The organism is Pseudomonas tritici (assembly GCF_014268275.3).
Lineage (GTDB): Bacteria > Pseudomonadota > Gammaproteobacteria > Pseudomonadales > Pseudomonadaceae > Aquipseudomonas > Aquipseudomonas tritici.
Window position 1 is genome coordinate 1955331 of the sequence record NZ_CP077084.1, and the last position, 57169, is coordinate 2012499.

The following is a 57169-nucleotide window of genomic DNA, read 5'->3' on the forward strand; positions in this document are numbered from 1 at the left end:
TGCCGCAGTGGATTCCCGGTGATCGTGTGGACCTGCTTAAGGCACACGAGCTGCTCATGTTTGGATTGATTGACGATGCTGGTCGGTTTCGACAGGCGGGTGTTGGTATCTATCGCGGCGAGCAACTGGTTCACATGGCTCCGCCCGCAAGCCGTGTAACGCATCTAATGGACGATTTGTTGCAATGGTTGACGGTTTCGGATTGGCACCCGTTGATCGCCAGTTGCGTATTCCATTACGAGTTCGAATTTATCCATCCTTTTGCAGACGGAAATGGGCGAATGGGTCGTCTCTGGCAAACCCTGATCCTCAGCCAGTGGCGCCCTGTATTGGCTTACCTACCGGTGGAAGCGGTGATTCGTGAACAGCAGGATGCCTACTATGCCGCGTTGTCGGCAGCCGACCAGCGGGCGGAGGCAACCCCTTTCGTTGAGTTCATGCTGCAGGCGTTGAGCCTGGCTTTGGCTGAAGCGGTGCAAAGCGAGCGCCCGGCGGCCCCATAAAAAATGCCCGCATCTCTCAATGCGGGCATTTTCATTGTGGCGGGCAAAAAGCGCGCAGCCTCGTTTTACTCGACAGCGCCTACCTGACCGGCATTACCGGTCATTGATCATCAAAATACCGCTCATGCCAATCCACCAGCGGCTGTGGTGAGTTGAGCTTCTGCCCGTAGATCACCGAATAAGACAGCACGTTCTGTACATACTGGCGGGTTTCGTCGAACGGGATGCTTTCTACCCACACGTCGAAGCTCAAGTGATCGGCACCGCGCAGCCATTGGCGCACACGGCCAGGGCCGGCGTTGTAGGCGGCGGAGGCGAGGACGCGGTTGCCGTTGAACTGGCTGTGCACCTGGCTCAGGTAAGCCGCGCCGAGCTGGATGTTTTTGTCCGGGTCCAGCACCTGGGCCGGTGAGGCCAGCGGGATGCTGAACTTGCGCGCCGTTTCCTTGGCGGTGCCGGGCATCAGTTGCATCAGGCCGCTGGCGCCGACGCCGGAGCGGGCGTCATCCATGAAGGCGCTTTCCTGGCGAGTGATCGCGAATATCCAGCTCGAATGCAGGCCGCGTACCTTGGCTTCACGCACCAGGGTGTCGCGGTGGGCCATCGGGAAGCGGATGTCCAGGTCGTCCCAGTACTGCGCCTGGCTGATGGTACGGATGGCCGGGAAGTACCACTTCATGTCGTAGGCCAGCTTGGCCTGGGCGACCATTTCGTCACGGTTGAAGTGACGGCTGACGTGGTACCACTCGCGGCGGCCATCGACGATCTGGCCGCGCGCATAGAACTCCAGGGCACGGCGCACGCCAGGCGTGTTGCGCACCTTGTTCACCAGCGCCTGGCTCATCACCAGCGGCTTGTTGTTCAGCTGGTAGGGCGCCTTGGAGCGGTCAGCGGCGAGAAAACCGTAGAAATCCCGCTCGCGCGACAGGTTCTTGTACAAGACCAGCGCTTGCGGGTTTTTCGGCTCGGCCAGCTCCAGGCTACGGGCCTGCCAGTAGCGCCAGCGGTTGGTGGTCGCCAAGTCTTGTGGGAGTTTGCGAGTCAACTGGTAGGCATCTTCCCAGCGGGCCAGGCGCAACAGCAGGCGCAGGCGCCATTCTGAGACGGTGTTGTCGCGCAACTCAGGGTCGTACTTGGTCATGACTTCAAGCGCACGTGGGTCGAAGCGCTTGGCCAGGGTCAGGCCGATCTCTCGGGCAATCGACACTTTTTCGTCACGGGAGAAGTGCATGCTGCTGGCGTAGCCGTCGAGCAGGGCCATGGCCTTGTCCGGATCCTGGCGTGCCAGGCGTCGCAGGCCCAGCCCCACGGCATCAGACATGGCCTCGGTGGCCGGCAGGAAGCGTGATGGGTCGCTGAGCATGTCGGGCTTTTGCGCCACATCCACCATCAAGCGGCCTTGGGCGCCGAGGGTGGGCAGGGTTTTCACCAGGCTGTTGGCCAGTGCGTAGTTGCGCGCTTCGGCGGCGAGCTTGGCGCGGTCCCAGATTTTCTGTTCGGTGAGTTGGCCGTCAGCCGCCCATTGGCCGAAGGTGACATCGCAGGCCGCGGGTTGGGACTTGCCGGTCATCCAGAGTTTTTCGGCAGTCTTGTAGCCTTCGGCTTTCAGATTGTGGGTGAGCTGGTACTGGCCGTGCAGGCAGTCCAGTTCGACAAAATTGAGCTTGGCGTCGTAGTACTTTTCAAACGTCTGCCAGTCGCCACGTTCGGCCAACCAACGCAACCAGCGCAGCTTCATCCAGTTGGCCTGGGGCAGGTCGCCGTTTTTGGCAAGGAACTGTTCGATTTCCTGGTTGCTCGCGGTTTTCAGGCGGGCGGTCAGTTCGTCGTAGGCCAGGTACGGCGTCAACGGATAGTCGGCCAGGGCCTGGCTGTATTGCATGTAGGGGCCGGTATCACCCTTGGCCAGGGCGCGTTTGGCTTCATCGTAATATTGACGTTGGGTGGTGAGGTCCACGGCCTGGGCGGATTGAACGGCGGTGGCGGAAAGAAGCAGACAAGATAAAAAGTTGAAAAGGCGACTGCGCATGAGACGTCCGTGCAGAGAAATCACGACTAGCACCGGCATCGCCGACACTGATTGCCCCTAGCTTAGCCTTTTGCCCGCGACCGGTGAAAGCTTTGCCGGCCGGTTGGTTCAAGTTCGTTGGAAATGTCCTACAGAACGTGTCGGCAGCGAAAATGCCAGCCGCATCCCACCCTCAACTCAGGTAGAATGCGCGCCCAGTTTTTGGAGAAGCGTATGACCCTGCTCAAATTCAGCGATGTGTCCCTTGCTTTCGGCGCTATGCCGTTGTTGGACAAGGTGTCCTGGCAGATCGCCCGTGGTGAGCGGGTGTGCATCATCGGCCGCAACGGCACCGGCAAATCCAGCATGATGAAGCTGGTAAAAGGCGACCAGAAGCCCGATGACGGCTCTGTTTGGCGCGCTCCGGGCCTCAAGATTGGCGAATTGCCGCAAGAATTGCCGGTGGCCGACGGACGGACAGTGTTCGACGTGGTTGCCGAAGGCCTGGATGGCGTGGGCGAGTTGCTCGCGCAATACCATCACCTGGCGCAGAACTGTGTCACCGAAGAAGACCTGGACAAGCTGATGCACGTCCAGCAAGACCTCGAAGCCCGTGACGGCTGGCGCTTGCAGCAACTGGTCGACAGCACCTTGAGCCGCCTGCAACTGCCGGCCGACAAGACCCTCGCCGAATTGTCCGGCGGCTGGCGTCGTCGCGTGTTGCTGGCCCAGGCCCTGGTGTCCGAGCCGGACCTGCTGCTGCTCGACGAACCGACCAACCACCTGGACATCGGCGCCATCGCCTGGCTGGAAGAAGCCATCAAGGATTTCCAGGGCGCCGTGCTGTTTATCACGCACGACCGTGCCTTCCTGCAGAGTCTGGCCACGCGCATCCTCGAACTGGACCGTGGCGGCCTGATCGACTGGAACGGCGACTACGCCAGCTTCCTGGTGCACAAAGAGGCCTCTCTGGCGGCTGAAGAAACCGCCAACGCGCTGTTCGACAAAAAACTGGCCCAGGAAGAAGTCTGGATTCGCCAGGGCATCAAGGCGCGCCGCACCCGTAACGAGGGCCGCGTACGCGCCCTCAAAGCCCTGCGCGTTGAGCGCAGCGAGCGTCGTGAGCGCACCGGCAAGGCCAACATCCAGCTGGACACCGCCGACAAGTCGGGCAAGCAGGTAATGGTCCTCGATAACGTGAGCTTCGCGCACCCGGGCGGCCCGTTCCTGATCAAGGACTTCTCGATGGTCCTGGCGCGCGGCGACCGTATCGGTCTGCTGGGTGCCAACGGTACCGGCAAGACCACCTTGCTCAAGTTGATGCTCAATGGTCTGCAGCCGACCAGCGGCAGCGTGGAAGAGGGCACACGCATCGACGTGGCCTACTTCGACCAGTTGCGCCACCAGTTGGACCTGGAAAAAACCGTGATCGACAACGTCGCCGAAGGTCGCGACTTTATCGACATCGACGGCCAGAGCCGCCACGTACTCAGTTACCTGGGCGACTTCCTGTTCAGCCCGCAACGTGCGCGTACGCCGGTGAAAGCCTTGTCCGGTGGTGAGCGTGCGCGCCTGCTGCTTGCCAAGCTGTTCAGCAAGCCGGCCAACCTGCTGGTACTCGACGAACCGACCAACGACCTCGATGTGGAAACCCTCGAACTGTTGGAAGAAGTGCTGCTGACCTTCAACGGCACCGTGCTGATGGTGAGCCACGACCGGGCATTCCTCGACAACGTGGTCACCAGCACCCTGGTCTTCGAAGGTGAAGGCAAGGTGCGTGAATACGTCGGTGGTTACCAGGATTGGCTGCGCCAGGGCGGTTCGCCGCGTCTGTTGGGCGTGACCGAGAGCAAGTCCGGCAAGGCCGACTTGACCTCTGCCGTCGTTGCTCCGGTGGCCGCTGCTGCACCCGCTCAGGAAGCCGCACCGGCTGCCAAGAAAAAGCTCAGCTACAAACTGCAGCGTGAGTTGGAAGCCTTGCCAGCGGATATCGAAGCCAAGGAAAAGCAGATTGCCGCAGTAGAAGCGGAAATGGCTGACGCCGGTTTCTACCTGCGCCCGGCGGCGGAAACTGCCAAGGTCATCGCTTCCCTGGAAACCTTGAACCAAGAGCTGGAGGTGTTGGTCGAGCGTTGGGCTGAGCTGGATGCCTGAGTGATTCCAATGCATTAAAAAACCCGGTGTTCATTTTCATGAGCGCCGGGTTTTTTATATGACAATGCGATCAGAAAATGTGGGAGCGGGCTTGCTCGCGAAAGCGGTAGATCAGTCGACAGATGCGTTAACTGAAAGACTGCTTTCGCGAGCAAGCCCGCTCCCACATTTGATCTGCGTTGTACTTAAGAGGATTTCACCAGTTTCACCGCCAGTACATCGCACGGCGCGCCGTGCAGCACATCATTGGCAGTAGAACCCAGCAGCAACGCCAAACCGTGACGACCATGGCTACCCACCACGATCAAGTCGCAAGCCTTTTCCTTGGCCAAGTGGTGGATTTCCTGGCGCGGTTGGCCGTATGTCAGGTGGCAGTCTTCCTTTTTCAGATGCGGGTATTTGAGAATCAAACGGTCCAGGCGCTCCTTGGCCTGGTCAAATTGTTGTTGCTGCAACTGGGAAAGGTCCATCGGCACGTCACCGCCAAAGGCCATGGCCATGGGCTCGACGATATGCACCAGCGACAGTATGGCGCCATTGGCCAATGCCGATTCCTGCGCGCGCTTGATCACCGGATCGCACTCTTCGGTCAGATCGACAGCGACCAGAATATGTGTGTAGGGCATGAGGCGTTCCTCCAAGGGACTGCAATAAATTCAGTATGGCTGCTTTCAAGCGGATGCGGTTGCGTCAGATCAAATCCGCTCATCTAGAAATTCGGGAGTACACATATGACGGTCTGGATAGTGGTGTCAATCCTTGTGGTGGTTCTGAGCCCTCTGGCATGGCTGCGCCCGTCGCGCCATCAGAGTGGGCGCATGGCCCTGCGCATGGAGGCGCGCCGCATCGGCCTGGCCATGCAACTGTCGCCCCAGGAGTGGCCGCACTGGCTCAAGCATGAGCCACCGAGCCCGTGCGCGCAGTATTGCCGGCCACGGCGCGGCAGCACGCCGGCGCTCTGGAGCTATTGGCAGTTGGAGCCGGGGGTATGGGTAAATCAATGGCGTGAAGTGTGCGTCGATGAAAAGTTGTTGCCGTATTTTGCGACGCTGCCGGACAACGTCTACAAGATCGAGGCCGACAAGCAAATGATCGCCTTGTATTGGGGCGAGAAGGGCGAGGCGAGCGTCCTGAAGGATATCGATACGCTGCTTAGAGCCCTGGCCTGATAAACAGCAGGCCATAAAAAGCCCGACATATCATCGGGCTGGAGTTGGCCAGGCAGGCCGGTAATCTGTGTTTCCCGCGTCGGATGTTCATCCAGACGCGTTACGGTTGTCGCTAGCCTAGCGGCATATCCCGTTCTGTACAGCCTTTTCCCGAATGTTTTCTATTATTGATTCAGTGAATAGCTGAATATTGACGGGTCGCGGGCGTATGACTCGGGTTCTGAAATGACTGGAAAGTCGCGTTTTCCCTAGCCTTTCGAGCGATTGACAATTGCCCGGAATTGGATGAAGGTGGCGTACCCAAATCAAACGGGCGTATGAATTGAGCGTTTGTCTGTCAGACGACTCATACAGAATCCCGACTATCGCATTGGCGGGTGTGCCTGGCGGATTGGCGTGAACATTGACGAAATCATCAATGTCCCACCAGAGGCCAGCGTTCAATGTGTACTGTTCAGCTTCCATATCGTGGAGATCAGTTGATGATTTACGAAGGTAAAGCCATCACGGTTAAGGCTCTTGAAAGTGGCATCGTCGAATTGAAATTCGACCTCAAGGGTGAGTCCGTCAACAAGTTCAACCGTCTAACCCTGAACGAACTGCGTCAGGCCGTAGACGCCATCAAGGCTGATGCATCGATCAAAGGCGTGATCGTCTCCAGCGGCAAGGACGTGTTCATCGTCGGCGCTGACATCACCGAATTCGTCGACAACTTCAAGCTGCCCGATGCCGAGCTGGTGGCTGGCAACCTCGAAGCCAACAAGATTTTCAGCGATTTCGAAGACCTCAACGTACCGACCGTCGCCGCCATCAATGGCATCGCGTTGGGCGGTGGCCTGGAAATGTGCCTGGCTGCGGACTTCCGCGTCATGTCTGCTACCGCCAAAATCGGCCTGCCTGAAGTCAAACTGGGCATCTACCCAGGTTTCGGCGGCACCGTGCGCTTGCCGCGCCTGATCGGTGCCGACAACGCCATCGAGTGGATCGCCGCCGGCAAGGAAAACCGTGCTGAAGACGCGCTGAAAGTCGGTGCCGTCGATGCCGTGGTCGCCCCGGACAAACTGGCCGAAGCTGCACTGAACCTGATCAAGGGCGCCATCAGTGGCGAGTTTGACTACAAGGCCAAGCGTCAGCCGAAGCTGGAAAAACTCAAGCTCAACGCCATCGAACAAATGATGTCGTTCGAAACCGCCAAAGGTTTTGTGGCTGGCCAGGCCGGCCCGAACTACCCGGCGCCGGTTGAAGCGATCAAGACCATCCAGAAAGCCGCGAACTTCGGTCGCGACAAAGCCCTGGAAGTGGAAGCCGCTGGCTTCGTCAAACTGGCGAAAACCTCGGCGGCCCAGAGCCTGATCGGCTTGTTCCTGAACGATCAGGAACTGAAGAAAAAGGCCAAGGCCTACGACGAAATCGCCAAGGACGTGAAACAGGCTGCCGTACTCGGCGCCGGTATCATGGGCGGCGGTATCGCCTATCAATCGGCGTCCAAAGGCACGCCGATCCTGATGAAAGACATCAACGAGCACGGCATCGAGCAAGGCCTGGCGGAAGCCGCCAAGCTGCTGGTCGGCCGCGTGGACAAAGGTCGCATGACCGCAGCGAAGATGGCTGAAGTGCTTAACGGCATTCGTCCTACGCTGTCCTACGGCGATTTCGGCCATGTCGACCTGGTGGTCGAAGCCGTTGTCGAGAACCCGAAGGTCAAGCAAGCGGTACTGGCTGAAGTCGAAGCCCAGGTTAAGGACGACACTATCCTGGCGTCGAACACCTCGACTATTTCCATCAGCTTGTTGGCCAAGGCCCTCAAGCGTCCGGAAAACTTCGTCGGCATGCACTTCTTCAACCCGGTGCACATGATGCCGCTGGTCGAAGTGATCCGTGGCGAGAAGTCCAGCGAGCAGGCTGTTGCCACCACCGTTGCCTACGCCAAGAAAATGGGCAAGAACCCGATCGTGGTCAATGACTGCCCGGGCTTCCTGGTCAACCGCGTGCTGTTCCCGTACTTCGGTGGTTTCGCCAAGCTGGTCAGCGCCGGGGTGGACTTTGTGCGCATCGACAAAGTCATGGAAAAATTTGGCTGGCCGATGGGTCCGGCGTACCTGATGGACGTGGTCGGTATCGACACCGGCCACCACGGTCGCGACGTCATGGCTGAAGGCTTCCCGGACCGCATGAAAGACGACCGCCGTTCGGCGATCGACGCGCTCTACGAAGCCAAGCGCCTGGGCCAGAAGAACGGCAAGGGCTTCTACGCCTACGAGGCCGACAAGAAGGGCAAGCAGAAGAAAGTGGCCGACCCGTCGGTGCACGAAGTGCTGGCTCCGGTCATCTACGAACAGCGTGAGGTGTCCGACGAAGACATCATCAACTGGATGATGATCGCCCTGTGCCTGGAAACCGTGCGTTGCCTGGAAGATGGCATCGTCGAAACCGCCGCCGAAGCCGATATGGGCCTGGTGTACGGTATTGGTTTCCCTCCATTCCGTGGTGGTGCGCTGCGTTACATCGACTCGATCGGTGTGGCCGAGTTCGTTGCCCTGGCTGATCAATACGCTGATTTGGGCCCGCTGTACCACCCGACCGCGAAGCTGCGTGAAATGGCCAAAAATGGCCAGAGCTTCTTCGGTTAAGCGCCCAGACGACTAGAGCGAGAATATTTATGAGCTTGAATCCAAGAGACGTGGTGATTGTCGACTTCGGTCGCACGCCGATGGGCCGCTCCAAGGGCGGCATGCACCGCAACACCCGTGCCGAAGACATGTCGGCGCACCTGATCAGTAAATTGCTGGAACGTAACGTCAAGGTTGACCCGAGCGAAGTCGAAGACGTGATCTGGGGCTGCGTCAACCAGACCCTGGAGCAGGGCTGGAACATCGCGCGCATGGCGTCGCTGATGACCCAGATCCCGCACACCGCGGCCGGCCAGACCGTGAGCCGCCTGTGTGGCTCGTCGATGAGCGCGCTGCACACTGCCGCCCAGGCAATCATGACCGGCAACGGTGATGTGTTCGTGGTCGGTGGCGTGGAGCACATGGGCCACGTCAGCATGATGCACGGCGTCGACCCTAACCCGCACATGTCGCTGTACGCAGCAAAAGCCTCGGGCATGATGGGTTTGACTGCGGAAATGCTTGGCAAAATGCACGGCATTACCCGTGAAGCCCAGGACGCGTTCGGCCTGCGCTCCCACCAACTCGCCCACAAGGCGACCGTGGAAGGCAAGTTCAAGGATGAAATCATCCCGATGAACGGCTACGACGAGAACGGTTTCCTGAAATTGTTCGACTACGACGAAACCATTCGTCCGGACACCACCCTGGAAAGCCTGGCGGCCCTCAAGCCTGCCTTCAATCCAAAGGGCGGCACCGTGACAGCCGGTACGTCGTCGCAAATCACCGACGGCGCTTCGTGCATGATCGTGATGTCGGCGCAGCGTGCCCAGGACCTGGGTATCCAGCCGCTGGCGGTGATCCGTTCGATGGCAGTGGCGGGTGTGGACCCGGCGATCATGGGCTATGGTCCAGTACCGGCCACACAAAAAGCCTTGAAGCGCGCGGGCCTGACTATCTCCGATATCGACTTCTTCGAGCTCAATGAAGCTTTCGCCGCACAGGCCCTGCCAGTGCTGAAAGATTTGAAAGTGCTCGACAAGATGAACGAGAAGGTTAACCTGCACGGCGGTGCGATTGCCCTGGGCCACCCATTCGGTTGCTCCGGTGCGCGTATCTCCGGCACTTTGCTTAACGTGATGAAGCAAAATGGCGGCAACCTCGGGGTTGCAACCATGTGCATTGGTCTCGGCCAAGGCATTTCGACCGTCTTCGAACGCGTTTAAGCGTTGGGTTGACGGAAGCCGGGGCCCAGTGCCCCGGTTTTTGTTTTTTGGAATTTTTAATATTTTTTTTCAACACATTTTGTAAGAGGGCCAGAGCATGAAAGTCGAACCAGGGCTCTACCAACATTATAAAGGTCCGCAGTACCGTGTTTTTAACGTGGCACGGCATTCCGAGACTGAAGAAGAAGTGGTGTTTTACCAAGCACTGTATGGCGATTACGGCTTTTGGGTGCGCCCATTGAGCATGTTCCTGGAGAGCGTCGAAGTTGACGGCGAGCAGGTCCCGCGCTTTGCTTTGGTCCAGGCCGAACCGAGTCTTTTTTCCGGGCAATAACGGCAGGTCGCGCAGAATGCTGCGCTTGACCTCATCTTGTTGCCACTATATATAGCGTTGCCGCGACAGGCGCCAACTGCCTTTCTCTTCTCGAATTCAGGAATTTTCCGATCCATGGGCAAATCGCTGGTCATTGTGGAATCCCCGGCTAAGGCCAAGACCATCAACAAGTACTTGGGCAACGAGTACGTGGTGAAGTCGAGTATCGGCCATATCCGAGACCTGCCCACCAGCGGTTCGGCTAGCGCCAGCAAGGAGCCTGCCGCCAAGCGCGGCAAGGCGGCCGCGGGCGAAGGTCCGGTGCTCACGCCTAAAGAGAAAGCGCGCAAGCAGCTGGTCTCGCGCATGGGTGTGGACCCGGATCATGGCTGGAAGGCCAAGTACGAAATCCTTCCGGGCAAGGAAAAGGTCATTGAGGAGCTGCGCCGGCTCGCCAAGGATGCTGACACCATCTATCTCGCGACGGACTTGGACCGCGAAGGGGAAGCCATTGCCTGGCACCTGCGGGAAGCCATCGGCGGTGATGACAGCCGCTACAAGCGCGTGGTGTTCAACGAAATCACCAAGAAAGCCATCCAGGAAGCCTTCTCCAAGCCGGGCGAGCTGGATATCGACCGTGTCAACGCCCAGCAAGCGCGTCGTTTCCTCGACCGCGTCGTGGGTTACATGGTCTCGCCGCTGTTGTGGGCCAAGATCGCCCGTGGCTTGTCCGCTGGCCGTGTGCAATCGGTTGCGGTAAAGCTGGTGGTGGAGCGTGAGCGCGAGATCCGTGCGTTCAACCCCGAAGAGTACTGGGAAGTCCACGCCGACCTCGGCACCGCCAAGGGCGCCAATGTGCGCTTTGAAGTGGCCCGTGAGAAAGGCGAGGCCTTCAAGCCGCTGAACGAAGCCCAGGCCATGGCCGCGCTGGAAAAGCTCAAGGCTTCCAGCTACAGCATCGTCAAGCGTGAAGACAAACCGACCAGCAGCAAGCCGTCGGCACCGTTCATCACCTCCACCCTGCAGCAGGCCGCGAGCAACCGCCTGGGCTTTGGTGTGAAGAAAACCATGATGATGGCCCAGCGTCTGTACGAAGCCGGCTACATCACTTATATGCGTACGGACTCCACCAACCTGTCGCAAGACGCGGTGGCGATGGCGCGTACTTATATTGAAACGGAGTTCGGCAAGAAGTACCTGCCGGAGAAGCCGAACGTCTACAGCAGCAAGGAAGGCGCACAGGAGGCTCACGAAGCGATTCGTCCTTCCGACGCCAACACTGAGCCAAGCAAGCTGAGCGGCATGGAGCGTGACGCTGAGCGCCTCTACGAGCTGATCTGGCGCCAGTTCCTGGCGTGCCAGATGCTGCCGGCGCAATACCTGTCCACCACCGTGAGCGTGGGCGCTGGTGACTTCGAGCTGCGTGCCAAGGGGCGTATCCTCAAGTTCGACGGCTATACCCGTGTAATGCCGCAGATCGCCAAGCCTGGCGATGACGATGTGCTGCCGGATATGGCTCAGGGCGATACGCTGAAGCTGATCAAGCTCGACCCGTCCCAGCACTTCACCAAGCCGCCGGCGCGTTATTCGGAAGCCAGCCTGGTGAAGGAGATGGAGAAGCGCGGTATCGGTCGTCCTTCGACCTATGCAGCGATCATCTCGACCATCCAGGACCGTGGCTACGTTGCGCTGCATAACCGTCGTTTCTACTCGGAAAAGATGGGCGATATCGTCACTGAGCGCCTGTCCGAGAGCTTCTCGAACCTCATGGACTATGGCTTCACCGCCGGCATGGAAGAGAACCTCGATGACGTGGCCCAGGGCGAGCGCGACTGGAAAAATGTGCTGGACGAGTTTTACGGCGACTTCAAGAAGAAGCTTGAAGTAGCAGAAAGCCCTGAGAGCGGCATGCGCGCCAACCAGCCGGTGATGACCGACATCCCGTGCCTGACCTGCGGCCGCCCGATGCAAATTCGTACGGCGTCCACCGGCGTGTTCCTCGGTTGCTCGGGCTACAGCCTGCCGCCGAAAGAACGCTGCAAGGCCACCGTTAACCTGGTACCAGGTGATGAAATCGCGGCCGACGATGAGGGTGAATCCGAGTCGTTGGTACTGCGTGGCAAGCACCGTTGCCCGATCTGCAGCACGGCGATGGACGCCTACCTGCTGGACGAAAAGCACAAGCTGCACATCTGCGGTAACAACCCGGATTGCAACGGCTACGAGATCGAAGAGGGCACTTACCGCATCAAGGGCTACGAGGGTCCGAGCCTGGAATGCGACAAGTGCGGCAGCGAGATGCAGCTCAAGACCGGCCGTTTCGGCAAGTTCTTCGGTTGCACCAACCCGACCTGTAAGAACACCCGCAAACTGCTGAAAAGCGGTGACGCGGCGCCGCCGAAGATGGACCCGGTGAAGATGCCTGAGCTCAAGTGCGAGAAGGTCAACGACACCTACATCCTGCGTGACGGCGCTTCGGGGCTGTTCCTGGCTGCCAGCCAGTTCCCGAAAAACCGCGAGACCCGTGCGCCGCTGGTGCTGGAAATTGTGCCGCACAAGGATGAGATCGACCCTAAGTACCACTTCCTGTGTGAAGCGCCGAAGAAGGACCCGGATGGTCGCCCAGCCGTGATCCGCTACAGCCGCAAGACCAAGGAGCAGTATGTGCAGTCGGAAGTGGACGGCAAGCCTACCGGCTGGAAAGCGTTCTACGACGGCGGCAAGTGGAAGGTCGAAGACAAGCGCCAGGGCGCTTGATCGACTGATCCGCTAAATACCAAGGCCGCCTGCACAGGCGGCCTTTTTTTTGCGCTTGCAGTGCGCTCGGCTGATCCGTAACACTGTTAAGCCAGCATCACGCTTATTCGTTGTGGAGACTGCCGCATGGCCAACGAACTCTATACCCGTACCAATCAGAAAATTTACTTTGCGGGTTTGTCCCTGGAAGCCCTTGGCCGCGCCGAGGAAGGGAAGGAGATGAATGCCATTGCGCTCGTTCAGGCGGGGCGTGAAGCCGCGTTGTTCCACCTTTACGGTGCCTTGTTGGGGCTGTGCCATGAAATCGCCGGGTTTTACCGTCTGCCCCAGGCCGGTTCGCCGCGCGCAGAAATGATCATTAACCGCGACGTGCTCGACACAATGGCGATCCCTGAACTGGCTGAGCTGGTGGAAATGGCGCAAAGCCCCGACAGCTGGATCGCGCGTTTGCTCAAGGCGCATGCCGACATGTTCCAGCCGCCGCGTGTTCCCCACGTGCCCAAGGGTGACGTGACCCAGCCGCTGATCGTGGCAGTGGCGGTTGAAGACGACGAACCCAAGCCGTTGAGCCGGGAAGAGTTGGAAGGCTGGCGCCAGGAGCTGAAAAAACTGGCGCTGCGCTATCGCGAAGGCCTGAACGAGTGCTGAGAGGACGTTGCTGAAGTATGCCGATCAAAATATGGGAGCGTTGAACCGCCGTTCCCACATTCGAATCGAGTCAGCTGCGCACCGTTCATCAAGCCGTAAAGAAACCTGTCCAGATCGTCAGCGGGGTTGGGTGGATGACTGATATAATTCCCGTCTTTCGTGGAGAACAGACTTTTATGCCGACGTCCTTTCTGGAAATTGTTGAGTTGCCTGACGGCCGAATCGAGCTGCGCCGGGCTGAGGACGAAGGTTCTCTGGTTATTCTGGATTTTTCCGAGGACGCCAAGGTGTTCCTGCAGGGCCAGCATGTGGAAGTGGCTAAAGCCATGTTGAGCGTGGGTGTACAGATGGCAGGTCGCTTGGCTGAAGGTGAACCGGAGAAAGAAGATGGGCCGCGGGTGCTTCACTGAGTTGTAGTGATCGGGCTTGTGGAATCGTCGCACCGCCCGCGCCGGGCTGCGAAGCGGCCCTAACTAGATTGATGCGGTACATCAGGCAAACCACGATGCCTGGTTTTGGGACTGCTTCGCAGCCCAGCCCAGCGCGAGCAGGCTCGCTCGCCACAGTAAGCCCGATCTCCACAGGCCAGGCCTGTGGTTTTATCCCAGTCGAATATTCAAGCTCTGCGCATCGCCAACGCGTGCCGCACTGATCAACTGTTGCTTGGCGGTAGCGTTCAACGGATTCAACCAGCTCACCACCGTATGGCTACGGCCCAGGCGCAAGGCTTCGCAGGTCAACTGCTGGGCACTTTGCGCACCGCGCGGTTGCAGTAACAGGATGCGCTCGCGGTTGAGGCCGGCGTCCCGCAACCAGGCCTGGGTCAGGCTGGCCGGCGGAGCGATCAGCGTCAGCCAGCGGGCATCCTGCTCTTCGCTCAATTCGCGCAGGATCGGCGCCAGCAGGCTCAGGCAACTCCCCGCCGCACCGCGCAACGACAATTCACTGAACGCCTCAGGCTCTGCGCTCCAAGGCGCCTCGACCGTTTCCTTGAGGATGGGCGCAAGGGGTTGGGCCATGAAGGCCTCGAACAGCGACAGTTGTGTGTGTTGTGGGGTGTGAATGAGCTGCATGATGCCTCCTTTAGCGGCGAATGACGCCGACGCTCAAGCCTTCAATCACCAAGTCCTGATCTTTCAGGTTCACTTCAATCGGGGCGAACTCAGGGTTCTCGGCCAGGAGCCAGACCTTGCTGCCTTCGCGCTTGAAGCGTTTGACGGTGACTTCATCGCCGATACGGGCGACGACGATCTGGCCATTACGGGCTTCGCGGGTGGTGTGAACGGCCAGCAGATCGCCGTCGAAGATGCCCACGTCCTTCATGCTCATGCCATGGACCCGCAACAGGTAATCGGCGCGAGGATGGAAGAAGGTCGGGTTGATGTTGCAGGATTCCTCGACGTGCTGCTGCGCCAGGATTGGCGCGCCGGCGGCGACGCGACCGATGATCGGCAGGGTCGATTCGTCGGCCTTGGCTTCGAAGCCAGGGATACGAATACCGCGCGAGGCACCGGGGGTCATCTCGATCGCGCCTTTGCGAGCGAGGGCCTTAAGGTGTTCTTCGGCGGCGTTGGGGGACTTGAACCCCAGTTCCAGCGCAATTTCCGCTCGTGTCGGCGGGTAGCCGTTGTCATCGAGGCAGCGCTTGATAAAAGCCAGAATCTCAGCTTGGCGTGGCGTCAGTTTTAGCATGTTGATCGCTCTGTCTTTTTATACAGTGACTGGGATTATATACAGTGGACTGCGCTTGGCAATCATCCTTTTCTATCACTCCGCTGGACGGTCATCGGACATGCTTCCTACAAAGCAGAGATAGCGCTGCCTACAGACCGATAGGGATGTGATTAAATAGCGATGAAAGACATGACTGCCCGGCCGGAAAGCGAACCCGCAGGCTTGACAAGACACAATCTGAAACGTATGTTTCAAACAAGTGTTTGTCAGGCGGAGTAGCCATGGCCCAGTCGGAAACCGTTGAACGCATTCTCGATGCTGCCGAGCAATTGTTCGCGGAAAAAGGATTTGCTGAAACTTCATTGCGGCTGATTACCAGCAAGGCTGGGGTCAACCTCGCTGCAGTGAATTACCATTTCGGCTCGAAAAAGGCCCTGATCCAGGCGGTGTTCTCACGCTTCCTGGGGCCGTTCTGCGCCAGCCTCGACCGTGAGCTGGAGCGCCGCCAGGCCAAGGCTGATCACAAGCCTACCCTCGAAGACCTGCTGGAAATCCTGGTTGAACAAGCCCTGGTGGTTCAACCGCGCAGCGGCAACGACCTGTCGATCTTCATGCGGCTGCTGGGCCTGGCGTTCAGCCAGAGCCAGGGTCACTTGCGGCGTTATCTGGAAGACATGTACGGCAAGGTATTTCGTCGCTATATGTTGCTGGTCAACGAGGCCGCCCCGCGCATTCCGCCCATCGAACTGTTCTGGCGCGTGCACTTCATGCTCGGTGCCGCAGCGTTCAGCATGTCCGGGATCAAGGCATTGCGGGCTATTGCCGAGACCGATTTCGGCGTCAACACCTCCATCGAACAGGTCATGCGCCTGATGGTGCCATTTCTCGCTGCCGGCATGCGTGCCGAAACCGGCGTGACCGACCCGACCATGGCCGCCGCCCAATTGCGTCCGCGCAGTAAAACCACGCCGGCTGTCGCCAAGGTTTGACCGCCCCGGGTGTGCGAGGCCGCTTGCATCCGCTAAGCTAGCCGCCATGCCGATTTCAGCTATTTATTCGCAACCCGTTGTGCTCAACGCGCCATTCGCGCCGCGTGAGGGCAACGGGTTGCGCGCGTTATTTAAGGAAGGTTTATGACTGCTGCCCTGCAAGGTTCTTTGATGGTCGACGTTGCCGGTACCTGGCTGACGGCCGAGGACCGCCACCTGCTGCGCCAGCCTGAAGTGGGCGGCCTGATCATTTTCGCGCGCAATATCGAGCATCCGCGCCAGGTGCGTGAGTTGAGCGAGGCAATTCGTGCCGTGCGCCCGGATCTGCTGCTGGCAGTCGATCAGGAAGGCGGTCGTGTACAGCGCCTGCGCCAGGGTTTTGTGCGCCTGCCGGCCATGCGTGCGTTGGCGGATAACCCGAATGCCGAGTACCTGGCCGAGCAGTGCGGCTGGGTCATGGCGACTGAAGTACTGGCCGTGGGCCTGGACCTGAGCTTCGCCCCGGTGCTCGACCTGGACTACCAACGCAGCGCCGTCGTCGGCACCCGTTCCTTCGAAGGCGACCCCGAGCGCGCCGCCGTGCTGGCCGGTGCCTTTATCCGTGGCATGAACAGCGCCGGCATGGCTGCCACAGGCAAACACTTCCCGGGCCACGGTTGGGCTGAGGCCGATTCACACGTGGCGATTCCCAATGACGAACGTAGCTTGGAAGAGATTCGCGCGAATGACCTAGTGCCGTTCGCGCGCCTGAGCACGCAGTTGGCGGCGGTGATGCCGGCGCATGTTATTTACCCGCAGGTTGACGCTCAGCCAGCTGGCTTTTCGCGTCGATGGTTGCAGGATATTCTGCGCGGTGAATTGCAGTTCGATGGGGTGATTTTCAGCGATGACCTGTCGATGGCCGGTGCACATGTGGTCGGTGACGCGGCCAGCCGGATTGAAGCCGCGTTGACGGCTGGTTGTGATATGGGGCTGGTGTGCAATGATCGGGCGGCGGCTGAGTTGGCACTGACCGCTGCTCAGCGGATGAAGGTCACCCCATCGGCGCGCATTGCGCGGATGCGGGGGCAGGCGATTGCTTCGACGGATTACAAGCAGGATCCGCGGTGGTTGGCGGCGCTTACCGCGTTGCGGGATGCTCAGTTGGTCGGCTGAAAACCGCGTCGCGGCTATCGCAGGCAAGCCAGCTCCCACATGGGAATGCGTTCCAAGGTGGGAGCTGGCTTGCCTGCGATAGCGGTCTAACCGTCAACGCTTCTCTTGCTTATGCGGCAACGGCGCAAACAACGCTTCAATATCCTCATTGCCCAACTGCCAATCCCCGGTCGTGCGCCCATCCAGCACACCCGCCGCCAAGTCTGACTTTTCCTTCTGCAGGTGCTGGATTTTTTCCTCCACCGTACCCCGCGCAATCATCTTGTAGACGAACACCGGCTTCTCCTGCCCGATCCGGTACGCCCGGTCAGTCGCCTGATTCTCCGTAGCCGGGTTCCACCAAGGGTCGTAGTGGATCACCGTGTCGGCTTCGGTCAGATTCAGGCCTACACCGCCGGCCTTCAGGCTGATCAGAAAAATCTGCAGCTTGCCACTCTGGAAGTCCTTTACCGGCGTACGCCGATCGCGGGTCTGGCCGGTCAATAGCGCGTAGGCCACGCCACGCTTTTTAAGCTCCACTTCGATCAGGCTCAGCATCGAGGTGAACTGGGAGAACAGCAAAATTCGCCGCCCTTCGGCAAACAGTTCTTCGAGCATGTCCATCAAGCTATCGAGCTTGCCCGAGCTGCTGCCCCGTGCGGGCAGGGCGGCGTCGTTGACCAAGCGCAAATCGCAGCACACCTGACGTAACTTCAGCAGCGCTTCAAGAATGATGATCTGGCTGCGCGCCACGCCCTTGCGGGTAATCTCGTCGCGCACCTTCTTGTCCATGGCCAGGCGCATGGTTTCGTACACATCGCGCTGCGCCTCGTTGAGGTCGACCCAGTGGATGATCTCGGTCTTGGGTGGCAACTCCGTGGCCACCTGTTCCTTGGTGCGGCGCAGCAGGAAGGGTTTGATCCGACCGTTGAGGTGCTGCAATCGCACTTCGCTGGCGCGCTTTTCGATGGGCACGCGGTAATCGCGGTTGAAACTTTTTACATCGCCCAGCCAGCCCGGCAACAGGAAGTGGAACAGCGACCACAGTTCACCCAGGTGGTTTTCCAGCGGTGTACCACTCAGGCACAAGCGCTGCCGCGCATTCAGCTCACGCGCCGCCTGGGCGGCTTTGCTATTAGGGTTCTTGATGTACTGCGCTTCATCGAGGATCAGCACATGCAAGGGCAAGGCCGCGAGCTGGTCGATGTCCTTGGGCAGCAGGGCGTAGGTGGTCAGCAGCAGGTCATAGTCCTGCAGGTTGGCGAAGTGTTTCTTGCGCGTTGCGCCATACAACGCCAGCACCTTGAGCTGAGGCGTGAAGTGCGCCGCTTCATCAAGCCAGTTGGGAATCAGGCTGGTGGGCATCACCACCATGCACGGCCGGTCCAGGCGCCCGGCGGCTTTCTCGGTGAGAATATGCGCCAGCGTCTGCAGGGTTTTGCCCAGGCCCATGTCATCCGCAAGTATGCCGCCGACATCGAGCTGACGCAGCGACTGCATCCAGCTCAAGCCTTCCAATTGATAAGGCCGCAAGGTCGCGTTCAACCCTTCGGGCGCCACGCAGGTGAAATCCTTGATGTCCCGCAGGCGTTGGGCGAAGTTGCGGATCTTTTCGCCACCTTCCCATTGCAGCGGCAGGTCTTCCAGCGGGTTCAGGCGAATCGCATCGGCCTTGGCCAGGCGCAGCGTGGTGCTGCCGGCTTCCTGCAGGTAGAACTCGCCGAGGGTGGCCAGCACGGGTTTAAGCCGGCCGTAAGGCAGGGCCACTTGCAGCGGACCATGGCCATTGGGCAAGCCGGGAATGTTCACCAGGATCAGCTCATCATCGCGGCGTCGCGCGAGTTTTTCCGGATTCAGGATCTCGGTGTGTGAGCGCATCAGGTTCAGCAGGATCGGCAGCAGGCTCAGCCGTTCGCCATTGACGATAATCCCCAGCTCCAGGTCGAACCAGTCACGTTCCGGCCCTTCATCGACGGTGGCGTACCAATCATCGACGGCGCTCAGGTCGAAACCGAAATCTTCTTCGATCTGCAGCTCCCAACCCTCGGCCCGCAAGGTCGGCGAGGCATTGAGGGTGAAGTTCAGCCAGGCGCTGTCATTGACCAGTTCGAATAGGTCACCGGCGCTTTCCGGCAGGGCTTTGCTCTGACGCGTGGCGATCTTGAAACCGAGCAAGCGAAGTTGCTCGCGATAGGGTTGCTCAAGTTCTGGGTGTCGCTTGATGCGCAGGCTCTGGGTGTCCTGGCGCACGATGATGTCGGCGTTTTTTTGCCCGCTGACATAGTTACCCAAGTAGTTGAACGACAACGCCGCGCGGTGCTGGATGTAGCGCTGCATCTTGCCGTTGCGCGGTTCAAATGCACTGAACTCGACACTGGCCAGCCACAAGCGCGGCACGGGCAGCACGTCCTCCATCACCACCTGCGGCAACGCCACGCGGTTATCCAGTACGGATTGGAGCTTTTCCAGCAACTCGGCATCCTGGGCCGCAGCCGGGTAGGCCAGGGTTTCCTGAACCTTGAGCAGCACCGCCGCGATGTGTTTGCAGTTGGTGTGCACCGGGCAGGTACAGCGGCTGTCCACCAGGATCAGCGTGCCTTTGGCCGATTCGCGCAGCGAGATGGTCTGCCGATAAACGTTGCCGCCCGAGCCTTCGCAACTGGCGACGATGGTGCTGTCGCCGGACTCGACGATGCGCACCCGGTTCTCCAGGGCATAACGTCGCCCGCGCTCCAGGCTCTGCTCTTTGAAGCGATTGGCCCACGAAGGGGCCAGGGGTTTAGTCAGCGACGACGTCAGGGGCATGGCGCTGGATCAGTCCTGGATGTCAGGCGGTGGTGCGCTAGGTGGTTTGGCGGTCAGCGAGGTGATCTTGATCAGCAGCGCCAGATGGCCGCCATCCAGGTAGTTGAGTTGGTTGTTCTTGGTGCGCACGTCGGTCTGGCTCAAGTGTTCGCTGGCGATCACGCTGCCGTTGCTGTCGAACTGGTTGATCCAGAAGTTCGCATCGATATCGGTAAACCGGCCCAGTTGCAGGCTCAATACGCCTTCGATAGGAAACTGACCGAACTGCTCCTGGCCGTCGGAAATGGCGACTTTGACCGGCTGCTCGCCCAGGTTCTGTTCCCACGCCTTGTGTAACAGCACCGTGTAGGTGGAGTCAGCGCGCAGCTTATCGACAATGTTGGACAGCCGCGGCGGGCTCAGTTTATCGCCCAGGCGCGCTGCGCCGGCATCCCAGTTTTCCGGCGCGGCGCGGCTGTTGAGCACCGGCTCCGCGTTCTGGCGCACCAGGATCATTTCCACCTGGTACGGGCTGTCGGCGAATGCCGCAGGTGCCACTACCACCAACAACAAGCTCAAAATGCGGAACAAGCGCATTGGGGCGTCCTTCAAGCAGATTTCGGGATGAGGCGCTCGAACAACGCCTCCAGTGTATTAAAGCGTTCTTCAGCGCGTTCCATCGGCACCATGAACTTGAACAGCGTAGCCCCTTCGAACTTGTAGCGGTTGGGCTGGCCCTGAATCAACTTGATCAGCACCAACGGGTCAACCGGCGTCTGCGCTTCAAATTCGATGCGCCCGCCTTGCGGCCCGGCGTCGACTTTCTTGATGCCCAACTGCTCGGCCTGCAATTTGAGCAAGGTCAGGCGCACCAGGTTCTTGGTCGGTTCCGGCAGCAGGCCGAAGCGGTCGATCATCTCCACCTGCAGGTCCTTGAGGCCTTCTTCGTCGGTGGCCGAGGCGATGCGTTTGTACAGGATCAACCGCGCATGCACGTCCGGCAGATAGTCTTCGGGAATCAACGCCGGCAAGCGCAGGTTGATTTCCGGACCGCCGCCCAGCGGTTGATCGAGGTTCGGTTGCTCGCCCTTGCGGATGGCTTTCACCGCGCGCTCAAGCATCTCCATATACAGGGTGAAGCCCACCGCCTGGATCTGCCCGCTCTGGCCGTCGCCCAGCAGTTCGCCGGCGCCACGGATTTCCAGGTCGTTGGTGGCCAGTACAAAACCGGCGCCCAGGTCCTGAGTGTTGGCGATGGCTTCCAGGCGCTTTTCCGCGTCGGAAGTGATCTGCTGGCGCGGCGGCGTGAGCAAATAGGCATACGCCTGGTGGTGACTGCGACCCACCCGGCCGCGCAGTTGGTGCAACTGCGCCAGGCCGAATTTGTCGGCGCGCTCGATGATGATGGTGTTAGCGCTCGGCACGTCGATACCGGTCTCGATGATGGTCGAGGCGATCAGCACGTTGAAGCGCTTGTGGTAGAAGTCGCTCATCACCTGTTCGAGTTCGCGTTCGCGCATCTGCCCGTGGCCGATGGCGATGCGCGCTTCCGGTACCAATTCGGCGAGGTCGGCAGCGCATTTCTCGATGGTCTTCACATCGTTGTGCAAGTAGTAAACCTGCCCGCCGCGCAGCAATTCCCGTAGCAGTGCTTCCTTGACCGTGCTTTTGTTCTGCTCCATCACAAAGGTGCGTACCGACAAGCGCCGCGCCGGTGGCGTGGCGATGATCGACAGGTCGCGCATGCCCGACACCGCCATGTTCAGCGTGCGCGGAATCGGCGTGGCGGTGAGGGTGAGGATGTCGACTTCGCTGCGCAGGGCCTTGAGTTGTTCCTTCTGACGTACCCCAAAACGGTGTTCTTCGTCGATGATCACCAGGCCGAGGTTCTTGATCTTCACATCGTCCGACAACAGCTTGTGGGTGCCGATCACGATGTCGATCTTGCCTTCCGCCAGGTCAGCGATGGCGGCATTCACTTCCTTGGCCGACTTGAAGCGGCTCATCACTTCCACGGTCACCGGCCAGTCGGCAAAGCGGTCGCGGAAGCTGTTGTAGTGCTGCTGGGCGAGCAGGGTGGTCGGTACCAGGATCGCCACCTGGCGGCCGCCGTGCACGGCGATGAAGGCGGCGCGCATCGCCACTTCGGTCTTGCCGAAGCCCACGTCGCCACACACCAGGCGGTCCATCGGCTTGGGCGCGAGCATGTCGGCGCGCACGGCTTCGATGGTGGTTTGCTGGTCCGGGGTTTCTTCGAAAGCAAAGCCGGCGCTGAAGGTGGCGTAGTCGGCTTTCGGGTCGGCGAACGCGTAACCTTCGCGCGCAGCACGGCGGGCATAGATGTCGAGCAGTTCGGCGGCGACGTCGCGCACTTGCTCGGCGGCCTTGCGCTTGGCTTTCTGCCAGGTCTCGGAACCCAGGCGATGCAACGGCGCCAGGGCGTCGTCGCTGCCGGTGTAACGGGCGATCAAATGCAGGCTGGCCACCGGCACGTAGAGCTTGGCGCCCTCGGCGTATTCCATGGTGAGGAATTCGGCAGCCTGGTTGTCGATTTCCAGGGTTTGCAGGCCGAGGTAGCGGCCGACGCCGTGGTCGATATGCACCACCGGCGCGCCTTCGCGCAACTCGGTGAGGTTTTTGATCACCGCGTCGTTGTTGGCGTCGGCGCGTTTTTCGCGGCGTCGACGTTGCATCACGCGCTGGCCGAACAGCGGGCTCTCGGCGATCAGCGCCAGGGCCGGGTCGTCCAGCAACAGGCCTTCGTCCAGCGGTGCGATGGTGATCGCCAGGCGTTCTTTGCTTTTTAAAAAGTCCGGCCAGCTGTCGACGGTTTTCGGTCGCAGCTTCAGGCGTTCCAACAGCTCCAGCAGGACTTCCCGACGCCCGGCGGACTCTGCGGTAAACAGCACGCGGCCTGGGAAGTCGCCCAGGAAGTTGGACAGCGCTTCCAGCGGTTGTGTGGCTTTGGCCTGGATCGCCAGATCCGGCAGCGTCCCCGCCGGGAAGCGCTCGCGGCCGCTGCCGGCGTCCACATCCTGTTGGCTGGCGACCACGCGGGGCCAGTTTTTAAGACGGGCAAAGCAGTCTTCCACCGGCAGGAACAGCTCGGCGGGCGGCAATAAAGGCCGGGACGGATCAACGCGGCGCTCTTCATAGCGGTTACGCACGTCGTTCCAGAAGTTTTCCGCTGCTTGCTCGATACCCGGCAGCGAGAACACTTGGGTGTCCTGTGGCAGGTAGTCGAACAAGGTAGACGTTTCGTCGAAGAACAGCGGCAGGTAGTACTCGATACCCGCGGGTGTAATCCCGCTGCTCAAGTCCTGAAAGATCGGGCAACGACGGAAGTCGACGTCGAAGCGCTCGCGGAAGCGCGCCTTGAAGCGCGTGACCGCATCTTTCTGTAATGGAAATTCCCGCGCCGGCAGCAGCTTGATCGACTCGACTTTGTCGATGGAACGCTGGTTTTCCGGATCGAAGGTGCGCAGGGTCTCGATTTCGTCATCGAACAGGTCGATGCGATAGGGCAGTTTGCTGCCCATCGGGAACAGGTCGATCAGCGCACCGCGCACCGCAAACTCACCGTGCTCGTACACCGTGTCGACGCAGCGGTAGCCGCTGGCCTCCAGGCGCGTGCGCATCTGTTCCACATCGAGCTTCTGGCCGATATCCAGGACCAGGCTGCTGCCCAGCAGGAACTTGGTCGGTGCCAGGCGATGCAGTGCCGTGGTGATCGGCACCACCAGCACACCGTGGGCCAGTTCCGGCAAGCGGTACAGGCTGGCGATGCGCTGCGAGATGATGTCCTGATGCGGCGAGAACAGGTCGTAGGGCAGGGTTTCCCAATCGGGAAAATGCAGCACCGGCAAATCGGGGGCGAAGAAGCTCAGCTCCTGCTCCAACCGTTCGGCACTTTGGCTGTCGGCGGTGAGCAGCAGGGTAAAGCGCTTGGCTGCGCTGGCAGCTTCGGCGATGGCCAGGCTCAGGGCGGCACCGGGCAGGTTGCCCCAGTGCTGTTTACCTGCCGCGGCAGGGAGAAGCGGTAGACGCAGAACGGGCACGGAAGGTTGAGCTCCAAGCGTTGCGACAAAGTCGGTAATTGTAACGGCCAGAGGTGCCGCCTGTCAGTTTCTGACTGAGCCTATTACGGTTTGTAGGAAATGTAGTGGCTAAGACAAACAATGGCGTGTTTTGACTCAATATGTAGTGCCGAAATGCGCGATTGTTTTGGAGTGTTACGGACAAGTCGGCGTTGTTGCCCATCGGTCGGCCTTCTGGAACCCGCGTATTTACTGGGCTCCAGCGGGGTGGCTTTTTTGCGCAAGGCTTTTTTGTTGTAGGACGCGCATTGCTCCGAGGACAGTCGGGCGGCATAATGTAGCCCCTTTTTTCAGCCCCTACATGTGGAAGGTTACCGTGACTCAGAAGCCCGACCAGTGTCTTGGTGAATGGATCGACCGTGAAGCACTCGCAGAAGCGATGATCCCGCTAATCGGTCAGCTGTACCGCAATAACAATGTGGTGAGCTCGATCTATGGCCGCAGCCTGATCAACCAGTCTGTCATCGCGATTCTCAAAGCCCACCGCTTTGCGCGTCACCGTTCCGCCGACGACAGCGAACTCTCCGTCCACGAAACATTCCCACTGCTCAAGGCCATGAGCGAGCTCAAGCTCGGCGCGGCTTCGGTAGACCTGGGCAAGCTGGCCTATAAATTCCGCAAAGAAGGCGCTGGCCGTACCGCCGAGCAGTTCGTGCGTGAAGAAATGGCCGATGTGGTTGGCCAGCAGAACGCCGCCGCCCGCAAAGGCACCGACGTTGTGCTGTACGGCTTCGGTCGTATCGGCCGCCTGCTGGCGCGCATCCTGATCGAAAAAACCGGTGGTGGCGACGGCCTGCGCCTGCGTGCCATCGTGGTGCGCAAAGGCGCCGAGAACGACCTGACCAAACGCGCCAGCCTGCTGCGCCGCGACTCGGTACACGGTTCGTTCAACGGCACCATCACCATCGACGAAGAAAACAACACGATCACCGCCAACGGTAACCTGATCCAGGTGATCTACGCGAAAAACCCGTCCGAGGTGGATTACACCCAGTACGGCATCAAGGACGCCCTGCTGGTGGACAACACCGGCGTATGGCGTGACGCCGAAGGCCTGGGCCAGCACCTGGCCTGCCCAGGTATCGACCGCGTTGTCCTGACTGCGCCTGGCAAGGGCAAGCTGAAGAACATCGTTCACGGCATCAACCACGCTGAAATCACGGCTGACGACAAGATCGTGTCCGCCGCTTCCTGCACCACCAACGCCATCGTGCCGGTGCTGAAGGCGGTGAATGACAAGTTCGGTATCGTCAATGGCCACGTTGAGACGGTTCACTCGTACACCAACGACCAGAACCTGATCGACAACTTCCACAAGGGCGATCGCCGTGGGCGTAGCGCCGCGTTGAACATGGTGATCACCGAGACCGGTGCTGCCACTGCTGCTGCCAAGGCCCTGCCTGAGCTGGCCGGCAAGCTGACCGGTAACGCGATCCGCGTGCCGACGCCTAACGTGTCGATGGCGATTCTCAACCTGAACCTTGAGAAGGCCGCTACCCGTGAAGAGATGAACGAGTACCTGCGCTACATGGCGCTGCACTCCGATCTGCATAAGCAAATCGACTACGTCAACTCGCAGGAAGTGGTCTCCACTGACTTCGTTGGCTCGCGCCACGCCGGTGTGGTGGATGCTGAGGCGACCATTACCCAGGACAACCGCGTTGTACTGTACGTCTGGTACGACAACGAGTTCGGTTACAGCTGCCAGGTGGTTCGCGTGATGGAAGACATGGCTGGGGTCAACCCGCCTGCGTTTCCGCGCTAAGCATTAGCGGTCAGTGAAAGAGCCCCGACTGGTTCGGGGCTTTTTTGTGGCTGGGTTTTGTGTTGTCTGCAAGGGTCTCATCGCAGCATAGGTATCTACATCTCGTGAGCGAGCCCAGTACGTAGCAGCTGTCGAGCCCCGGCGAGGCTGCGTCAGCGGTGTGTCAGACAGGCCGCCAACGCAGCCTCGCCGGGGCTCGACAGCTGCTACGCACTCCTCCCTCAATTCAGCAATTTGCTGCGCAACTCCTCGGACAACCCCTCGGGCGCCAACCAGATCCCGAGGTAGGCCCTCGCCAGCGCGTCATCGCGACTGTTGAACACCACTTGCCCATTGATCTCGAGGTTCAAGCCACGCCCTGGTCGATAATCCAGGGCATATCGATCACCGGCTTGAATGTTACGAAAGCGGGCATGCAGTTTTTCCAGCTCGGGCTTCAAGCTCGCGCTGGCTTGCTGGCGTTCCAGGGTCGTATTGGCCGCCTTGATCACATCATTACGGTCGATGTCGCGAAAGTAATACAGGGTCAGGCGCAGCGCCTTTTTCTGCTCCCAGGCCTGTTTGGCGCTCACGTCCGAAGGGGTATACAGCGCGGCCGCGTACACGTCCGCCCAGAGGTAGGTGAGCACAGCCTGGTTTTTCAGGGTCAGTTCCTGTGACTGTGTCGGGAAGTTGGCCTGCTTTAGCCGATCCGCCTCATTGGCGTGTGCTGTGATCGACAGCATCAGTAATAAACAGAAAACTATATGCCGCATAATGGCCCGTCCCGAAAAGATGCGTGGCTACAGGGTAATTCATTTTCCGGCAGCGGCAGCGGCAGGGTTCAGGGATAATCTGCGCTGTGTAGTAAAGGCATTACTGGCCTACGACGCGACCAAGGGTTAATGTGCGCGGCGTTACGCCTTATATAGACTGTGCCCCGGTTCACACACTTGAGCCAAATTGTCCTTCATGACCGCTGGCCGCGGCATGATTTAGCCCGGCGTCCAACCGTACGCCTGGCCTGTTCTGAGGAGTACGCATGGCTGTCTACAACTACGACGTGGTGGTACTGGGTTCCGGCCCAGCTGGAGAAGGTGCGGCGATGAACGCCGCGAAGGCAGGGCGCAAGGTGGCGATGGTCGATAGCCGTCGCCAGGTCGGCGGTAACTGCACCCACCTGGGCACCATCCCGTCCAAGGCCTTGCGTCACTCGGTGCGCCAGATCATGCAGTTCAACACCAACCCGATGTTCCGGGCCATTGGTGAGCCGCGTTGGTTCTCGTTTCCGGACGTGCTGAAAAGCGCCGAGAAAGTCATCTCCAAGCAGGTTGCTTCGCGTACGGGCTACTACGCCCGTAACCGTGTCGACCTGTTCTTCGGCACCGGCAGCTTCGCCGACGAGCAAACCGTCGAAGTGGTCTGCCCCAACGGCGTGGTCGAGAAACTGGTGGCCAAGCACATCATCATCGCCACCGGTTCACGCCCGTATCGTCCGGCGGATATCGATTTCCACCACCCGCGTATCTACGATAGCGACACCATCCTGAGCCTGGGTCACACCCCGCGCAAACTGATCATCTACGGCGCCGGCGTGATCGGCTGTGAATACGCCTCGATCTTCAGCGGCCTGGGTGTGCTGGTGGAACTGGTCGACAACCGCGACCAGTTGCTGAGCTTCCTCGACTCGGAAATTTCCCAGGCGTTGAGCTACCACTTCAGCAACAACAACATCACCGTGCGCCATAACGAAGAGTATGAGCGGGTCGAAGGCCTGGATAACGGTGTGATCCTGCACCTCAAATCCGGCAAAAAGATCAAGGCTGACGCTTTGCTGTGGTGCAACGGCCGTACCGGCAACACCGACAAGCTCGGCATGGAAAACATCGGGGTCAAGGTTAACAGCCGTGGCCAGATCGAAGTGGACGAGAACTACCGCACCTGCGTGACCAATATCTACGGCGCCGGTGACGTGATCGGCTGGCCGAGCCTGGCCAGTGCGGCGCATGACCAGGGCCGTTCGGCGGCGGGCAGCATCGTCGACAATGGCAGCTGGCGCTACGTGAATGACGTGCCGACCGGGATCTACACGATTCCCGAGATCAGCTCGATCGGCAAGAACGAGCACGAACTGACCAAGGCCAAGGTGCCTTATGAAGTGGGCAAGGCGTTCTTCAAGAGCATGGCGCGTGCGCAGATCGCCGGTGAGCCGCAAGGCATGCTGAAGATCCTGTTCCACCGTGAAACCCTGGAAGTGCTCGGCGTGCATTGCTTCGGCTACCAGGCGTCGGAGATCGTGCACATCGGCCAGGCGATCATGAACCAGCCGGGTGAACTCAATACCCTCAAGTATTTCGTCAACACCACGTTCAACTACCCGACCATGGCCGAAGCCTATCGGGTAGCTGCTTACGACGGGCTCAACCGGCTTTTTTGAGCGGCTCCGGCCGGTGGCCTGAGCCGGCCGGGGAGACCGATTTCAGTAATTCCCGAGGGTGGCAGTGGCCAAACCGGGAAAGTCTGTAATCAGGCTATCTACGCCGAAGTCGGCGAGCCTGCGCATTAGCGCAGGTTCGTTGACTGTCCACACGGACACGTGCAAACCCTGGCGCTGGGCTTTTTCCAGACGCTCAGGGGTGCACAACGTCCAGTTCAACGCCAGATACTCACAGCCGTAGTTTTGCGCGACCTTCAGCGGGTCGAGCCACGCGTACTCGGCCACCAGGCCGCGTGACAGGTCGGGGGTGAGGTCAACCGCTGCTTTCAACACTTCCCGTGAACTTGAAGTGACGGTGACTTTGTCCATCAGGCCAAAGCGCACGGCCATCTCGCGGATCGCCAGTACCGTGGTGGTGGCGCGGGTGCGTGAGGCGCTTTTGACTTCCAGTTGCCAGTGATCGAAGTCGCACTTTTCGAACAGCTCCTCCAGGCGCGGGATCGGGCACGGCTGAATCCAGCCCGGGCCGCCTTTGCGCGCATCCATCTTCACCAGGTCCGCCGCCGAATACTCGACGACCTTGCCACGCCGGTCGGCGGTGCGTTTGAGGGTCGGGTCGTGGATGACCATCAACTCGCCGTCCATGGACAGGTGCAAGTCCAGTTCGCAACGGCGTACGCCGTGCTTGAGGCACTCCTGAAAGCTGGTCAGGGTGTTTTCCGGTGCTTCGCCTTTGGCACCGCGATGGCCGTAGATCAGGGTCACAGTTGCTCCTTCGCGCCAGGATGACTGGCGTAGTGAATACAAATTCAGATGTCGTCGCTTTGTTCCCGCGCCAGGCGCCGTTCCTGGGCCTGTTTCTGCAGGATGTAGCGCGCCAGCAGTTGGCGTTGGGCATCGGTCATGGATTCGAATTCCGTGCCGACGTCAAAGCCATCGCCTTTGGGATCGCAATGGGTGACCCGCGCGCGCAGCAGCAAGCCGAGCGCCTGGGGCATCAGCACCAGTTTGACCGCGAGGTGTGCGTCAGTCGCCAGGGGAGTGGGGTGTTGGAAGTCGATACCGCCTTCGGAAATGATCACCGGTTGCGGTGCGCCGACCTCATCCAGCAGGCCGCGCGCCATGATCTGGCTGAGCAGGTCCACGCGTTTGTTCTGCACGCGGAGGAAGGCGGCGAGGGTGCGATCCTTCTCGCTGAGCTGACGCAACAGGTGCTGGGCTTCGAATTCACTCAGGTGCAACTCGCTGAGCAGGTTGAACAGCGGCGAATCATCCAGCAACACTTCCTTGCTCGCCGCTTCGGGGGCAGACAGGCTTTTGATTTGGAGTGCGATCATGTCGTCGATACGGTAGTATTCGCGGCGCTCTTCTTCATCTAATGTCGACATGGCGAACCCCAGGTAACGGTAATGGTCTGAGTGTAAAGCTGCTTACCAGACCCCGCCACCGGGACGTCTTCTTTTCCTCCGAACAAGCCCCGACATGTTCAGACCTCTCTTCGTATTTATCGGCACGCGTTATACCCGTGCAAAGCGTCGCAATCATTTTGTGTCGTTCATTTCCCTAACCTCGATGATCGGGCTCGCCTTGGGCGTGGTCGTGATGATCGTGGTGCTTTCGGTGATGAACGGCTTCGATCATGAGATGCGCACCCGCGTGCTGGGCATGGTGCCCCACGCGACCATTGAGGGCGATGCGCCCATCAGTGACTGGCAAAGCCTGGCCGACAAGGTCAAGCAGAACCCCAAGGTACTGGCCGTTGCGCCGTTTACCCAGATGCAGGGGTTGCTGACCAACGACGGCAAGGTGCAGAAGATCCTGCTCAATGCCATCGATCCGACCCAGGAACGCAACGTCTCGATCATCGACAAGTTCATGCTGCAGGGCAAACTCGATGACTTGGCGCCGGGCAGCTTTGGCATCGTGATCGGCGACAAGGCAGCGGCCAAGCTCGGCGTGGGCCTCGGCGACAAGCTGACCTTCGTCGCGCCGGAAGTCACCGTGACCCCGGCCGGCATGTTTCCGCGCATGAAGCGCTTTACCGTGGTGGGCACCTTCCACGTGGGTGCCGGCGAGATCGACGGCTACCTCGGCCTGACCAACCTCACCGACCTGGCTCGCCTGCATCGCTGGCAGCCGGACCAGGTGCAGGGCTTGCGCCTGAAGTTCAACGACCTGTTCGACGCGCCGCGCGGTGCCTGGGAAATCGCCCAGCATTTGGGTGAGAGCCAATACTACGCCCGCGACTGGACCCGTACCCACGGCAACCTGTACCAGGCCATCCGCATGGAAAAAGCCATGATCGGCCTGCTGTTGCTGCTGATCGTCGCCGTGGCGGCCTTCAATATCATCTCCACGCTGGTGATGGTGGTGAATGACAAGAAGGGCGATATCGCCATCCTGCGCACGCTTGGCGCCACGCCGGGGCAGATCATGGCGATCTTCATGGTGCAAGGCACGGTGATTGGCGTGGTCGGCACCTTGATCGGCACCGCCGTCGGGATTCTGGCTGCGTTGAATGTGAGCGCTGCCATTGCCGCACTGGAAAACGTGCTCGGCCACAAGTTTCTCAACGCTGACGTCTACTTCATCGACTACTTGCCGTCCCAGGTGCAGACCCAGGACGTGTTGATGGTGGGCGGCGCTGCGTTGGTCCTGAGTTTCCTTGCCACCCTGTATCCAGCCTGGCGCGCGGCACGTACCCAGCCAGCACAGGCCTTACGTTATGAGTGAATCGGGCATGAGTGAAAAAGCAATCCTGAGCTGCCGGAACCTGGGCAAATCCTACGAGGAGGGCCCGGAATCGGTAGTCGTGTTGTCCAACCTGCAACTTGAGCTGCACCCCGGCGAGCGCGTGGCGATCGTCGGCAGTTCGGGTTCCGGTAAAAGTACCTTGTTGAACCTGCTGGGCGGGCTCGATACGCCGTCCCAGGGCAGCGTGTGGCTGGCCGGCGAAGAGTTGTCGGCCCTCGGTGAAAAGGCCCGTGGGCAACTGCGCAACCGTTCGCTCGGTTTTGTGTACCAGTTCCACCACCTGTTGCCGGAATTCACTGCGCTGGAAAACGTGTGCATGCCGCTGCTGATCGGCAAGACCGCGATCCCGGAAGCCCGCCAGCGCGCCAAGGCCTTGCTGGAGCGCGTCGGCCTCGGCCATCGCCTGGAGCACAAACCGGCCGAACTGTCCGGCGGCGAGCGCCAGCGTGTGGCGATTGCCCGTGCCCTGGTGAACAACCCGGGCCTGGTGATGCTCGACGAGCCCACCGGCAACCTCGACTCCCACACTGCCCAAGGCATCAAGGATTTGATGCTGGAACTGAGCACCCAGATGCGCACCGCGTTCCTCGTGGTGACCCATGACATGAGCATGGCCCGGCAGATGGACCGCGTGTTGCACCTGCAGGAAGGTCATCTGGTCGCCATCTGACCCGTTTCAAGCCCGGCGCCTTAAGCGCTGGGCTTTTTCATTTTTCAACGGTGCCCACGAATGTTCAGACCGTTATCGATTTTCATCGGCACGCGCTATACCCGCGCCAAGCGCCGCAACCGTTTTGTCTCGTTTATCTCGATGACCTCGATGATCGGCCTCGCCCTGGGCGTATTGGCGATGATCGTGGTGCTGTCGGTGATGAACGGCTTCCAGCGCGAAATGAGCTCGCGCATCCTCGGCATGGTGCCTCACGCCACCATCGTCGGTGTGAACCCGATTGACGATTGGCAGCCAGTGGCCGCCGCCGCGATGAAGAATCCGGAAGTGACTGCTGCAGTACCCTTCACGCAGATGGACGGCATGTTCTCCTACAAGGGCGCGATGCAGCCGATCGAGATCAGCGGCGTCGACCCGGCCCAGGAAGGCAAGGTGTCGATCGTGGCCCAGCACATTGTGCGCGGCAAACTGGATGACCTGAAGCCCGGTGAGTTCGGCGTGGTAGTCGGCGAAATCACCGCCCGGCGCTTTCGCTTGAATGTGGGCGACAAGCTGACCCTGATCGTGCCGGAAATCAGCACCGCACCGGGTGGCATCACCCCGCGTATGCAGCGCTTGAACGTTGTGGGCATCTTCAAGGTCGGCGCCGAGCTGGATGGTTCGATGGCCTTGATCCACATGGCCGACGCCGCGGAAATTCAACATTGGCAGCCGAACCAGGTACAGAGCGTGCGCCTGGCGGTGAAAGACCTGTATGCGGCGCCAAAAGTCTCGGCGGATATCGCCGCCAGCCTGGGCGCGGGCTATAAGCCTGATGACTGGACGCACACCCAAGGCAGCCTGTTCAGCGCAATGAAAATGGAAAAGACCATGATCGGCCTGCTGTTGCTGATGATCGTCGCCGTGGCGGCGTTCAACATCATTGCGACCTTGATCATGGTGGTGAACGACAAAGGCGCGGACATTGCGATCCTGCGCACCATCGGCGCCACGCCACGGCAGATCATGGCGATCTTCATGGTGCAGGGCACGGTGATCGGTATCGTCGGCACCTTGATCGGTGGTGTGCTGGGCGTGATTGCGGCGCTGAACGTGAGTGAGCTGGTGGGCTGGGTCGAGCGGGTGACCGGGCAGCATATCTTCAGTTCGGATGTGTACTTTGTCAGCAACTTGCCTTCGGAGCTGCAAGGTGGGGATGTGCTGCTGATTTGCACGGCGGGGTTTGTGTTGAGCTTTTTGGCGACGCTGTATCCGGCGTATCGGGCGGCGAAGATTGAGCCGGCGCATGCGCTGAGGTATTCCTAAGCCTTTAGACCGCTATCGCAGGCGAGCCAGCTCCCACATTTGGAATGCATTTCAAAATGTGGGAGTTGGCTTGCCTGCGATAGGGCCGGCCCAGCTTGCATCAATCCCCCTTGGGCAACTCAATCACAAACCGCGTCAACCCGGCCTCAGACTCACAAAAAATCCTCCCCCCATGTGCCCGCACGATCGATTGGGTAATCGCCAACCCTAGCCCCGCATGCTCGCTGCTGCCCTCGTGCCGTGCCGGATCCGCCCGATAGAAGCGGTCAAACAACTTCGGTAACAGCTCCGGTGGAACGCCTTCCCCGGTGTTCTCAACCGTCAACCTCACGCCATCCGTCATCCGTACCCGTACTTCGCCACCCGCTGGCGTAAACCGCAGCGCGTTATCCAGCAAGTTCGACAGGGCGCGACGCAACATGCCGCGATCACCCAGCGTATGGGCAGTACCTTCGCGAATCAGGCTGACTTGGGCGTCTTCCGCCAGCAACGCGAAAAACTCAAGCAAAGCATCCACTTCATCTGCCAGCGCCAAAGGCTCGCGTTTGGGCATGAGCAAGCCATGATCCGCTTTGGCCAGGTACAGCATGTCGTTTACCAGCTGCGCCATCCATTGCAGCTCTTCCAGGTTGCTGTGCAGCGCCTCGCGGTAATCCTCCAGCGGGCGCGGCTGGGTCAGGATGACTTGGGTATGGGTCAGCAGGTTCGACAGCGGCGTACGCAGTTCATGGGCGATATCGGCGGAGAACGCTGAGAGACGCTGGAACGCATCGTCCAGTCGACCCAGCATGGCGTTGAAGGCCTGGGCCAGTTCGGCCAGTTCCACCGGCATGTGTTGCTGGGGCAGGCGCTGGGTCAGGGAGTGCGCGGACACACCTGCGGCCACTTCACCCATGCGTCGCAACGGCCGCAACCCACTGCGCGCGGCCCAGGCGCCGAGCAGGGCGGTGGCCAGGGCCGACAGGCCGACGGTGAGCCAGATCAGGTGCTGCATGCGCTGCAGGAAATGCTGGTGGTGGGTGATGTCGAGCATCAGCGTCAGTTGGGGGGAGTCGGGTGGGTCTGCCCTCAGCGGTGCGTTGTACACCCGATAGTCGGTGCCGGCATTTTGCAGGCTGTGCAGGCCGGGCGCGTCGGGCAAGCTCACGCCTGGCGCATCGTCCAGCCAGCGCTGGCCGGCGGCGGTGATGCGCAGCCTCAGCTCGGGCTGGCGATTGAGTTCGGCGCGCAGTTGCGCTTCATGTCTGGCGAATGCGTCTGGCGAATCGACACCCTGCAAGGTGCTGCGCAGCGCCACCAGTTGGCTGTCGAGCTGTTGCTGGTCCAACTCAATGAAGTGCGCCTCGCTGGCGTGGTTGAACAGTACGCCGGCGATCAGCGACACCACCGCCGTGCAGGCGGCAAACAGCAGCGCCAGGCGGCTGGCCAGGGACAGGCGCTTGATCAATTGGCGCGCTCCTCCAGCACGTAACCCATGCCGCGTACGGTGTGGATCAGTTTGGTGGGGAAGTTATCGTCGACTTTCAGGCGCAGGCGGCGGATCGCTACTTCGATGATGTTGGTGTCACTGTCGAAATTCATGTCCCAGACCTGGGAGGCGATCAGCGATTTGGGCAGCACTTCGCCCTGGCGGCGCAGCAGCAGTTCCAACAGGGAGAATTCCTTGGCCGTCAGGTCGATGCGCTGGCCGTGCCGTTCGACGCGACGGCGGATCAGGTCCAGGCGCAGGTCGGCCAGTTGCAGTGCGGTTTCCTGAGGCGAGCTGCTGCCACGGCGCAACAGGCTGCGTACGCGGGCCAGCAGTTCGGAAAAGGCGAAGGGCTTGACCAGGTAATCGTCGGCGCCCAGCTCAAGACCGTGCACTCGGTCTTCCACCGCGTCGCGGGCGGTGAGGAACAGCACCGGGATGTCCAGGCCGGCGCTGCGCACGGCTTGGAGGATTTGCCAGCCATCACGGCCGGGCAGCATCACGTCGAGGATCAGCAAGTCGTAGTCGCCGGTCAGTGCCAGGTGCTGGCCGCTGGTACCGTCGGCCACCAATTCGGTTGTAAAGCCCGCCTCGGCCAGGCCCTGGCGCAGATACTGGCCGGTTTTGGGTTGGTCTTCGACGATCAGCAGTTTCATGGGCGGCTCTTGGCAACGGTTCACGACGGCTTTATACCTTGGGTGCCAGGGCAGGGGGCCAAGCTGACAAAGTTGTAATCTAGCAGTCAGCTGGCTGGCAGCGGCGTCATCTTAGAGTGCTGCCCAAGCTCGTTGCACATTTTTGGAGAATAGACATGGCGTTGCGTACACCCCTGTTGTTGGCGGGTTGCCTGCTGGCGTTGAGTTTCGATGCGGTGGCTGATGCGCCGCACGCCTATGCGTTCGGCCAGGCAGCCCCTGCGAGCAAAGCCACTCGCACCGTGGAAGTGACGCTGCAGGACATTTCCTTTTCGCCCAAGTCCATTGACGTAAAAGCCGGTGAGACGGTGCGCTTTGTACTGGTCAACAAGGGCCAGTTGCTCCACGAATTCAACCTGGACGATGCAGCGATGCATGCCGAGCATCAGAAGGAAATGTTACAGATGCAGGCCAGTGGCATGCTCACCGCCACCGGTATGGGCGAAATGGACCACAGCGCCATGGGCCATGGCGCGATGAAGCACGATGACCCCAATAGCGTATTGGTTGAACCCGGTAAAACTGCGGAGCTGACTTGGACGTTCACCAAAGCCACGGGCCTGGAGTTTGCCTGCAACCTGCCGGGGCATTATCAAGCGGGGATGGTCGGCAAGCTTAACGTCAACTAATTCGCAGATGGCGTCTTTAAGCTGGTCGGGTGAAGAGCTTGCCTGAGCTTTGCGTAGCAGCTGTCGAGCCTTGGCGAGGCTGCGTTTGCGGAGTTTCAGGCGCACCGCTGACGCAGCCTCGCCAAGGCTCGACAGCTGCTACGGGGCGGGGCGGTGCTGTGTTTCTTAAGGGTAGGAGCAAAGGCTGGTAGACTGGCGCGGTTTATTTAGCCAGGTTTCCGCCATGCATCCCGCAGCCGAACATTCGCCGCTGGGCAAGTCCAGTGAATACATCTCCACCTATACACCTTCGTTGTTGTTCCCGATCCCGCGCGCGGCCAAATGGGCCGAGCTGGGCCTGAGCGCCGAGACCTTGCCTTACAAGGGCGTGGATTTCTGGAACTGCTTCGAACTGTCCTGGCTGCTGCCGTCCGGCAAGCCGGTGGTGGCCATCGGTGAATTCAGCATTCCGGCCGATTCGCCGAACATCATCGAGTCCAAGTCGTTCAAGCTGTACCTCAACTCGTTGAATCAGACCGCGTTCGCCGATACGGCCAGCCTTGAAGCGACCCTGCGTACCGACCTCAGCGCAGCCGCAGGTAAACCTGTGAGCGTGCGCATCCGCAGCTTGGCCGAAATCGAGGCTGAAGGCGTGATGGCGTTGCCGGGTGTGTGCATTGATGAGCTGGATATCAGCGTCAGCAACTACGAGCACCCCCGTCCGGAATTGCTGCGTTGCGATGATTCGCGCACGGTGGAGGAGAGCGTGCACAGCCATCTACTCAAATCCAACTGCCCGGTGACCAGCCAGCCTGACTGGGGCAGTGTGGTGGTGGAGTACCGTGGCTCGGCGCTGGATCACGCCAGTCTGCTGGAATACCTCGTGAGCTTTCGCCAGCACTCGGACTTCCATGAGCAGTGTGTAGAGCGCATCTTTCTCGACCTGCAGCGTTTGCTCAAGCCTGAGAAGTTGACCGTATATGCGCGGTATGTGCGGCGTGGCGGGTTGGATATCAACCCGTATCGCAGCACGGAAGAGGTGGCGTTCCAGAACGTGCGCCTGGCTCGTCAGTAGCCTTCATATAAAGCAAATGTGGGAGCTGGCTGGCCTGCGATGGCGGTGTATCAGTCGACTGAAGAATGACTGAGAGATCGCTATCGCAGGCCAGCCAGCTCCCACATTAGGTTCTGCGTTTGGCTTGGGGCAGGGATCAGATCCCCATGTTGCCCAAGGTGATCATGATATTGCGCAAAGTCCCGGAAATGACCGGGTGTTCGGCGTCGAACTCGATAGCAGCTTGATTCACATCGTCAGAAATACTGGGTGTCTGTGTGGCCGGTTCCAGTTCAAGTTGTAATTCAAACTTGGCAATCAAGGCCTCCAGCGCTTCACGTTTCTCTTCCGACAGCGGCGGTTCCTGTTCCAACTGCCCGCGCAGGATCTCGACCTGTTCTTCCAGTTTTTTGCGATCAGGCATGACATGTTTCCTTTTATTCGATAGGCACTGGCATAGACCGCGGCACGCCGAGAAAGGTCTACGGGCTGACCTGTAGATTAATCCACCGGCGGCGACTGTGCATGATCCGTGTCAGGGCTTCTCGCCTTTGAGCTGGCGCAGGCTGATGTCGGCCAAGCAGGTGCCGAGTTCGCCCAGGTGATCAATGACCGAGTGCACGCCCAACCCGTACAGAGCGACGGTGGCCTTGCCGCGCTTGTGTTCGCGTTCCTGTTCGCTCAGCGCTTGCCATTGTTCCGGTGCCATGCCGCACAGCGAGCCGCAGGAGGCCAGGCCGATGGTCCACAATCCGGCATTGAGCCCAGATTGCAGTAGGCGCGGTTCGCCGCTGACCAACACGCAGCCTCCCAGGCGTTCGATGTTCAGCGCCATCAAGGCTTGCCAGCAGGCATGCGGCGCCGGCCAGCGGATCGAGGAAGGTGGCGTCGCCTTGACCCAGTCTGGCAGCGTGACGGCCAGGGGCGTAGTGACAGAGGGAGGGAGTTCATCCAGCCAGGCGCAGGGGACGCCTTGTTCCTTGAGGCTGCGCAGGATTTTCAGCGCGCCAGGTGTGGCTTGGGAATCGGGGGAGGTCGAATCGGTGCGCGCCCGGGAACCGAAGTCCACCAGGCAGCCACTCAAGCCAAACAAGACGGCAGTCAAGGCGGGAGCACTGGCGATGGCTATTTCAGCGTGAGGCATGTCGACATCCCTGAAATAGCTCTAACGCTATCGAGGCTGGATGACAAGTCGATGACAAGATTGTTAATTGTAGGAATTTTGTCCATTTTGCGTGCGACAGATCCCGGAAGCTGCCTAATTGGACACTTCCGTCATATACTGAACGCCTTATTCAGGGCATAGCGCCCATGACAGACCATTCAAGGAGCAAAAGCTATGCGCTGGAGCCACTACTTCGCTCAGCTGTCGGTGTGTGCCACTGTCTTGCTGGCCCCGTTCGCCGCACACGCGGCGTCGGAAGATGATCCATGGGAAAGTATCAACCGCCCGATCTTCACGTTCAACGACACAGTTGATACTTATGCCCTCAAGCCACTGGCTCAGGGCTATGAGTGGATTACCCCACAATTTGTCGAAGACGGTATCCACAACTTCTTCCGCAATATCGGGGATGTCGGCAACCTGGCCAACAACGTGCTGCAGCTCAAACCTCACAATGCCGGTGTCGACACTGCCCGTTTGCTGGTCAACACCACTTTCGGCGTGCTGGGCTTTATTGATGTGGGCACCAAAATGGGGCTGCAACGCAGCGATGAAGACTTCGGCCAGACCCTCGGCTACTGGGGTGTTGGCAGCGGTCCATACGTAATGATTCCGCTGCTGGGCCCAAGCACACTGCGCGATGCGCCGTCCAAGTACGTGGACAGCTACACGCAGCCGTACCGCTACATGGATGATGTTTCCCTGCGTAACAGTGTCATGGGCCTGGGCATTGTTGACACCCGCGCCAGCCTGCTCGACAGCGAAAAACTGATCACAGGTGACAAGTACACCTTCATCCGCAACGCCTACCTGCAGAATCGCGAGTTCAAGGTCAAGGATGGCAAGGTTGTCGACGACTTCTAAGCTGTGACGTTTTGAAATGAAAAAAGGCGACCCAGCGGTCGCCTTTTTTGTGCGCGTCTTTCAGCGCATCTTCAGGATTTTAAGACCAAGGTGCTGGTCTTCACCTGTGGCTTTGGCCCACACCACCTCGGTATCCGCCTCCAGTCCTTTCAGTGCGGCGTGCTCCGAATCGATGCGCACGGTCAGCAGGTCGCCGACGTTGAACTGGCGAGGTGCCTGTACCTGCATACCAGAGCTGGAAAGGTCCACGCACACCCCCGCAATCTCTTGCCCCGCGTGGATCAGAGACACATCGGCATCCACACGCATGCGGATGAAATCGCGTTTTTCAGCGTAGTCGCGCTCGTGCTCGCTCATAGGTTTCATCCTTACTTTGTGTTGTGGTCGTGCCTGTTCTTATAACTCCCGGTGATTTGCGGTGTAAAGACGTCCGGCGACCATCGGCATGAGCTTGAAACCCCTGTCGGATGGGAGTACCGTCTGCGCCTTAGAAGGGCACCTCTGCTTTACCTTTGTGCATGGGCAAAATCCCAATGCTTTGTAGGACAGAGAGGCTAGAAAGCGAATCCAGTACGTGAGCCCGGCCATTGCCGAGCCGCCTACGCCAACCTAATTCTGGCGCCGTTTGCCCACATGCAAAAAACCAGTGCCACGCTGCTGATAATCGATGACGACGAAGTAGTGCGCGCGAGCCTAGCGGCCTATTTGGAAGACAGTGGCTTCAGCGTCCTGCAGGCCAGTAATGGCCAACAGGGTCTCCAGGTATTCGAGCGCGAACAGCCTGACCTCGTGATCTGCGATCTGCGCATGCCCCAGATGGGCGGCCTCGAGCTGATTCGCCAGGTGACTGAGCTCGCCCCGCAGACGCCGGTGATTGTCGTGTCCGGTGCCGGCGTGATGAACGATGCCGTCGAAGCCCTGCGCCTGGGGGCTGCCGATTACCTGATCAAGCCCCTGGAAGACCTGGCGGTGCTGGAGCACTCGGTGCGCCGTGCCCTGGATCGTGCACGCCTTCTGGTGGAAAACCAGCGCTACCGCGAAAAGCTCGAAACCGCGAACCGCGAACTCGAAGCCAGCCTTAACCTGCTTCAGGAAGACCAGAACGCCGGTCGCCAGGTGCAGATGAACATGCTGCCAGTCAGCCCCTGGACCATCGACGAATTCCAGTTTGCACACCAGATCATCCCTTCGCTGTACCTGTCGGGTGATTTTGTCGATTACTTCCGCGTTGACGAGCGGCGTGTCGCGTTCTACCTGGCCGACGTCTCTGGCCATGGTGCTTCCTCGGCTTTTGTCACCGTGTTGTTGAAGTTCATGACCACACGGCTGCTGTTCGAATCCAAACGCAATGGCACCTTGCCGGAGTTCACCCCCTCCGAGGTGCTGGGCCACATCAACCGGGGCTTGATCAGCTGCAAGCTGGGCAAGCACGTGACGATGGTCGGCGGCGTTATTGACGAAGAAACCGGTCTTTTGACCTACAGCATCGGCGGTCACCTGCCGATGCCAGTGTTATACACTCCGGACAGTGTGCGTTACCTGGAAGGGCGTGGTCTGCCCGTAGGCTTGTTCAATGAAGCCACCTACGAAGACCACATCCTGGAACTGCCGCCGACGTTCAGCCTTACGCTGATGTCCGACGGCATCCTGGACCTCCTTCCAGAGCCTACACTCAAAGAGAAAGAAGCCGCCTTGCCCCAAAAGGTCAAGTCGGCGGGCGGCAGCCTGGATGGCCTGCGGCAGGTTTTTGGATTGGCCACGCTAGGGGAGATGCCGGATGATATCGCCCTATTGGTGTTGAGCAGGAATCTTTGATGAGTACCGGAAGAATCCAATTCGCCGAGCAAGACGGGACCTTCGTCCTGAAATTTGTCGGTGAAGTGCGCCTGACCTTGTGTTCGGCGCTGGATGCGACGATTGAGCGGATTTTCACAGCACTGAATTTCTCGGCGATCGTGATCGATCTGACCGAAACCCGCAGCATCGATAGCACCACCCTTGGGCTGTTGGCCAAGTTATCCATTCTGTCTCGGCAGAAGGTCGGCCTGTTGCCTACGGTCGTCACCACCCACGAAGACATTACCCGGCTGCTGCAGTCCATGGGCTTCGACCAGGTGTTCAACATTGTTGATCGCCCGATCCCCTGCCCGGAATGCCTGACTGACCTGCCGTCGCAGGACCAGTCCGAGGAAGTGGTGCGTGTGAAAGTGCTGGAGGCACACAAGATCCTGATGGGCCTCAACGAGTCCAATCGCGAAGCCTTCCACGACCTCGTCAACGCGCTGGAACGCCACTGATCCCCAATTGCTGAAATACAGTCAAATGTGGGAGCTGGCTTGAGACAGTGGGCACAAAAAAGGGCGGTACCCGCGAGGGTACCGCCCTTTTTGCCGCCGCCGCGTTTACAGCTTGGCCGACAACAGCGCCTCCAGCTTCTCCTGATCCCGAGCAAACTGACGAATCCCTTCCGCCAACTTCTCAGTCGCCATCGCATCTTCGTTGGACTCCCAACGGAACTGCGCTTCAGTCAGATGCACACGCGCTTCACCGGCATGGCCTGGCGACAATTTACGTTCCAGCTTGCCTTCATCCGCCGCCAGCTTCTCCAGCAGGTCAGGGCTGATGGTCAGGCGATCACACCCAGCCAACTCTTCGATCTGGCTCAGGTTACGGAAGCTCGCACCCATCACCACCGTCTTGTAGCCATTGGCCTTGTAGTAGTTGTAGATACGCGTCACCGACTGCACGCCCGGATCTTCGGAGCCGGTGTAGTCGTTGCCGTTGGCCTTCTTGTACCAATCGTAGATACGGCCCACGAACGGCGAAATCAGGAACACACCAGCCTCTGCACACGCCACGGCCTGGGCGAACGAGAACAGCAGGGTCAGGTTGGTCTGGATGCCTTCTTTTTCCAGCTGTTCGGCGGCGCGGATGCCTTCCCAGGTGGAAGCGATCTTGATCAGCACGCGATCGCGGCCAACGCCAGCTTTGTCGTACAGGTCGATCAGACGGTGCGCACGCTTGAGTACGGCGTCAGTGTCGAACGACAGACGGGCATCCACCTCGGTGGAAATGCGGCCCGGTACCACTTTGAGGATCTCTTGACCCACCGCCACCGCAAAACGGTCGCTGGCCAGGCCCACGTCGCCGTTGCAGTCCTGTACGCACTCATCCAGCAGCTTGGCATAGCCCGGAATAGAGGCCGCCTTGAGCAGCAGGGAAGGGTTGGTGGTGGCGTCTTGCGGCTTGAGCTTGGCGAGGGTAGAAAAATCGCCGGTATCGGCTACGACGGTGGTGAACTGCTTGAGTTGTTCCAGCTTGGAAGTCATGGGCGTGCTCTGTCCTATGGGTCTGATGACATTACCCGAGCGCCGGCAGGCGCTCAAGGGCGCAAATGCGTTCGATCGTTTGCGAGGGCAACAACCTGAAAACAGCCGTTTGAATGGCAGGTCTGGCTGCTAAATAGGAGGGCAAAACGGCCAGCAGGTTCAACCGAAGTAGCGCATGAACACCACGATTAAATGTGGGAGCTGGCTTGCCTGCGATAGCGGCACCACAGCCGTCGATATCTACCAGGGGTACGCTAATCCAACTGTGGGAGCGGGCTTGCTCGCGAAAGCGCCAGTCCAGTCACCTCCTGCCCCGACTGACACACCCTCATCACCGTCCTTCCAACAGTTCTCCTGCCTGATCCAACAACGCCAACGGATCACTCGCCTTATGGATATCCACCGACAGCAGCTGCCTGAACCTGCGAGCCCCCGGGAAACCCGTCCCCAAGCCCAACACATGCCGAGTAATGTGATGCATCGTCCCACCCCCGGCCAAATGCTCAGCAATATAAGGCCGCAACTGCGCCAACGCCTCAGCCCTACTGATCACCTGCAGCGTGCTACCAAACAACTGCTGATCCACCTCCGCCAGCAAATAAGGATTGTGATAAGCCTCGCGCCCCAGCATCACCCCATCAAACGTCTGCAGATGCTCATGGCACTGCTCCAACGTCTTGATCCCGCCGTTGAGAATAATCTCTAACTCCGGAAAGTCCTGCTTCAACTGGGCCGCCACGTCATAGCGCAACGGCGGAATGTCGCGATTCTCCTTCGGCGACAACCCTTCGAGAATCGCAATCCGCGCATGCACGGTAAAACTGGTGCAGCCTGCCTCGTTAACCTGGCCGACGAAATCACACAGCTCGGCATAACTGTCCCGCCCGTTGATCCCGATCCGATGCTTCACGGTCACCGGAATCGACACCGCATCGCGCATCGCCTTCACGCAATCGGCTACCAGGGCAGGGTGCGCCATCAAAATCGCCCCAATCATATTGTTCTGCACCCGGTCGCTGGGGCAGCCGACGTTCAGGTTTACTTCGTCATACCCCGCAGCCTCGGCCATGCGCGCACACGCCGCCAGATCGGCAGGCACGCTACCGCCCAATTGCAGCGCGAGCGGGTGCTCGGCTTCGTTGTGACGCAGGAAGCGCTCGTGATCGCCGTGCAGGATCGCGCCGGTGGTGACCATTTCGGTGTAGAGCAGGGCGTGTTTGGAGAGCAGGCGCAGGAAGAACCGGCAATGGTGGTCCGTCCAATCCATCATAGGTGCAACGCTAAAGCGCCGAGACAGTGCGGGGCTTGATTCTGCTGGGCTAAAGCTCTGTTTATCTAGCATTTTACTCAACGTGTTCTTGGCGAGTTTTAGGGCGTTTTCAGGCGTTTTTAGAGGCTCGGTGGTACGATGTACCACCTCAAAACTGACGCGTACCACTTTCGAAATGGCGACTATCAGGGCAAGAAAACTGGCGGATGGGACTGTGAGCTACACGGCTCAAATCCGCATCAAACGCGACGGAGTGCAAGTCTACCAAGAGAGCCAGACCTTCGCCCGGAAACAGGCCGCCCAAGCGTGGACGCGCAAGCGTGAATCAGAGCTGGACCAGCCTGGTGCGATCGAGCGGGCCAGCCGGAAGGGTGTCACCGTCAAAGACATGATCGACCAGTACCTGCTGGAAGTGGGAAAACGCCGCGGGCTTCAAAAACGGCATTGATGGTGAGTACCTGGTCGACTCGGTGGAACAGGTATTCACACAAGCGGGTTGGTCCACCACCGTTGAGTGCAATGGCGGAAAGAAAGGTAAGGCCAAGGCCAAAAGCAAGAAGACGAAGAAAACCAAGGAGGTCAAGGTTCTAGAGCTTTGACGTCGAGACGTTCGTCGTAACGTGTTGGCTAATCACTGGCTCCTATATGAGAGTGGTTTGTATTTGCCAGCTTGAATCAAAGATGGGAGTTGGCAATGGTGTGGCTTAACTATGGTGCGTCCGGTAAGATTCGTGGCTTTGGAATTTTGCCTTCAGGGAAGATTGGTTTGTCTACTAAAAATGAAATACTCCCGCTAACCGGGCTTAGGTTTATAGCGGCATTGTATGTATTCCTTTTTCATTTCGAGCTTAGTTGGCCGTTTTCTCCGGGTGGCGTAGTTGGGCATGTAATAGCCCAAGGCGCTGTAGGGATGTCAGTTTTCTTTGTGCTGTCGGGTTTTCTTCTCGCTTATCAGTACTCTGGGAGATACGAGGATAAGAAAAACTATTTTGTCCGGCGATTAGCGCGGATCTATCCAATATATATATTGGCGGCGCTGATTACTTTGCCTTGGATATTCGGTAGTCAGGCGGGCGCAGCAAAATTGCCCGCATGGGATACAGCTGTTCTTGTCGTAACAAATATCTTCGCGCTTCAAGCTTGGGTTCCAAGCTACTTTAAGTTTTGGAATAATGGCGGAAGTTGGTCTATCTCGGTCGAGATCTTTTGTTATGCGATGCTTCCTTTTATCGCGCCCTGGATGGCGAGGTTGTCGAATAAGAAGCTAGCAGCGTTTGCGGTAGTGATGTACCTCTGTTCGGTGGCTCCGGGACAGCTGGGGCGAGTGTGGCCGGACCTTTCGTTGGCTTTTTTCTATGCGTTACCTGCGTTTCGGCTTCCTGAGTTTCTTTTAGGTGTTTGCGGATTTTTGGCTGTTCAAAGAGGGTTTCGGTTGCCCTATCCTAACTTAGCAGTTGTTAGCGTTTTGCTAGCGTTTGTCGTTTTAATAAATTTTAGACGGTTTGGATTGCCCTATATTGGCTATAACTGGTTGGTTTTGCCAGTTGTCGTGGCGCTTGTTGTAGGGTTGTGCCAGTCTAATGGGCGTATATCAAGGTTGCTTTCAAGTGAGTGGTTTGTGTGGCTTGGGAAAATAAGTTACTGTTTCTATTCTTTTCAGGCACTCGTGTTGCTTTTGCTGGTGACGTTCCATAACGACTTAATTGAGGGTTTTCCTTTGCTTGAGCTTAATTGGCTGCTCTGCATTGCTGCCTTTTTTGTTCTTGTGGGTTTGTCGGCTCTTGGGCATCACTTTGTTGAAGAGCCTTGCCGAAGAAAGATACAGCAGTGGTCAGACGCCCGAGGTTATAAGGGTGAAGGTAAAAAAGAGCCTTATGCTCTTTGATATTTGAATAGAGTCCTTACTATCAAGAATGCCCGCCACTGAGCGGGCATTTTATTGCCTGGAGAAAAGTATGCCGCTCACTCAGCAGCAATTGCTGCAGATCCTTCCGAACGCCGGCCGCCAAGCCGGCGTTTTTGTTCCTGTGCTGAACGCTGCCATGAGCAAGTACGGGATCGTCCATCAATTGCGGATTGCCGCGTTCGTTGCTCAGATCGGTCACGAGTCAGGCCAGCTTCGCTACGTGCGCGAAATTTGGGGGCCTACGGTGCAGCAGGCCGGGTATGAGGGGCGAACCGACTTGGGCAATATCGTTCCAGGTGACGGTTCCAAGTACCGTGGCCGGGGCCTGATCCAGATTACAGGCCGGGCGAATTATGCGGTGTGCGGTGATGCCCTCGGCCTGGACCTAATCAATCAACCGTTGTTACTTGAACAGCCACAACACGCGGCTATGTCGGCAGCATGGTTCTGGGGCTCGCGTGGGCTGAACACTTTAGCTGACCATGGCGACTTCCTGAAGATCACCAAGCGCATCAATGGTGGCACCAATGGGCTTGCCGACCGCCAGGCGCTGTACGACATAGCGCTGAAGGTGCTGGCGTGACGCCCGGGCAGATGCTGGCCGCGATCCTGCTCGCAATGGCGATCAGTGCTGCCGGCTCTTGGCAGGTTCAGGACTGGCGTATGACCTACCGTACCCGACAGATGATGTCCGCCTGCTGACGCGAATGGCCGTGGACTCTCTCAATCGTGTCTTCCGACCGGGTTTCAACTACAGCAAGGCCGAGGTCATGCTGCTCAGCCTATGTCAGCCTGGTGAGTACACCGAGGATCTGTTCTCCGAGTCACAGCCTGGCTCGTCAACGAAGTTGATGGCAATTCTGGATGATATAAACCAGCGTTGGGGGAGGGGGACGCTTCGCTCGGCCAGCGTCCCTTCCAATCCGGATTGGGGAATGCGGCGAGAATTGATGAGTCAGAGCTACACAACGCGATTAGATCATCTCTGGCGCGTGTCGTGTAAGTAACTCATTCGGCTAGGGAAAACAGCCGTTGCGTGTCGATGTTGATCAAAACGACTTTATTCTCTCGCTAGCATGTCCAGCAGAATGCACTGCTATAGTGGTTCTGGGAATGCTAAATGTTTGGAGGGGGCGTGATAAATTTTAGAGAAAGAATTTCAAAAGAATTTGAACTCCAAGGCCTGAGGTTTTTTCGAGAGACTTTATGGAGTTCTTCTTTGCAACGGTCAGATTTGCCGAGAATCAGGTATTTTTTGGAAAGGAATAATTTTCGTGGAGTAGATGTAGCGCTATCATCATCCTCCGGATGACACTACATCTCGTATTAAATGGTCAAGGCATTATGACTCTTCTGGTCAATGCATATCATTGCCGGCTCCAGTTGTTATCCCTGGTGGAAGTAATCACTTAAAGTTAACATTTGGTTATCCCGATCCAGCTTTGAGAGATACTGACAGGCCTAAAGAATTTGTTGTGGTCAATTCGTTGCGTTTGATATTTGGTGTTGCGGTAGCAAGAGAATTAATAATTGCTAGTTTTTTCGGTTTGCAGGAAGAATTGGCTGTGCATTCTGATGTCGGATATGCCTCAAAGTTTGATATTCAATCAATCAATTTATTTGACGATCCTCCCATTCAAGATTCAGAAGTTATTTCAATTCCCGAAGAGGCAGCTTTTTTTCTAGATAAAGCTTTTGTGCAGGATTTTCCAAGTGAGCGCTTTGTTCTGATGTAGTTGGCTTTTGAGGCTATTGTTAACATCTCTATCGAGAAAGGGAGCACTAATGGTGAGAAGCGAAAAACTTTTTTCAAGGAGGTGTTGCAATCTGATGTAGCCAATGCGGAGGTATATCGGTTGTTTCAATTGAGGTGCGGAATATTCAAAGAAGGGCGCACATCAAATTTAAGCATTGAAGATGATTGTTGGTCCTTGTATGCAGCTTTGCAGCTCGTGATTTTGAAAAATTGCGAGCAGCGTCGCGCTTTCTTGTCTGCCTATGAAACCGTGATCTTGAATAGAGTGATGGCTAGTTAATTGAGTCAGCGTCTTGTTGGCGAATGGAGCATTTCCGCACCAGCCGCAACAGGTGCAGAACATAATATGTGCTGCGAATAACTTAATAATTGGAGCGCCGACAATGGATGGTTTTCACGACAAGGCTCATTATTTCATTTTTACCGATGACAGTCTTCCCACTCCAGAGAAAATTTCAGAAATTAAAGAACGATTGGCTAAGCATGAAACCTGGCTTCAAACCCTAGGGCGTGAGGGAGTTAGATTTAGAGCAAACAGAGAAAATTTCACTGGTGTGGATTTTAGTCATCGAAAGCTAAGTGGTGCTGAATTCACAGAGTGCAAGTTTGATAAGGCAATGCTAAATGATTGTGAGTTTTTAGATCTAAAGGACAGCGGACCAAATACTGTTTTTTTTAATTGTGATTTAAAAGATTCTATATTTGATGCTTCTAGATTTTCTGCATGTATTATCTCGGTTGTGAGAGCTAGTGGCTGTAGTTTCTACGGTGCTAGCTTAGAAAACGTTTCTATTATCGGAAATGTAAGGTCGTATGAAGACGATAACGATGTGATAAACGATTTTCGTCACTGCACTATTAGTAATACGAGTGTAACTAATTTTAATTTTTATGGTGCTCTTTTTGACAAGTGTTCCTTGTATATGGCGAAGTTTTCTAACTGTGTTTTTAACAAGGTGGATTTTTCCAAAGCACTGCCCGCATCTTCCTTGTTTTTTGAAGGCTGTAAGATGTCGCGCGTCAGTTTTTATGATTTAGTTATAGAGGGGTCAGTGTTTAATAAATGTAATTTGGCTCGCGCAAATTTTGATCGCGTGAAGGCTAAAGGGTCTAAGTTTGCTAGTTCTGTATTGTCATACGCTAAATTTGCAAATTCTGATGTGTCAGAAAGTGTATGGGGGGGAAGTGCTGTTGACTATGCCGACTTTACTGGCGCGTCGCTTCATCATGGCGAAGCTAGGTTGTGCGATTTTACGTCGACTGACTTCCGTAATGCACAACTTTACAGTTTGGATCTTTCGGGTAGCACATTGCGTGGTGCAATAATCGATTCTTCAACAAACATAAATCTTACTAACTTCACTGGGTGCACATGGCTTACAGGGGAAATATGTAAGGCTGAGTCTATCGGGCGCTGTATATTCAAGTGATTTTTTGGCTTTTTGTGGTAAGACAAGGAGGGGCCTCTGACCAAAGATTACTTACAAATAGTCCTCTATTGGCCATCATCGGATTGCTTAAGTCTTGCTAGATGGCTCGCTTGTGGGATGGCCGGCCACCGTGAAAGGTTGACTAAATGAATGCGCTCAGAACCGATTGCGGTTACTCCGGTGCCATCACCACTGCCAGCGTCATTTTGATGAATTCTTCATCCTTGTCGATGGTGTACAGAGCTCCGCGAATGTGGTCGGCAATATCGGCAGCTCCACGCGCTTCCACCCAGCTGGAAAGCTCCATGATGGCCGCTTCTAAGGAGAGTTGATTTTCGTTGAGTTTGAACAGTAGGGAAGGGAGCTGATCTGAGCCCGTCTGCAAACGCCTGTGTAAGAGAGGCCGGGGCTGCTCTCCGAGAACCCCAAATACCCGGCATGCTACATTTATGCGGTCGATAGAACTAATGCTGTGAGGCTGCTGTTTAGGGCAGGCAAAATCATTTAAGAGTGCCTTCCTGCGCTGTGATGGTTGCTGAGGGCCGTAATTTGGTGCGGCGATTGTGAAGAATAAATAACCCCGTGAGAATCCAAAAAGAAACCATGGTCTCCAAAAAGCTGAAAACTTGATTATTTGCCGGAATATATATAAAGATAATAGCAAATAACGGAAGCAGCATCTTTGCATAAAAATTATCCGTAATGATAATGGAAAAGCAGATGCTCGCGAAGTACCAGCCAAGTATGAACATGACGATGGATACTCCAAAAAAGCTGACATCATTTGCGACATGGCTATAAAATGAGTGCCATTGCACTTTTTCATCCCAGCGAGTAGTTATTTTTCGCTGAAATGTTCTCTCTCCAATATCGATTCCAAAATGTTCGGCAAAGATTTTTTGTAAAAAAACTGAGTGTCCAATCCCGTATGAACTATCAAATTTTTCACCGAGTGAGAAAGACATTCCTTGGTAGCCTTGAACTAGATAAACAGTCAGTTTTTCATAAAAGTCCGTAATTGCGTCTCTGTTTCCTTTTTTTTCATCAATGGTCAAATCGCTCTTGTACACAACTCCGAATTGGTTAAGGTATCGAAATGAGGCGGGCTTGGTGTCTTCAAAAACCACGCTGTAAGGCGATGTTCCTGACTTTACGCTATAAAATTGCCAGAAAGAGAATAAAAATATGAAGGCTAAAAACACTAGGAAAGTCTTGCGAACTTTCAGTTCATACAAAATCCCCCTGGATTTTTTTGAGGCAATAACTGCCCCGAGGCAAACTGATACGACAAACAAGTAGTAAAAATTTATTGCACTTAGACTTGCGGTGATGCCGGTGCACAAGGGAAGCATCGCTACCAGAAAGCCCGTTATGCTTCGTCTCCTGCTCAGCTTGTCCCAGTAATAGACAAGTCCTGGAAGCAATACGTATTTGAATACCCCGAAAAATAGTAGGAGCGCGGTCACGGACGAATTGCCTGTGAACCTTTCCTTCGAATCTGGCGAGGCATACCAGTTCCGGACCTCGGCAGGGGCCAATACTCCGCGAGCCAGATCGGAAAAAAAATGAGTGGGTATGTATGATGTGGAAAGGGTCGTGTTGCGGTGGAGAATAACTATTGCGATAAGAGCAAAAAAAAGTATTTGCCAAAAAAATCTTAAAAATACATTGTCATCGCTTGATATCATGCTGTCGGGAAGCCGTTTAAGCTGGAATCGACAAGAAAATATATAGCCTAAAATAAATGTGAGGTGATACAAAGAAATAAGAATGATGAACTCAGTTTTGTTTTCTATAGGCCAAATCAGAGGGCCAAAAAAAAATAACCATAACGTAAAAAGCAAATACCCTTCAACAAACAATAGCGGGATAGATAGTTTGATAGTTTGCATTATTACTACCAGAGTAGATTGAGTTGACAGTGAGCTACTTTTTTGTAGGCATGGTCAGGTAATTTATACTGCCTTCTGTGTTTCGGACACTGCGCATTAAATTCAAAGCGCAGGCACTTGTGCGTTGTGAATGTTAAATTGTCAGGCTGCAAAATCATCGCGACTATCAAAGTGTCACAATGTTGAGTTCAGCCCTAGGCGGCGGTTGAAGCCCCTTGCATTTTTGTTTGATGCGACACACTTCCGATAGTTTCATTGGTCGCAGTTAAAAGTGACTGATTAATCTGGCAGTTAAATAAATCAGTCTTCGTGCCGTTTAAAGCTCGATAAATGAGTGTATGATTGCGCTCGCCGAACTAGCTGAATAATAAAAAGTCAATTATTTCAATGATATAGAGTGGTGACGAGTTTCACATTCTATTCCGACCTCGGCCTCGGCTCTTAAAATCCCGTAGCCCAATGATCTACGGGTTTTTTATTACCTGTGATTTGAGAAGGGTTCCGTAGTCCCATGCTTTTTTGATCGAAATCCGAGTGTAGAACAGCAGCAGACGGGGATAAACCGACTGATGCTTGCTTAGAAATTGCTACGGTAGCAGTAGCCCAACGCCTTGCAAGCAAGGTCTACGGGGAGTTTGGGGAGCGCTACGTCCAATCCATCATGGGTGCGACGGAGAAGCGGCGGGAGAGGGGAGCGGTTTGTAGGGGCGTTGGGAATCTGAGTCAACGTGGCGAATGGGGCGCAGTTTATCAGGGATGCCTGTCAGCTGTCGGGGATGCTGTTTCCGGAAACAGCGCCCGTTTGTCGACAGCCGTTAACTGAGTTCGCATCTGCCGCCTAACATTCTATCTCGCTGCCTTACCTCAAACCGGCAACCTGAACCCACGCTGTCACTGCGCAAAGTTTCATCATCCTCTGCGCCCTTGAGGTTTACGATCCTCCCTAAGAGACGACTCCCGCGCCTCCAGCCCACAGGGAATTGAAAATATGATCTCGAACTTTGTCAAAGTCGTGATGGTTGCTGGCACGTTGCTTTTGGGCGCTTGTTCGTCAGGCGTGAGCAGCGATCCTTGTTTTACCGGGGGCTGCCAAGCGTTCGGCGACCACAGCCCCAACAAGGCCGCCAGAATGAGTTTTGGAGGTGGTGGGCTTGGAAGCAGTTATGGCGAGTACGGTTCGGGGCTACTTCACGACGATTGATGCAGCAATGGTGGTGCTGGGCAGCCCAGCGGGCGTAGCGACTGTCGCCACAAGCGTTAGCTCGTCACGACTGTCCCTTTATGGAAAATTTCGCGCCTTGCTCGGCGGCTGATATTTTCATGTTTGCTTGCTGCGTACACCTCGTCAAAACGCTCCCGATCAACCCCCGCATAGTTGGTCAACTCGTCCACTACCCTCCGGTCGTAATCCTCCTCGATCACGAACCGAAAGATTTCCCGCCGGTAAAAGAACCCGAATTGAAAGGCCAGGACCTCACTCAGGAAATCCGAAAGGGTGAGGAAACAGTTTTCCAGGTCGATGGCCTTGGCGAGAGTGGGCTGTTCTAAGTTGACCATCACGTTGTTGGCCCAGAAATCCATGTGCACCACACCTTTGCCGTGCAGGCAGTGCAGCAGTTTGAAAGAAGCGCTGATCAGGCTCTGGATGTCGCGCTCTTGCTTGAGCCATTCCAGTCCGTTGAGGTAGCCATCCAGCATCTGGGTGAAGATGAAGAACTCCTGGATCAAACCCAGTGCCGACTTTCTGTAGCCGAAGCCATACAGGCCGGCAACCGGCGCACCGCGGTTCTGTGCGCCGAGGGTGTTGATGACTTCTTCAACTGGCCAATCGAATGTGCCGTCGCGCTTTGAGCGGCCGAATGTCACTCTCAGTTTTGGTTTGAGGCTGTCGAGTGGTTGGGACTTGGCGAACAGATCATTCTCCATCCCTTTCAGAGGAGCGCTGACGCGATCTTTGAGCTGATAGCGAGTGTCGATCAGGTTTTGAATCGCCTGCTGGGCGCTGTCGTCGGCACTCTGCGTAATGAAGATCGTGGCGTTGCGGTGGTTGAGCGTCGAGGGGAAGTTCTGCAGCACGCTGCTGTCGGGAAAGCTCAAAACACGTCCTTGTCATTCATGAATATGACAAGAATGTTACAGGCTGGCGCCATTGGATCCAACCTGAACGTTACCTGAACAGAGTTTAAATGACCGTTGATGCTGGCTTTTTTGCCTTGACGTGCGTTTATGGGTTGTGAGTTTTTTCGCGGCCTCGTCAAGAAATTGTTGTGAAATAAAGCGGGTACGGTGCAATAATGGCTTAAGGCTACTATTCCACTTCCTTGAAGTATCGTTGATGAAAACAACTTTTCCCGCGAAATTGTTTATTGTTTTTATTGCTTCCCTGCTGGTCTGCGCTGTCTATTTCCTGATCGAGGAGTTTCTGCAGTACAGTCTTCCATCAGTTTGACTGCTTGTACTGCCGAATAAAAAACCTGCCGAGCACAAAGACGCTTCCGAGTATCAGCCCTAAAAAGGCACCCAGGAAGGCATACTTCTTGGTGTTCTTAGTGGTGGACGTTTTGATTTCATCCAGGGTATTGAATGCCTTTAGCGTATTGCCCGCAGCCAATGCCGGCAGGTTCAGCGCTATGGCTTGAGTGTTGGCGTTATCCATGGCGGATTTCAGCTGAGATGAAGCCATTGTATGGTGCTCTCAATGCCCACCCTGCATGCGTCGCGCAATCAGGTAGATTCCCAGGCCGACCAATGCGGTGACCGCGCCGATGTACCCGGTGCTCGTCCACCCCAACCCAGCCGTGATCGCCATCCCACCCGACCACGGCCCCAGCGCATTCGCCAGGTTGAACGCCGCATGGTTGGACGCCGCCGCCAGGCTCGGGGCTTCGTGGGCGATGTCCATCAGGCGGATTTGCAGCGGCGCAGCCAGGGCCACCATGGTGCCGACGAGGCCCATGCTCAGCAGCACGCCCCATAGCGAGGACGCCGCGAAGGGGAAGAACAGCAGCACGGCCATCGACCACACCAATATCAACCCCACCGCCCGGAACTGCATGCGGTCGAACAGCTTGCCGCCGGCGATGTTGCCGATGATGCCGCCCACGCCAAACGCGGCGAGGCCGAACGGAATCCACTGTGGCGACACCTTGGTCACTTCGAGCATGGTCGGCGCCAGGTAGCTGAACACGCAGAACATCCCGGCAAACCCAATCGCGCCGATGGACAGGGCCATCCACACCTGAGGCTTGGTGAAGGCGCGCAGTTCTTTGCGCGGGTCGCTGCGTTGTTCGTCGTGGCGGTGCGGCACGAACTGCCAGACCAGGGCGATGGTGAAGAGGGCGATCACGCTGACCAGCGCAAACGCCGAGCGCCAGCCCAGGTGTTGGCCGAGGAAGGTGGCGATGGGGTTGCCGAGCAGCATGGCCAGGGTCAGGCCCATCATTACGCGGGCGACTGCGCCGGCGCGTTTGTCGTTGGGCACCATGCTTGAAGCCACCACGGCGGCAATGCCGAAGTAGGCACCGTGGGGCAGGCCGCTGATAAAGCGGAAGGCTACCAGCGAACCAAAGGTGGGGGTAAACGCGGTCGCCAGGTTACCCAGGGCATACAGCCCCATGAGCAACAGCAGCATGTGTTTGCGCAGCAGCTTGGCGCCAAGGATGGCCAGCAACGGCGCGCCGACCATCACGCCGAGGGCGTAGGCGCTGATGGCGTGGCCGACCTGGGGTTCGCTTAGACCCAGGTTCTGGGCGATGTCGGGCATCAGGCCCATGATGGCGAATTCGCCAGTACCGATAGCGAAAGCGCCCACGGCCATGGCCGCTTCCATTTTGGCGGCACTGCGCGCGGGCAGCACGTGCCCGGGAGTTTGGTGGATAGACATGGATCGCTCTGTTGGGATGGATAACACGAAGGACTGCCGCCGATGCTACGCAAGTCGCGGCGAAGGTGTCTAGAACAGCCATTTGCCCCAGAGTTCAATGCGCGTAGGGCCGCGGCCTTTGAGATTCGTCTCATTCAACTGGCCCCATGGGCTCTTTACCCTTGCGGCGATGAAACTCAAACATTTCCTGCAACCCCTCGACTCGTCGTTCTCGACGCCCAAGGCTGCCCGCAAGCTGCTGCGCCTGTTCGCGCTGGCGCTGGTGCTCGGCGTGTACGCGGGTGCCTACAGTTATCTGCGCGCGGCGTTCAGCGAGGAGATCTCGCTGCGGCGCAGTTACATGAATGAGGCGGTTTCCGATGCGCAGTGTTTTTTTGTCAGCCGCCAGACACTGCTTAAAACCCTGGGCCTGTCGACGGTGCGCCATATCGCGCCACCGGTCGGCAACCTCAATCAGGTGCCGACCGAAGAAGTGCACATCACCCTGGGCGAGGCGGGCAACATCTGGAGCCTGTGGCTGACCAAGCGCACGCTCGATTACCTGGAGGCCAACCGGGTCAACCTGATCTACGTGCCCCAACGCGCGCAGCCTGCGGTGGAGCGCTTGTATACCGTGGGGACTGAGCCGGCGGCGGTGCCGGAGTCGGTGTTGCACCGGTTGATTGCGGTGGACACGGGCAACGTCTCGGTCAGTGACGAACTGTGGCTGACCGAACAGAGCCGCCTGGATTCGCCGCTGTATATCTTCACCCGGCTCGATGAGCGCAGCCCCACCTCGGGTTGGCTTGGCCTGGAGGTCGACGCGCCCGACCTGATCAATGCCTTGCAGCACGAAAAAGCCGGCGACTTCATGTTGCTCGACAGCGCCGGCCAGTTGATTTTCAGCAGCGCGCCGCATCAGCCGGCCGCCGCGCAGGCGCTGCGCCAGTATCACGCCACGGCCAGTTTCGGCTGGGAGGGCAGTCGCTGGTTGCCGGACCGCCTGGCTATCCGCAAGCACCTGGGGTATTCCCAGTGGCAGATCGTCTACAGCCTGGAGTTGCGCTCGCTGTTGCCCAGCCTGGCGCTGCCGTTGCTGGTGTGCCTGCTGTTGTGCGCACTGGCCAGTGTGTTGATGCTGCGCTTGGTGCGGCGCATCGATCAGCGCCTGATCATCCCGGCCGCGCTTCGTATCGAAGCACTGGTGGAAAGCGAGGCGTTCAGCAGCGCGGTCATCCGTATCGCGCCGGTCGCCCTGTGCGTGCTGCGCCGCAGTGACGGCGCGGTGGTGCTGGAGAATCCCTTGTCGCGCCAGTGGCTGGGCAATGGGCATGAGCGTCAGCAGCTGTGCCACGATTGGATTCGTCGCGCGTTTGATGACGCCGAACAAAGCAGCACCGACGAGCTGCAAATGGCCGACGGACGCCACCTGTTCCTGAGTTTCGCGCCCACCCGTTACCAGCGTGAGGAAGTGCTGATCTGCGCGTTCAGCGACATCAGCGAGCGCAAGCAGGTGGAGCTGGCGCTGCAGCAGGCGCGCACGCTGGCGGACGCGGCCAATGAGGCCAAGACACTGTTCCTGGCGACCATGAGCCATGAAATCCGCACGCCCCTCTACGGCGTGCTCGGCACCCTGGAATTGCTCACGCGCACCGACCTCAACAGCCAGCAGCGCGGCTACCTGAATGCCATCGAGGGTTCGTCGGCCAACCTGCTGCAACTGATCTGCGATGTGCTGGATGTGTCCAAGATCGAGGCGGGGCAACTCTCCCTGGAGCTCAACGTGTTTTCGCCGCTGGAGCTGGTGCAGGAAGTGGTTCAGGGCTACGCCGGCGCTGCGCAGAGCAAGGGTTTGCAGCTTTTCGCCTGCCTTGACCCGCAATTGCCCGACCGCGTGCGCGGCGATGTCACGCGTATCCGCCAGATCCTCAACAACCTGCTCAACAACGCGCTGAAGTTCACCGAGAGCGGGCGGATCGTATTGCGCTTGCGCCTGGAGAGCCGCGAAGGCGAGCGCGCGATGTTGCAGTGGCAAGTGGTCGACACCGGCAAGGGCATTGCGGCGCAGGACCAGCAGTACCTGTTTGAACCGTTCTTCCAGGCCAGCGCCAATGCCAATGTGGTGGCGGGCACCGGGCTCGGGCTGTCGATTTGCAAGCGCCTGGTGCACTTGATGAACGGTACGCTGCGGGTGGTCAGCGAGCCGGGTCTGGGCAGCAGTTTTACCTTCACCTTGCCGCTGGAGCAGGTGGCTGCCCACGAGGATGAGCATGAGCCCTGGGCGCTGCCGCTGCTGGGTGAACGGGTCTATGTGGTGTCGCCGGTGCGTGAGCTGGCCGAAAGCATCGGCGGCTGGCTGCGGCGCTGGGGCGCGCGGGCGCAATTGGGCCTGCCCGAATCGGTCGAGGCCGACCCTGGCGCGGTGCTGGTAGAGCTTTACCCTGGCCAGGTCGAGCCCGGCCATCGGCTGCGCTGGTGTGGCCCACGGGTGACGGCGGCCGCCGATGAGCATGGCGTTTACCAGGGCCCCGGCGCGTGCTGGCAGATCGGCCTGAACAACCTGCATGCGCTTAACCGTGCGGTCAGCCGTGCCCAAGGCGTCGAGGAAGCGTTGTCGCAGGTGCCCAGCGAAGCACCGGCCAAGCTCAACCTGAACCTGCGTTTGCTGGTGGCTGAAGACAACCTGATCAACCAGCTGATCCTGCGCGATCAACTCGAAGAACTCGGCTGCAGTGTGGTGCTGGCGGGTGATGGCATTGAAGCGCTGTCGCTGTGGGGCGAAACCGCGTTCGACATGATCCTCACCGACGTCAATATGCCGCGCATGAACGGCTACGAACTCACCGAGCAACTGCGTCGCCTCGGGTGCGCGCTGCCGATCATCGGCGCCACCGC

The 57169-nt window shown here is 58.1% G+C and carries 48 protein-coding genes and 4 pseudogenes (2 of these 52 only partly in view); 30 read left to right on the forward strand and 22 right to left on the reverse strand.

Annotated elements, in window-relative coordinates; all coding sequences use genetic code 11:
* A pseudogene (locus HU722_RS08735) lies at positions 1–485 on the forward strand (Fic family protein); its annotated part reaches 280 nt to the left of the window's first position; the annotation flags it as partial.
* A gap of 118 nt (positions 486–603) precedes the next feature.
* Here the strand turns inward: HU722_RS08735 and HU722_RS08740 are convergent.
* A complete protein-coding gene (locus HU722_RS08740; RefSeq protein WP_065910449.1) occupies positions 604–2532 on the reverse strand; it encodes a transglycosylase SLT domain-containing protein in 1929 nt (642 codons plus the stop codon).
* A gap of 213 nt (positions 2533–2745) precedes the next feature.
* On the opposite strand from HU722_RS08740, the gene HU722_RS08745 reads away from it, so the two are divergent.
* On the forward strand, positions 2746–4665 hold the full coding sequence (locus HU722_RS08745) for an ATP-binding cassette domain-containing protein (protein ID WP_065874831.1): 1920 nt from the start codon (positions 2746–2748) through the stop codon (positions 4663–4665).
* Between the two features lie 185 nt (positions 4666–4850).
* Here HU722_RS08745 and HU722_RS08750 read toward each other — a convergent pair whose 3' ends face one another.
* A complete protein-coding gene (locus HU722_RS08750) occupies positions 4851–5291 on the reverse strand; it encodes a universal stress protein (protein ID WP_065874832.1) in 441 nt (146 codons plus the stop codon).
* A 105-nt stretch (positions 5292–5396) separates the two neighbouring features.
* Here HU722_RS08750 and HU722_RS08755 point away from each other — a divergent pair, with 105 nt between their 5' ends.
* From HU722_RS08755 to HU722_RS08785, 7 genes are all read left to right on the forward strand, one after another.
* Complete coding sequence (locus tag HU722_RS08755; RefSeq protein WP_049709432.1) at positions 5397–5834, forward strand: hypothetical protein; 438 nt, start codon at positions 5397–5399, stop codon at positions 5832–5834.
* 482 nt (positions 5835–6316) lie between these two features.
* Positions 6317–8464 carry a fatty acid oxidation complex subunit alpha FadB gene (gene fadB, locus HU722_RS08760; RefSeq protein ID WP_065889479.1) on the forward strand — a complete coding sequence of 716 codons (2148 nt, stop codon included), beginning with the start codon at positions 6317–6319 and terminating at the stop codon, positions 8462–8464.
* Positions 8465–8493: 29 nt separating this feature from the next.
* On the forward strand, positions 8494–9669 hold the full coding sequence (gene fadA / locus HU722_RS08765) for an acetyl-CoA C-acyltransferase FadA (RefSeq protein ID WP_065874835.1): 1176 nt from the start codon (positions 8494–8496) through the stop codon (positions 9667–9669).
* Positions 9670–9766: 97 nt separating this feature from the next.
* Entirely contained in the window at positions 9767–10003 is a 237-nt protein-coding gene (locus HU722_RS08770) for a DUF1653 domain-containing protein (protein WP_010563748.1), read from the forward strand.
* A gap of 114 nt (positions 10004–10117) precedes the next feature.
* Positions 10118–12739 carry a type I DNA topoisomerase gene (gene topA, locus HU722_RS08775; protein ID WP_065874836.1) on the forward strand — a complete coding sequence of 874 codons (2622 nt, stop codon included), beginning with the start codon at positions 10118–10120 and terminating at the stop codon, positions 12737–12739.
* Positions 12740–12865: 126 nt separating this feature from the next.
* Positions 12866–13387: a DUF6586 family protein gene (locus HU722_RS08780; protein ID WP_065874837.1), complete on the forward strand. Its 522-nt coding sequence runs from the start codon at positions 12866–12868 to the stop codon at positions 13385–13387.
* A 176-nt stretch (positions 13388–13563) separates the two neighbouring features.
* Positions 13564–13797, forward strand: a complete 234-nt coding sequence (locus tag HU722_RS08785) for a hypothetical protein (RefSeq protein WP_010212068.1) — start codon at positions 13564–13566, stop codon at positions 13795–13797.
* A gap of 189 nt (positions 13798–13986) precedes the next feature.
* Here HU722_RS08785 and sulA read toward each other — a convergent pair whose 3' ends face one another.
* Both sulA and lexA read right to left on the reverse strand, forming a co-directional pair.
* Entirely contained in the window at positions 13987–14460 is a 474-nt protein-coding gene (sulA, locus tag HU722_RS08790) for an SOS-induced cell division inhibitor SulA (protein ID WP_065874838.1), read from the reverse strand.
* Between the two features lie 10 nt (positions 14461–14470).
* Positions 14471–15079, reverse strand: coding sequence for a transcriptional repressor LexA (lexA, locus tag HU722_RS08795; RefSeq protein WP_003172575.1), 609 nt, complete (start codon positions 15077–15079; stop codon positions 14471–14473).
* A 263-nt stretch (positions 15080–15342) separates the two neighbouring features.
* On the opposite strand from lexA, the gene HU722_RS08800 reads away from it, so the two are divergent.
* Together HU722_RS08800 and nagZ are read left to right on the forward strand one after the other, a co-directional pair.
* Positions 15343–16050 carry a TetR/AcrR family transcriptional regulator gene (locus tag HU722_RS08800; RefSeq protein WP_065874839.1) on the forward strand — a complete coding sequence of 236 codons (708 nt, stop codon included), beginning with the start codon at positions 15343–15345 and terminating at the stop codon, positions 16048–16050.
* A 144-nt stretch (positions 16051–16194) separates the two neighbouring features.
* Positions 16195–17205: a beta-N-acetylhexosaminidase gene (nagZ, locus tag HU722_RS08805; protein WP_065882183.1), complete on the forward strand. Its 1011-nt coding sequence runs from the start codon at positions 16195–16197 to the stop codon at positions 17203–17205.
* Between the two features lie 93 nt (positions 17206–17298).
* Here the strand turns inward: nagZ and HU722_RS08810 are convergent, their stop codons facing one another.
* The 3 genes from HU722_RS08810 to mfd are packed head-to-tail and all read right to left on the reverse strand — an operon-like array spanning position 17299 to position 24026.
* Positions 17299–19989 (reverse strand): DEAD/DEAH box helicase, encoded by a 2691-nt coding sequence (locus HU722_RS08810; RefSeq protein WP_065910447.1) that lies wholly within the window; start codon positions 19987–19989, stop codon positions 17299–17301.
* A 9-nt stretch (positions 19990–19998) separates the two neighbouring features.
* Positions 19999–20565, reverse strand: coding sequence for a CsiV family protein (locus HU722_RS08815; protein WP_065874842.1), 567 nt, complete (start codon positions 20563–20565; stop codon positions 19999–20001).
* 11 nt (positions 20566–20576) lie between these two features.
* The gene (gene mfd, locus HU722_RS08820) at positions 20577–24026 is read right to left on the reverse strand and encodes a transcription-repair coupling factor (RefSeq protein ID WP_065874843.1); all 3450 of its coding nucleotides are present in this window, start codon (positions 24024–24026) and stop codon (positions 20577–20579) included.
* 340 nt (positions 24027–24366) lie between these two features.
* On the opposite strand from mfd, the gene HU722_RS08825 reads away from it, so the two are divergent.
* Positions 24367–25830, forward strand: coding sequence for a glyceraldehyde-3-phosphate dehydrogenase (locus HU722_RS08825; protein ID WP_065874844.1), 1464 nt, complete (start codon positions 24367–24369; stop codon positions 25828–25830).
* A 221-nt stretch (positions 25831–26051) separates the two neighbouring features.
* Here the strand turns inward: HU722_RS08825 and HU722_RS08830 are convergent, their stop codons facing one another.
* The gene (locus tag HU722_RS08830; protein WP_065874845.1) at positions 26052–26585 is read right to left on the reverse strand and encodes a chalcone isomerase family protein; all 534 of its coding nucleotides are present in this window, start codon (positions 26583–26585) and stop codon (positions 26052–26054) included.
* A gap of 266 nt (positions 26586–26851) precedes the next feature.
* On the opposite strand from HU722_RS08830, the gene sthA reads away from it, so the two are divergent.
* Positions 26852–28246, forward strand: coding sequence for a Si-specific NAD(P)(+) transhydrogenase (gene sthA / locus HU722_RS08835; RefSeq protein ID WP_049709420.1), 1395 nt, complete (start codon positions 26852–26854; stop codon positions 28244–28246).
* A gap of 42 nt (positions 28247–28288) precedes the next feature.
* Here the strand turns inward: sthA and HU722_RS08840 are convergent, their stop codons facing one another.
* Both HU722_RS08840 and HU722_RS08845 read right to left on the reverse strand, forming a co-directional pair.
* Positions 28289–29011 carry a glycerophosphodiester phosphodiesterase gene (locus HU722_RS08840; protein ID WP_065882185.1) on the reverse strand — a complete coding sequence of 241 codons (723 nt, stop codon included), beginning with the start codon at positions 29009–29011 and terminating at the stop codon, positions 28289–28291.
* A 44-nt stretch (positions 29012–29055) separates the two neighbouring features.
* Positions 29056–29634: a PilZ domain-containing protein gene (locus HU722_RS08845; RefSeq protein ID WP_065882186.1), complete on the reverse strand. Its 579-nt coding sequence runs from the start codon at positions 29632–29634 to the stop codon at positions 29056–29058.
* A 94-nt stretch (positions 29635–29728) separates the two neighbouring features.
* Here HU722_RS08845 and HU722_RS08850 point away from each other — a divergent pair, with 94 nt between their 5' ends.
* Genes HU722_RS08850 through HU722_RS08860 form a run of 3 tightly spaced genes read left to right on the forward strand, consistent with a single transcriptional unit; the run spans position 29729 to position 32975 of the window.
* The gene (locus HU722_RS08850) at positions 29729–30979 is read left to right on the forward strand and encodes a lipoprotein-releasing ABC transporter permease subunit (protein ID WP_065882187.1); all 1251 of its coding nucleotides are present in this window, start codon (positions 29729–29731) and stop codon (positions 30977–30979) included.
* Between the two features lie 7 nt (positions 30980–30986).
* Positions 30987–31670, forward strand: a complete 684-nt coding sequence (lolD, locus tag HU722_RS08855) for a lipoprotein-releasing ABC transporter ATP-binding protein LolD (protein WP_017477213.1) — start codon at positions 30987–30989, stop codon at positions 31668–31670.
* A gap of 60 nt (positions 31671–31730) precedes the next feature.
* Positions 31731–32975, forward strand: a complete 1245-nt coding sequence (locus HU722_RS08860) for a lipoprotein-releasing ABC transporter permease subunit (RefSeq protein ID WP_065874848.1) — start codon at positions 31731–31733, stop codon at positions 32973–32975.
* A 100-nt stretch (positions 32976–33075) separates the two neighbouring features.
* Here the strand turns inward: HU722_RS08860 and HU722_RS08865 are convergent, their stop codons facing one another.
* A complete protein-coding gene (locus HU722_RS08865) occupies positions 33076–34422 on the reverse strand; it encodes a heavy metal sensor histidine kinase (protein WP_065874849.1) in 1347 nt (448 codons plus the stop codon).
* Positions 34419–35099 carry a heavy metal response regulator transcription factor gene (locus HU722_RS08870; RefSeq protein WP_065874850.1) on the reverse strand — a complete coding sequence of 227 codons (681 nt, stop codon included), beginning with the start codon at positions 35097–35099 and terminating at the stop codon, positions 34419–34421. The genes HU722_RS08865 and HU722_RS08870 overlap by 4 nt, the downstream gene beginning before the upstream one ends.
* Before the next feature lie 155 nt (positions 35100–35254).
* Here HU722_RS08870 and copI point away from each other — a divergent pair, with 155 nt between their 5' ends.
* Together copI and queF are read left to right on the forward strand one after the other, a co-directional pair.
* Entirely contained in the window at positions 35255–35767 is a 513-nt protein-coding gene (copI, locus tag HU722_RS08875) for a copper-resistant cuproprotein CopI (protein ID WP_065882191.1), read from the forward strand.
* A 223-nt stretch (positions 35768–35990) separates the two neighbouring features.
* Positions 35991–36821 (forward strand): NADPH-dependent 7-cyano-7-deazaguanine reductase QueF, encoded by an 831-nt coding sequence (queF, locus tag HU722_RS08880; RefSeq protein WP_065874852.1) that lies wholly within the window; start codon positions 35991–35993, stop codon positions 36819–36821.
* Between the two features lie 136 nt (positions 36822–36957).
* On the opposite strand, the gene HU722_RS08885 is transcribed toward queF, so the two are convergent.
* Complete coding sequence (locus HU722_RS08885) at positions 36958–37224, reverse strand: DUF4404 family protein (RefSeq protein WP_065874853.1); 267 nt, start codon at positions 37222–37224, stop codon at positions 36958–36960.
* A 111-nt stretch (positions 37225–37335) separates the two neighbouring features.
* Positions 37336–37944 (reverse strand): HAD superfamily inactivated hydrolase PcrP, encoded by a 609-nt coding sequence (pcrP, locus tag HU722_RS08890; RefSeq protein WP_065882195.1) that lies wholly within the window; start codon positions 37942–37944, stop codon positions 37336–37338.
* A 195-nt stretch (positions 37945–38139) separates the two neighbouring features.
* Here pcrP and HU722_RS08895 point away from each other — a divergent pair, with 195 nt between their 5' ends.
* A complete protein-coding gene (locus tag HU722_RS08895; protein WP_065882197.1) occupies positions 38140–38829 on the forward strand; it encodes an MlaA family lipoprotein in 690 nt (229 codons plus the stop codon).
* A gap of 60 nt (positions 38830–38889) precedes the next feature.
* On the opposite strand, the gene HU722_RS08900 is transcribed toward HU722_RS08895, so the two are convergent.
* Positions 38890–39186, reverse strand: a complete 297-nt coding sequence (locus HU722_RS08900; RefSeq protein ID WP_065882199.1) for a PilZ domain-containing protein — start codon at positions 39184–39186, stop codon at positions 38890–38892.
* A 276-nt stretch (positions 39187–39462) separates the two neighbouring features.
* On the opposite strand from HU722_RS08900, the gene rssB reads away from it, so the two are divergent.
* Together rssB and rssC are read left to right on the forward strand one after the other, a co-directional pair.
* Positions 39463–40644, forward strand: coding sequence for a two-component system response regulator RssB (rssB, locus tag HU722_RS08905; protein WP_065874857.1), 1182 nt, complete (start codon positions 39463–39465; stop codon positions 40642–40644).
* Complete coding sequence (gene rssC, locus HU722_RS08910; protein ID WP_003172602.1) at positions 40644–41126, forward strand: anti-sigma factor antagonist RssC; 483 nt, start codon at positions 40644–40646, stop codon at positions 41124–41126. The genes rssB and rssC overlap by 1 nt, the downstream gene beginning before the upstream one ends.
* Positions 41127–41231: 105 nt before the next feature.
* Here the strand turns inward: rssC and tal are convergent, their stop codons facing one another.
* Together tal and dusA are read right to left on the reverse strand one after the other, a co-directional pair.
* A complete protein-coding gene (gene tal / locus HU722_RS08915) occupies positions 41232–42158 on the reverse strand; it encodes a transaldolase (protein ID WP_065874858.1) in 927 nt (308 codons plus the stop codon).
* Positions 42159–42489: 331 nt separating this feature from the next.
* Positions 42490–43500 (reverse strand): tRNA dihydrouridine(20/20a) synthase DusA, encoded by a 1011-nt coding sequence (gene dusA, locus HU722_RS08920; RefSeq protein WP_186753024.1) that lies wholly within the window; start codon positions 43498–43500, stop codon positions 42490–42492.
* A 103-nt stretch (positions 43501–43603) separates the two neighbouring features.
* Between dusA and HU722_RS08925 the strand changes: the two are divergent.
* From HU722_RS08925 to HU722_RS08950, 7 genes and pseudogenes are all read left to right on the forward strand, one after another.
* A pseudogene (locus tag HU722_RS08925) lies at positions 43604–43867 on the forward strand (site-specific integrase); the annotation flags it as partial.
* Positions 43848–44027 (forward strand): annotated as a pseudogene (locus HU722_RS28815) (phage late control D family protein); the annotation flags it as partial. The pseudogenes HU722_RS08925 and HU722_RS28815, both read left to right, overlap by 20 nt.
* Before the next feature lie 95 nt (positions 44028–44122).
* Positions 44123–45313, forward strand: coding sequence for an acyltransferase family protein (locus tag HU722_RS08930; RefSeq protein ID WP_186753023.1), 1191 nt, complete (start codon positions 44123–44125; stop codon positions 45311–45313).
* 70 nt (positions 45314–45383) lie between these two features.
* Positions 45384–45917 carry a glycoside hydrolase family 19 protein gene (locus HU722_RS08935; protein WP_186753022.1) on the forward strand — a complete coding sequence of 178 codons (534 nt, stop codon included), beginning with the start codon at positions 45384–45386 and terminating at the stop codon, positions 45915–45917.
* Positions 45918–45984: 67 nt separating this feature from the next.
* A pseudogene (locus tag HU722_RS08940) lies at positions 45985–46341 on the forward strand (DUF4113 domain-containing protein); the annotation flags it as partial.
* Positions 46342–46704: 363 nt separating this feature from the next.
* Positions 46705–47070, forward strand: coding sequence for a hypothetical protein (locus tag HU722_RS08945; protein ID WP_186753020.1), 366 nt, complete (start codon positions 46705–46707; stop codon positions 47068–47070).
* 403 nt (positions 47071–47473) lie between these two features.
* Positions 47474–48520, forward strand: a complete 1047-nt coding sequence (locus tag HU722_RS08950) for a pentapeptide repeat-containing protein (RefSeq protein ID WP_186753019.1) — start codon at positions 47474–47476, stop codon at positions 48518–48520.
* A 172-nt stretch (positions 48521–48692) separates the two neighbouring features.
* Here the strand turns inward: HU722_RS08950 and HU722_RS08955 are convergent, their stop codons facing one another.
* Both HU722_RS08955 and HU722_RS08960 read right to left on the reverse strand, forming a co-directional pair.
* A complete protein-coding gene (locus tag HU722_RS08955; protein ID WP_186753018.1) occupies positions 48693–48905 on the reverse strand; it encodes a hypothetical protein in 213 nt (70 codons plus the stop codon).
* A gap of 115 nt (positions 48906–49020) precedes the next feature.
* Positions 49021–50412 (reverse strand): hypothetical protein, encoded by a 1392-nt coding sequence (locus HU722_RS08960; RefSeq protein ID WP_186753017.1) that lies wholly within the window; start codon positions 50410–50412, stop codon positions 49021–49023.
* A gap of 988 nt (positions 50413–51400) precedes the next feature.
* Between HU722_RS08960 and HU722_RS28820 the strand changes: the two genes are divergently transcribed.
* Positions 51401–51613 carry a hypothetical protein gene (locus HU722_RS28820; protein WP_225930681.1) on the forward strand — a complete coding sequence of 71 codons (213 nt, stop codon included), beginning with the start codon at positions 51401–51403 and terminating at the stop codon, positions 51611–51613.
* A 56-nt stretch (positions 51614–51669) separates the two neighbouring features.
* Here HU722_RS28820 and HU722_RS08965 read toward each other — a convergent pair whose 3' ends face one another.
* From HU722_RS08965 to HU722_RS08975, 3 genes are all read right to left on the reverse strand, one after another.
* Entirely contained in the window at positions 51670–52509 is an 840-nt protein-coding gene (locus HU722_RS08965) for a hypothetical protein (RefSeq protein ID WP_186753016.1), read from the reverse strand.
* Between the two features lie 343 nt (positions 52510–52852).
* Positions 52853–53068 carry a hypothetical protein gene (locus HU722_RS08970; protein WP_175406723.1) on the reverse strand — a complete coding sequence of 72 codons (216 nt, stop codon included), beginning with the start codon at positions 53066–53068 and terminating at the stop codon, positions 52853–52855.
* A gap of 39 nt (positions 53069–53107) precedes the next feature.
* Positions 53108–54295: an MFS transporter gene (locus HU722_RS08975; RefSeq protein WP_186753015.1), complete on the reverse strand. Its 1188-nt coding sequence runs from the start codon at positions 54293–54295 to the stop codon at positions 53108–53110.
* Positions 54296–54464: 169 nt separating this feature from the next.
* Here HU722_RS08975 and HU722_RS08980 point away from each other — a divergent pair, with 169 nt between their 5' ends.
* A protein-coding gene (locus HU722_RS08980) for an ATP-binding protein (protein ID WP_065882296.1) crosses the window boundary here: on the forward strand, positions 54465–57169 show its 5' portion. It continues 124 nt past the right edge of the window; only the first 2705 of its 2829 coding nucleotides appear in the window; its start codon is at positions 54465–54467; its stop codon lies off the right edge, out of view.

Bases quoted from the DNA above. Each gene is read 5' to 3' on its own strand.
- HU722_RS08785 (WP_010212068.1), top strand. From the start codon at position 13,564: ATGCCGACGTCCTTTCTGGAAATTGTTGAGTTGCCTGACGGCCGAATC.
- HU722_RS08900 (WP_065882199.1), bottom strand. From the start codon at position 39,186: ATGAGCGAGCACGAGCGCGACTACGCTGAAAAACGCGATTTCATCCGC.
- HU722_RS08745 (WP_065874831.1), top strand. From the start codon at position 2,746: ATGACCCTGCTCAAATTCAGCGATGTGTCCCTTGCTTTCGGCGCTATG.
- copI (WP_065882191.1), top strand. From the start codon at position 35,255: ATGGCGTTGCGTACACCCCTGTTGTTGGCGGGTTGCCTGCTGGCGTTG.
- HU722_RS08825 (WP_065874844.1), top strand. From the start codon at position 24,367: ATGTGGAAGGTTACCGTGACTCAGAAGCCCGACCAGTGTCTTGGTGAA.
- HU722_RS08885 (WP_065874853.1), bottom strand. From the start codon at position 37,224: ATGCCTGATCGCAAAAAACTGGAAGAACAGGTCGAGATCCTGCGCGGG.
- rssC (WP_003172602.1), top strand. From the start codon at position 40,644: ATGAGTACCGGAAGAATCCAATTCGCCGAGCAAGACGGGACCTTCGTC.
- dusA (WP_186753024.1), bottom strand. From the start codon at position 43,500: ATGCTAGATAAACAGAGCTTTAGCCCAGCAGAATCAAGCCCCGCACTG.
- HU722_RS28820 (WP_225930681.1), top strand. From the start codon at position 51,401: ATGATCTCGAACTTTGTCAAAGTCGTGATGGTTGCTGGCACGTTGCTT.
- topA (WP_065874836.1), top strand. From the start codon at position 10,118: ATGGGCAAATCGCTGGTCATTGTGGAATCCCCGGCTAAGGCCAAGACC.
- HU722_RS08750 (WP_065874832.1), bottom strand. From the start codon at position 5,291: ATGCCCTACACACATATTCTGGTCGCTGTCGATCTGACCGAAGAGTGC.
- tal (WP_065874858.1), bottom strand. From the start codon at position 42,158: ATGACTTCCAAGCTGGAACAACTCAAGCAGTTCACCACCGTCGTAGCC.
- HU722_RS08845 (WP_065882186.1), bottom strand. From the start codon at position 29,634: ATGTCGACATTAGATGAAGAAGAGCGCCGCGAATACTACCGTATCGAC.
- HU722_RS08740 (WP_065910449.1), bottom strand. From the start codon at position 2,532: ATGCGCAGTCGCCTTTTCAACTTTTTATCTTGTCTGCTTCTTTCCGCC.
- HU722_RS08860 (WP_065874848.1), top strand. From the start codon at position 31,731: ATGTTCAGACCGTTATCGATTTTCATCGGCACGCGCTATACCCGCGCC.
- lexA (WP_003172575.1), bottom strand. From the start codon at position 15,079: ATGCTAAAACTGACGCCACGCCAAGCTGAGATTCTGGCTTTTATCAAG.
- HU722_RS08950 (WP_186753019.1), top strand. From the start codon at position 47,474: ATGGATGGTTTTCACGACAAGGCTCATTATTTCATTTTTACCGATGAC.
- fadB (WP_065889479.1), top strand. From the start codon at position 6,317: ATGATTTACGAAGGTAAAGCCATCACGGTTAAGGCTCTTGAAAGTGGC.
- HU722_RS08850 (WP_065882187.1), top strand. From the start codon at position 29,729: ATGTTCAGACCTCTCTTCGTATTTATCGGCACGCGTTATACCCGTGCA.
- HU722_RS08755 (WP_049709432.1), top strand. From the start codon at position 5,397: ATGACGGTCTGGATAGTGGTGTCAATCCTTGTGGTGGTTCTGAGCCCT.
- lolD (WP_017477213.1), top strand. From the start codon at position 30,987: ATGAGTGAAAAAGCAATCCTGAGCTGCCGGAACCTGGGCAAATCCTAC.
- HU722_RS08830 (WP_065874845.1), bottom strand. From the start codon at position 26,585: ATGCGGCATATAGTTTTCTGTTTATTACTGATGCTGTCGATCACAGCA.
- sulA (WP_065874838.1), bottom strand. From the start codon at position 14,460: ATGCAGCTCATTCACACCCCACAACACACACAACTGTCGCTGTTCGAG.
- HU722_RS08960 (WP_186753017.1), bottom strand. From the start codon at position 50,412: ATGCAAACTATCAAACTATCTATCCCGCTATTGTTTGTTGAAGGGTAT.
- HU722_RS08815 (WP_065874842.1), bottom strand. From the start codon at position 20,565: ATGCGCTTGTTCCGCATTTTGAGCTTGTTGTTGGTGGTAGTGGCACCT.
- pcrP (WP_065882195.1), bottom strand. From the start codon at position 37,944: ATGCCTCACGCTGAAATAGCCATCGCCAGTGCTCCCGCCTTGACTGCC.
- HU722_RS08870 (WP_065874850.1), bottom strand. From the start codon at position 35,099: ATGAAACTGCTGATCGTCGAAGACCAACCCAAAACCGGCCAGTATCTG.
- HU722_RS08895 (WP_065882197.1), top strand. From the start codon at position 38,140: ATGCGCTGGAGCCACTACTTCGCTCAGCTGTCGGTGTGTGCCACTGTC.
- HU722_RS08935 (WP_186753022.1), top strand. From the start codon at position 45,384: ATGCCGCTCACTCAGCAGCAATTGCTGCAGATCCTTCCGAACGCCGGC.
- HU722_RS08800 (WP_065874839.1), top strand. From the start codon at position 15,343: ATGGCCCAGTCGGAAACCGTTGAACGCATTCTCGATGCTGCCGAGCAA.
- HU722_RS08970 (WP_175406723.1), bottom strand. From the start codon at position 53,068: ATGGATAACGCCAACACTCAAGCCATAGCGCTGAACCTGCCGGCATTG.
- HU722_RS08780 (WP_065874837.1), top strand. From the start codon at position 12,866: ATGGCCAACGAACTCTATACCCGTACCAATCAGAAAATTTACTTTGCG.
- sthA (WP_049709420.1), top strand. From the start codon at position 26,852: ATGGCTGTCTACAACTACGACGTGGTGGTACTGGGTTCCGGCCCAGCT.
- rssB (WP_065874857.1), top strand. From the start codon at position 39,463: ATGCAAAAAACCAGTGCCACGCTGCTGATAATCGATGACGACGAAGTA.
- HU722_RS08770 (WP_010563748.1), top strand. From the start codon at position 9,767: ATGAAAGTCGAACCAGGGCTCTACCAACATTATAAAGGTCCGCAGTAC.
- queF (WP_065874852.1), top strand. From the start codon at position 35,991: ATGCATCCCGCAGCCGAACATTCGCCGCTGGGCAAGTCCAGTGAATAC.
- HU722_RS08810 (WP_065910447.1), bottom strand. From the start codon at position 19,989: ATGCCCCTGACGTCGTCGCTGACTAAACCCCTGGCCCCTTCGTGGGCC.
- fadA (WP_065874835.1), top strand. From the start codon at position 8,494: ATGAGCTTGAATCCAAGAGACGTGGTGATTGTCGACTTCGGTCGCACG.
- HU722_RS08975 (WP_186753015.1), bottom strand. From the start codon at position 54,295: ATGTCTATCCACCAAACTCCCGGGCACGTGCTGCCCGCGCGCAGTGCC.
- HU722_RS08930 (WP_186753023.1), top strand. From the start codon at position 44,123: ATGGTGTGGCTTAACTATGGTGCGTCCGGTAAGATTCGTGGCTTTGGA.
- nagZ (WP_065882183.1), top strand. From the start codon at position 16,195: ATGACTGCTGCCCTGCAAGGTTCTTTGATGGTCGACGTTGCCGGTACC.